We start from the raw sequence: 56,830 nt of genomic DNA, 5'->3' as shown, positions 1-56,830 counted from the left end.
AGCGCTGCCGCGCGGTCCCCCGCATCCTCGGCGATCACCATGCGGCCCTCCACCGCGATCTCCTGATCACCGATCGAATTGGTCCACGTCAACTCGACGGTGCCCGCCTCCACGAGTGCGGCCTTGACCTCCTGGACGAAGTTCTCCTGGGTCAACTCGAGGTCGCCGCGCGCATCCACATCAGCACTCGATTCCTGCCTGCCCTGCTGAACAGGATCCTCGGTACAGGCCGACACGACCCCGAGGGCCACCGCCACCACCGGGGCCAGCAGGATTCGTCGCATAAACGGAACCTTAGCTCAATTTCGCGCGCTCGAGCACTGAGCGATCGTCCACAGGAAGGCCGCCCGTCAAGGCCATCCACAACCCCGGGTCACCCGCTGGCTCACCGGTCGATCCCTTGGCAGGCTCGGCACCAGTAATCCACACTGGAGAGGTGATCACGTTGAACGAGGCGCAGGTTTGGGCCATGATCGTCGGCACGATCGCAGTGTTCTTCACGCTCGCCGGACTGATCACCAGCTGGTTCACGCGACTCCTCAAAGCCGAGATGGCCAGCCTTCACGCCCGGTTCGAAGGCATCGACCATCGCTTCGAGGGCATCGACCAGCAGTTCGAGTCCTTCCGCGCGGAAGTCAGCGCGAAGCTCGAGACCACGAACACGAAGCTCACCCATCTGGACCGCGATGTCCAAGCACTCACCAAGCGGGTCTTCCACCGGCCCGAATGAGGCAGTCTGGACCGACGCCACCGGACCCGGTCGCGATGGTCACCCCCGGGAGAGTATGCTCTCCACGCGACCAAGCAGGCTTGGGCGGGCACCGTGAGGTGCCCGCCCAAGTTGTTTTCGCTTCCGCCTCCAGTCGGCTATCCACAGATTCTCGAACAAGTCCAGCCATCCACAGATCACGTGAGGCCCTGGAGACCGGCTACCGTCCGGCGCTTGACTCGTGGTCATGGACGAGGAGGAGACCTACGATGGTGACCATGACCACGCCGGCCGCCCAGCCCCTGGGACTTCCGCGAGGACGGGCCCTCACGCGCGACGACCTCCAGTCGATGCCCGATGACGGCCACCGCTACGAGCTCATCGACGGCGTGCTCATCGTGAGCCCCGCGCCGCGGACCGCCCATCAGCGGGCGAGTGGAAATCTCTACCTAGCGCTGCGTGCATCCTGCCCTCCCGAGCTCGAGGTGCTTTACGCACCGGTCGACGTCATCCTCGCCGATGACACCGTCATCCAGCCCGATCTCGTGGTCGCGCTCCGCACCGACGTCACCGAACATGATCTGCCCACCGCGCCGCTCCTAGCGGTCGAGATCCTCTCGCCGTCCACCCGCTCGATCGACCTATTGCTCAAACGCGACCGCCTCGCCCGAGCCCAATGCCCTCACTACTGGATCGTCGACCCCGACGAGCCCTCCATCAGCGCCCTCACCCTCGACGACGGCGACTACCACGCGACGGCGCGGGCGGTCGGCGACGAAGCCTTCGAGACCCTCGAACCGCTCCCCGTACGGCTGACCCCAACCGAACTCCTCAGCTGACGCCTGCCCAGGCGAAGAACTCCTCCGCCGACAACACCGGTTTGCCGAACTGCTTCGCCTTGCGCGCCTTGCCCGACTGCGTCCCCAGCTCGGCCACCACCAGCACATCGCACCTCGTCTTGGTGACATTGCCCACCGGCGCGAGACCCTGACGCTCGGCGATCGCTGTCATCTCCTCACGCGACAGCACCCGCCCACCCGGAGTCATCGCCGTCCCGGTGAAGCACACCCGTGCTCCAGGCACCAACAGGTCCGCCACCCCCGGAGCCTGCGCCTGCTCGGACAGCAGGTCGTCGACGAAGCTCACCCGCAGGTACCGCTCCACCGTCCGCAACCGCTCGACCAACGCTGACGACACGCCGGGCGCGGACGACACCACGCTCGCGAGCCGCGCCGCCACCGCCTCAGGCACCACCGGTGCATGCAACTCATCGAGCGCCCCATCCGCCTGAACACCGTCGAGCAGCAGCTCACCGAGCGCCGTGCTGACCTGCACGATCGCCGAGATCGTCGGCAACCGCTCCGGACCCGGCGGCCGCACCAACCGCACCCGCGGCAGGAGATAACTCGGCTCGAGCGATGACTCGGCGAACACGAAGGCCGAGGAGGCGACCTCGGCCGGCTCACGCCGCACATGCGCCGCCAAGACCGCCTCGGCCCGCTCCACCGCATCCGCCGACCGCAACCGCAGGACCTCTTCCCTCGACAACGGCACGTCCACACCCAGCGGCATCGGCACCACCACACCGCCCCGCTTCAACTCGAAGTCCAGCTTGCCGAGCACCTCGTCGATCCCAGGCCCCACTGGCGTGAACCCCTCCAGCAGGGGCGCCAGCACCGCCCATGCCTCGGCCAGCCGTGGGGCCAGCAGGACATCATCGGCGGTGATCGCGAACTGCGAGCGGGCTCCGGCGAGATCACGCTCGGGATTGATCAGGGTGCTCACCGCCGTTCCATCGTCGAAGGCCACCGCGATCTCCACCGGACGAGGCCGCGACATCCGCCCCTCGTCACCCACGAACGCCACCTCGAAGGCGCAGAACCTCCGCTCACCCCCCGCTGCCGGCTCGTGGAGGAACCGCATCACCCGGCGGTCGATCTTCAGATCCCGAGGGAACACCGGCCGCTTCAACACCAGCCCCTCGGTCGACGTGGCCCGGCTCAACGCCACGTACACCTGGCCCACATCGAAGGTCCCCCCGGACAGATCGACCACCAGCCGATCGAGGGTCTGCCCCTGGCTCTTGTGAATCGTGATCGCCCAGGCCAGCTTGAACGGCAACTGCCGGTACGTCCCCACCACCTCATGACGCAGCGATCCGCCGTCGACGACCGGCCGCGTCACCTCCCACACATGCGGCTCCACGTCCACATACGCGCCGTCGGCGAGCTCGACCGTCACCTCCCCATCCGACCCAGCCTCGACGATGCGGCCGAGCGTGCCGTTGACCCACCGCCCCGCCTGGTCGTTGTTGAGCATCATCACCTGGGCGCCCACCTTGTAACGGATCACCCGATCAGTCGGCGGATCGAAGGTCCCGAGATCGCCGGACTCCTGCGCGAGCTGCTCGAACTCCTCCCCCGGCAGCAAGGCCAACCGCTCCCGATTGCGTGCCGTGACGATCCGGTTGGTGGTCGCCAGGGTCAGCCAGAACTCATCGGCCGGCGGCACGAAGTCCGGATCGACCCGCGCGTTCAGGTCCTCGCGAGCCTGATCGACCAGCACCCCCTCGCGGATCGCATTGAGGATCGAGGTCAGCTGCTCATCACCCTGCTGACGGAAGACGTGCGTCAGCGACACCGTCGGGAACCTCGCCCGGTCGAAGGAATCCGCCGAGAAGAAATACGGCGTGGCATACCGGGACGAGAAATGCGGCGCCTCCGCCTCCTGCACCACCGGCGGCAGCTGGAACAGATCGCCCACCAGCACCAGCTGCACCCCTCCGAAGGGCTCCCCCGGACGGGGACCGAAGCGCTCCAGGGCGGCCGCCACCATGTCGAAGGCATCCGCCCGCACCATCGACGCCTCGTCCACGATCAGCGTGTCCAGTGCCTTCAACGCCTTCGTGAACCGCCCAGGCGAGTACCGCCCACCCCGCACCTCCTCCACTCCTGTCGTCGTAGTGAAGCCGAACAGGCGGTGCAGCGTATAGCCGCCCACATTCAGGGCCGCGATCCCGGTCGGTGCCGCCACCACGACATTGCGCTCAGTGCCCGCGAGGAAATGCCGGATGAGCGTGGACTTGCCCGTGCCGGCCTTGCCCGTCACGAACACATTGCCGCCCGCTTCGAGCACCGACAAAGCCGAGGAGAACTCCTCGGTCATCTGCAACCGCTCAGCCACCATCCCATCCCTTCACCATGTCCACGATATGGCCATCCGTGGCCCGTCTGCGGTCGGGTGAGCGGGCCACAACCGGTCACATCCTGACCCTCGTCGCGGCCCTCGCTGAGGCCTTGGGATAGAGCAGGTGACCACAACCGCCAACACCCCTAGGATGAGGCACATCATCGTCCGCTTTCGTGATGGTGCAGACTCATATACAGATGGCCTCCATCAGTTGGGCCTACCGATCCGCAAAGAGAGAATCCGATGGCAGAGCGCATCATCGACTGGAACGACCACACCGACACCACCTCCGCGGTGCTACGGGCGGCACGGGAGCAACGTGGCGAAGCGGCCGAGAGCATCGCCCAGAAGGCCGGTCTGTCCTCGGTGCACTACGCCAAGCTCGAACAGGGCACGCCCCTCGAGCTCGCACCGCGGGTCGAGGCGATCGAGCGTCTCTGTGCGGTGCTCGAGATCCAGCCGGGTGACCTGCTTCCGCTCCCCTGGGCGACCGAGGACATCTCCGAGCTGCCGGACTCAGGCGAGTCCGCATGACCACCGGGATATCCCATTGGTATTCTGCAAGTGACAATTCTGAAACGGCCACCTTGAGAGGGCAGCATGAGCAGCAGCAACTACACCTGGGATGAGTTCGCGGTCGACATCGGCGCGCGCATCAAGGCCGCGCGGCTCGCCAAGGGCATGAGCCAGGAGAAGGTCGCGCGGGCCGCCAATATCGCCACCTTCACGTATCAGAAGCTCGAGAAGGGCGTCGCACGTCCCGGCGCCGCGCTGAACCCGCGACTCACCACACTGGTCTCGCTCTGCCGCGCCCTCGACGTCACGATCGACGACCTCATCCCCACCACGTGGCCCGCCGAGATCCCGAGCGTCGAACGCGGAGCCCGCTGACGGCTCCCACCACGTCATCCCGTGGGTGGACACCGGCGATCCGTGTCCGCCCGCGGACCACGTCAGCTTCCGCCTCTCGACCGACGCCTGGAACCACGGGATTTTCCTAATGTCGAGGTATGACACAGACCGCGACATCCTCCGTCCTGTCCGGCACCGCAGCACGGGCCCGTGACCTCACCAAGACCTACGGGCGCGGTAGCACCGAGGTCCACGCCCTGCGCGGTGTCGACCTCGACCTCCCCGCCGGACGATTCACGGCCATCATGGGCCCCTCGGGGTCCGGCAAGTCGACGCTGATGCACTGCCTGGCCGGACTCGACACCCCCACCGGCGGTGACATCACCGTCGGCGGCCAGCACCTCCAGACGCTGAACGACACCGCCCTCACCCGCTTCCGGCGCGACCACATCGGCTTCGTCTTCCAGGCCTTCAACCTGTTGCCGATGCTGACCGCACGCCAGAACATCTGGCTCCCCCTCGACCTCGCCGGGCGCCGCGCCGACGACGCCACCCGAGACCGCTTCGACCATGTCGTCGACGTCCTCGGCATCCGGGACCGCCTCGACCACCGCCCCAGCGAACTCTCCGGCGGCCAGCAGCAGCGCGTCGCCATCGCCCGCGCCCTCGTCACCACCCCCGATATCGTGTTCGCCGACGAGCCGACCGGCAACCTCGACAGCGAGTCCTCCCGCGAGGTACTGGACTTCCTGCGACGCTCCTGCCGCGAGTTCGGCCAGACCGTCGTCATGGTCACCCACGAGATCGACGCCGCCAGCTACGCCGACGACGTCCTGGTACTCGCCGACGGCCGCATCCGCGCCCGGCTCGAACGCCCGACCCCCGAGGCCCTCGTCGACGCGCTGCGCGGGGGACGCGCCTGATGCGTACCGTCACGCTCGCCTCCCTGCGCCTCTACAAGCGGCGTTACGTGGCCGCCTTCCTCGCCGTCGCGATCGGCGTTGCCTTCATCGTGGCCATCGGCGCCCTCAACACCTCCGCCAAGGACGGACTCACCGCCGGCGTCGGCACTCCATACCGTGGCGCCGACCTCGTCGCCGCGGACGTCTACGAACCCGACCACGCCGCTGCCATCGTCGACGCGGTCGACGCCGACGGGGGCATCGCCTCACCCATCGGCTACGCCTCCGAAGACGCGGGAACAGTCGGTGTCGCAGCCGATGACGACACCCTGCGCTGGCAGACCCTCACCGATGGCACCTGGCCTCGAGCCCCCGGTGAGATCGTCGTCGACCGGCAGGCCGCGAAGAGCAACGGTGCCGCCATCGGCGACAGCGTCGAGATCTCCGGCACGACCTTCCAGGTCGTCGGCATCGTCGATTCCGGTGAAGCCCTCATGCGAGCCGACTACTACGCCCCCTGGGACGACGTGAGTCGACTCGGCTCCTTCTGGACCGACTCAGTGCTCGTCAAGGGCTCCGCGGAAGGCACCGTCCTCGATGCCGCGCCCGATGCACGCGTCGTGACCGCCGATGACTACATCGCCGAACGCCAGCAGGAGATGCTCCAGGGCACCGATGTCCTGACCTACATGCTGCTGATCTTCGTCACCATCGCCCTGACCGTGGCGGCCATCGTCATCGCCAACACCTTCTCGATCCTGTTCGCGCAGCGCACCTCCGATATCGCGATGCTCCGCTGTGTCGGCGCCACCCACGCGCAGGTACGACGATCCGTACGCGTCGAATCGCTCGCCATCGGCATCGTCTCCGCGATGGCCGGCATCGTCGGCGGCCTGGCACTCTCCTTCGGCGCGATCAGCGCCGTCCGCGCCGCCTTCGACAGCGTTCCCCTGGGCAATCCCGGTATCCCGCTACCCTGGCTGCTCGCGGGCTTCGCCGTCGGCGTCCTGGTGACGGTCATCGCGGCCTGGTTCCCGACCCGGGCCACCACCCGGGTCAGCCCCCTCGCGGCCCTTCGCCCCGCGGAAGGCACCGGATCCGGCGGTGCCGCCGGACCCGCGCGCATCGCAGGCGGGATCGGGTTGCTGCTGGCCGGTGCGGCGCTGCTGATCCTCGCCGTGGTGAGCCAGAGCCTCGTCGCCATGCTCGGCGGCGGTGTCCTGTCCTTCGTCAGCATCCTCGTCCTCGGACCTGCCATCGTCCCGCCGATGATCCGCGCCGCCGGAGCACTGGCACGCCCCTTCGCCGGTGCCACCGCCCGCATCGCGACCGACAACGCCATCCGCAATCCGAAGCGCACCGCCACCACCACCTCGGCACTGCTCGTCGGCGTGACCCTGACGAGCGCGGTCGTCGTCGGCATGGCGAGCACCTCCAGCGCGATCGCCGAGGAGAACCGCGTCAGCTATCCGGTCGATGCCGCGGTGTCCGCCGAGACCGAGCTGCCCGCCGACACGGTCGACCGGCTGCTGACCGTTCCCGATGTCGAGGAGGTCACCACCCTCGCCGGGACGATGGGAAGCATCGACGGCATCACCACCCCGGTAGCCTCCACACCTCGGGACACGTCGATCCTGCACGACACCGAACGGCTCCCGGCAGATGGCGAGATCCTGCTGGGTGACGACATCGCCGAGCAGCTCGAGTTCCCCACCACGGTGACCCTCGATGCCGGCAACCGGCAGCTGACCCTCGATGCTCGCATCGGCGACTACGGACAGACGCCGCTCGTCTCCACCGACACGATGCGCTCGATCACCGGCACACCCGTGCCGGTCGCGGCATGGATCCGCACGAGCGCCGGGGCGGACCCCAGCGAGGTCGTCGGCGATCTCAAGGCCGTCGCCACGGGGCTCGATCTCCAGCTCAGCCAGTCGATCGAGCAGCGGGGATTCATCGAGCAGCAGATGACGATCATGACCGCCGTCGTCGTGGGACTCCTCGGCATCGCGGTGCTCATCGCGTTGGTCGGGATCGGCAGCACCCTCGGTCTCTCGGTGCTCGAACGCCGGCGGGAGAACGCACTCCTGCGCGCTCTCGGCGTGACCCGGCGACAGCTGCGCGCGACCCTCACGATCGAGGCGATCCTGCTGGCCGTGGCGGCGGCAGTGCTCGGTGTGGCGATCGGGACCCTGTTCGGCTGGATCGGCGTCGAGGTGCTGATCGGGCAGCTGACCGATGCCGCGGGCCTGAACGTGCCGGTCGGTCAACTGCTGGCGATCGTCGGCCTCGCGGGTGTCGCGGGCGTGCTGGCCTCGGTGCTGCCCTCCCGCCGCGCGGCCAAGACGGCACCGGCAGCCGGTCTCACCGTCGAGTGACCCGCAGCGGTGAGTTACGCACCCTCGACGCCGGGAGCGGTGAGATAGGCACCTCTCACCCGCGCGCGAGACGTGCGTAGGTCACCGCTCAGCCGAGGGAGAGGTGCGCAGGTCACCGCTCACGCGAGTCCCCGCCCGCGCGCGATCGATGGCGGTACGTGGTCAACGTTATCCGGGCTCTATGAGGTTGATGGGCTACCGCCGCCCACGGTAGCCCTCGAACGCCCGACCCCCGAGGCACCGACGGAGGATGTGACTCGAGGGTTGCCATAACGGCCCTCGAGTCACATCCTCGACCAGGCGAGAAACGCACGATGTGACTCCGGGGCGCTCATGGCAACCGTGGAGTCACATCCTCCGTCGCCGCAGCGGGGAGAAACGTCAGTTGGCAAGGGCGGCGATGCCGACGAGGAGGAAGGCGATGAACGAGATCGGCACCACCCACGCGGCCGCGATCGCCATCGTCACCGTGGTGCCGATCCGCGGGGGGAAGAAGTAGCGTGCCCGCGGCAGGTCGCCGACGCTGTCGATCCACTTGCCGCTCAGACCGGCCGTGTTCCAGACGCCCCGCAACCTCGAGAACACCCGAGTACCGCCGTCTCCTCCGGTGATCTGCAGCAACGCGCCCCGGGCATCCTCGACCTTGCCGCTCATGCTCACCGCGATGCCCAGCTCGGTGGCCAGCCGGTCCGGCTCGGTGACCGCCTGCAGGATCCGCCAGCGACGGAAGCCGAACATGAAGACCACGAGCCCCAGCACGAGGGCAACAGCCAGCGCCACCCACCGCACGCCGCTGCCTTCGACGATCGCGATCATCAACAGCCCGGCGATGAACGGCAGCGGCAGCACGATCAAGGCGAGCGTCGGCCACCGCAGCAGCCTGACCGCCAGCGTGATGACCTGAGCAGCCCGCACCGACGCATCGGCCGTCTGCCCGTCGACCCGGGAAGCCATGTCGTCGACGGCACGATTCGCCCGCGAGCCCATCCCGTCCTTGCCGTTCCTGCGCATATCCCCAGCCTAGTGATCCCCCGGCAATCCGCGCCGTCCCGCACACTCGCGGGCGGTGACCTACGCACCTCTCAGCGGCGTCGAGAGGTGTCTCACCCACCGCCCGCGCTGGCGAGAGGTGCGTAGGTCACCGCTCACGCTCGCAACGAGCGTGACGGGCGCCCGGGCCGCCACCGACCGGCAAGGGAACGACTAGTGTGCGGAGGTGGCCATCGCCCTGTCGCTCCTCTCCGCACTCGCCTACGGCGTCTCGGACTTCGTCGGCGGGATGACCTCGAAGCGAGCATCGCCCTGGCAGGTCGCCATCCTCGCCCAGTGCGTCTCGCTCCTGCTCATGCTCAGCATCGCGCTCGGCATCGGAGGCCGGCTGACCGGACACGACATCGCGACGGCCGTCGTGGCGGGAGCGGGCAACGGCTTCGGGACCGTGTTCCTCTACCGGGGTCTCTCCGGCGGACGTATGAGCGTCGTCGCACCCATCTCGGCCGTGGGCACCGCCCTCATCCCCGTCGCCGCGGGTCTCGGCCTCGGTGAGCGCCCCACCCTCCTGGCCGGCGCCGGGATCCTCTGCGCATTCCCCGCGATCGCGCTCATCTCGCGTCCGGTCGACGAGGACACGTCCCGTCGCAGCGGAATCCTCGATGCCGTGCTCGCAGGGCTGGGCTTCGGCACACTGTTCACGGCGCTCGCCCACGTAGGCGACGGCACGGGGATGTGGCACTTCCCCGTCATCTACGTGACCTCGCTGATCCTCCTCGTGACGACCGCCATCGCCTTCCGGCAACCGTGGAGACCCGACCGGGCATCGCGACCCGCGCTGGTCATGGGCGTGCTCAGCGTGATCGCTGGAGTCACCTTCTTCCTCAGCACCCGGCACGGACTGCTCTCCGTGGTGGCGGTGGTGTCCTCGCTCTACCCCGCCGCGACCGTGTTGCTCGCGGCATCGCTGCTGCGCGAGCGGATCGCCGCCTGGCAAGGCATGGGCTTGATCCTCGCGACCCTCGCGGTCTCGCTCGTGGCCCTCGACTGACCTACTTCAGGAACTTGCTGGTGCTGCGATCCTTGAGCGGCTTCCCACCGGTCTGACAGGTGGGGCAATACTGCAATGACGAGTCGGCGAAGACGACCTCGGCGATCGTGTCACCGCAGACATCACAGGTCTCCCCGGTGCGGCCATGCACCCGCATCCGGGCGCGCTTGGAGTCCTTGAGCTCCGATGCCGGCTTGCCCGCCGCGGCGGCCATCGCCTCGGTGAGGACATCGTGCACCGCCGACTCGAGGCGGGCGACCTCGTCGTCGCCGAGCTGCTCAGCGATCGCGAAAGGAGAGAGCCGCGCGGCGTGCAGGATCTCGTCGCTGTACGCATTGCCGATGCCCGCGATGATCTTCTGATCCCGCAACAACCGCTTGACCTGCATCTTGCGGGCCAGCAGCGGACCCAGCTCGAAGCCCTCAGCCAGCGGGTCCGGCCCGAGGGCCGCGATGCCGGGCACCTCCCGCGGATCGCGCACCGTGTAGACCGCGAGACCCTTGCGCGTGCCGGCCTCGGTGAGATCGAAGCCGAGGCGCGGGCCGTCGCCGGCATCGAGACGCAGCCGCATCGCGATGGGACCGTTGCCCATCTTGAGGCGCTTGTCGACGAGCTGATCGGACCAGCGGATCCATCCGGCCTTGGCCAAGTGGATCACCAGATGGAGTCCGTCGACATCGATGTCGATGAACTTGCCGTGCCGGACGACATCGGTGACGGCGAGTCCCGTGAACGCCGAAAGCGGCGGATCGAAGGTCTTGAGCACGGCGAAGGAGGCGAGCTCGATGTCGGCCACCACCGCCCCGACACACCGCTCGCGCAGGAAGCCGACCAATGCGTCGACCTCGGGCATCTCGGGCATGAGGTCAGCTTAGAGCGCGCCGCCGACGAGCGTCAGTCAGCGCGGATCTGGGCGTTGACCGCCGCGGCGGCACCGGACGCATCGTCGATCACGATGGAGAGAGGCCGCGCATCGCGACGGTGGATCACCACGGCCTCGCCTCGCTGGTACGCCAGACTCGTGCCGCGCGGAGTCATCCGCAGGCCCCAGCCGCCGACATCGCCGGGGCCGATGGTCGTCAGCTCGGCTCCCGTGATCCGGTCCGCGGTGACCCGCCACACGGGCCAGGGGAGGAAAGTGCGCAGCCGCACCCCATGCTGGTCGATGCTCACGCGCCACCAGGCCGTAGCCAGCAGCGGCAGGCCGGTGAGTACCAAGATGACGCCGATCATGAACCCGAGCGAGGGCAAGAACAGCAACGCAACACCCGCCAGGGAGATCACGCCCGAGATGCCCAGGAACACCTGGCTGCGCACGACACCGGACCAGTTCGCACTCGACGCGGCAGGGACAGGATCGTCGGGACGACTGCCCTCATAGCGATCGCGGGGTGTGAGGAGAACACCGGCGACGCATCCGATGACGGACGCGCCGATCGCGACGAGGAACCACCAGGTCGAGAGCTCGACATCGCTCGCGTCCTCGAGACCCCGCTGAGCGCCCGTCGTCGCCAGGTCGAGTCCGATGACGAAGGAGGTCAGCCCCACCGTGATCGCGGCGGTCACGCGACTGGGCACCTTCAGGGCCCAGATCACGGCTCCCGCCAGGAGCGCGAGGCCGGGACCGACTGCCAGCGTGGTGGCGATGGATGCGGTCAGCGAGCTGAACCCGTCGGCGGCTCCCGATCCACCCCAGTGCCGGGCGATCTGGTCCGGCAGATCACCTGACCAGCTCCAGACGAGGCCGGCTCCGGCGAGCCCGATGATGACGGGAAGACCGAACACGATCCAGGCGGCACGAGGATGTCGGGTCATGTCCCCACGCTATCGAGGGCTCCCGTCGGTCCGCGGGCACCCGCCGAGCGGTGCAATTCTGCCCGCGAGTGGTGGAAATTCGCCCCGGATTCATCGAGTCCGGGGCGAATTTGCACCACTCGGCGAGCTGCCCACCTCGCAACGTCGGTTTCCTTGCGAGCGCGACGGAAGATCGGCGCGCTCGCCGGGTGGGTCAGACCTGGGCCGGGCGGCGCTCACCGCTGCGGCGCCGGTTGCGATTACGGTTCCGGTTGCGATTGCGGTTGTTGCCGTTCGCTCCCGGACCCTGGGCACTGGGCCCGCCCCGGCGCGCCGGGGTGTCCTCCACTGGGGCCGGCCGACCCGCGCCCGAGAGCGCATCGACCGTCATCGGCGACGGAGCGGTGGCGGCATCGTGATGACGCGCCTCCACCCCGGCCTTGCGCTGCAGGACGATGACGTCCTTGAGGTTCTCGGGAGTGGCGACCGTGACCACGGTGCCCTTCTCCCCCGCGCGCGCCGTGCGGCCCGAGCGGTGCAGGTACGCCTTGTGCTCGGCCGGCGGATCGTAGTGGACCACCAGGCCGATGCCGTCGATATGGATGCCGCGTGCGGCCACATCGGTGGCGACGATCGCGGTCGCATCACCGCGCGTGAACTTGGCGAGATTGCGCTCGCGGCGACGCTGGTCGAGGTCGCCGTGCAGGTCCACGGACTCGACTCCCCGTTGCGTCAGCTGACGCGCCAGCCGCGCCGCGCCACGCTTGGTGCGCGTGAACACGATCGTGCGGGGATTGGCCTCGAGCAGCGAGGTCAGGGTCGTCGACCGCTGGTCACCGGGGACCAGCAGCACATGGTGCTCCATCGTGACGGGCTGTCCCGCCAGCTCGTCGAGCTCGTGCAGACGATGCTGCGGCAGGTGCTTCTGCACGAGCCGGTTGACATCGCCGTCGAGGGTCGCCGAGAGGAGCAGTCGCTGACTGTCCTTGGGCGTCTTGGACAGCAGCGCGTCGACGGGCTTGTAGAAGCCGAGGTCGCACAGATGGTCGGCCTCGTCGAGCACGGTCATCTCGACATCGTCGAGGCTCACCTGGCCGCGATCGATCAGGTCGCCGAGGCGACCGGGAGTGGCGACGAGGATGTCGACCGGACGGGACAGGTCGCGGATCTGACGGTTGATCGGCACACCGCCGTAGACCGTCAGCACACGCAGCCCCAGCGGGATCGCGAGCGGCTTGATGACCTCCTGGACCTGCGTGGCGAGCTCACGCGTCGGCAGGACGATGAGCGCCCGCGGACGCTGCCGGCGGCTCGATCCATCGGCCAGGCGGGCCAGGACGGGAAGGCTGAAGGCCAGCGTCTTGCCCGAGCCGGTGCGTGCACGCCCGAGGACGTGGCGGCCCTCCAGCGCGTCGGGGATGACGGCGGCCTGGACCGGAGTGGGGCTGGTGATCTGCTGACGCATCAGCGCCGTCACGAGCGGCTTGGGAAGATCGAAGGAGGAAGAAAAGGTGGGCAGCACGGGGCTGCCGGAAGGGTGATTCACAGAACTCTCAGACGTTGCGGATGCCCGCTACCAAGTCACGCAGTATTGCGCAGTTTCGTCGGGCCGAGCGTCAGCCAGCGTGGTCGCGGCGCGCTCGTTCCGCATCAGTCTACCGCCTCGCCCAACCTCCGTCGAGGCCGGGCGAGGCGGAGCCGCTCACCACGAGGACTTGGTGATGCCCGGAAGCTCCCCGGCATGGGCCGACGAACGGAACCGGATCCGGGAGAGTCCGGCCTTGCCGATGTGCCCGCGCGGGCGACCGTCGACCTGGTCCCGGCGGCGGAAGCGCACCGCCGCGGAGTCCCTTGGCAGCTTGGCGAGAGCCCGTGACGCGGCCATCCGCTCGGCCATCGGCCGGGACGTGTCCTTACTGGCGCGCCGGAGCTCGGCCCGGCGTTCGGCATGTCGCTCCACCAGCTCACGACGCCGCTCGTTCTTGACGATCTTGCTGCGCTTCGCCATCAGCGCTCCTCCCGAAAGTCGACATGTCGCCTTATCACCGGATCGAATTTGCGCAGCACGAGACGATCGGGGTCGTTGCGGCGGTTCTTGCGCGTGACATAGGTGTAGCCCGTCCCGGCGGTCGACCGGAGCTTCACGACCGGACGGACATCGGAACCCTTGGAGCTCATAGGCGCTCCCCTCGGGCCCGGATCTCCGCGACGACGGCGTCGATACCGCGGCGATCGATGGCCTTGATACCGCGCGCGCTCACCGTCAGCGTCACTCGACGGCTCAGGCTCGGCACCCAGTAGGTCTTGCGCTGGATGTTGACGTCGAAGCGCCGCTTGGTGCGGCGATGCGAGTGCGAGACCGCATGGCCGAAGCCCGGACCCGCTCCCGTCACCTGACAGATACGTGACATATGATCTCCTTATTGAGAATGACTCCCATGACGATATCATCGTCAACGATCCTCCAGAAAGGTCCTCCATGAAGCGCGACATCCACCCCGCCTATCGGCCCGTGGTGTTCCGCGACCGCGCCGGCGGCCTCACGCTGCTGACCCGATCGACGGCCACCAGCGACGACACCATCGAACTCGACGGACGGACCTATCCCGTCATCGATGTCGACATCTCCGCGGCCAGCCACCCCTTCTGGACCGGCCGCGGACGCGTCATGGACACCGAGGGCCGCGTCGAGCGTTTCAACCGACGCTACGGAGCGGATCGGTGACCACCCCCGTCGCGATCGTCACAGGCACCCGCGCCGAGGCGGTCGAACGCACCGTGCTGACCCTCGCGTGGGACACCCCCGGCGCCGTCGCGGTCCACCACACGATCGATGTCGCCCACCAGACCCTCACCCGCGTGGTCGCCGACCGCACCGGCATCGTCGAACGCGAGGAGATCGACCTCGACCACGCCTGCGCCAGCTGCGCGCTGCGCGAGGACATCCTGCCGACACTGGCGCGACTCGCCCGCACCGAACGGTGGACGTCGATCGTCGCCCACCTGCCGATCAGTGCCGACGCGACCGGCATCTGCCGCGTCATCGACTACGACCCGGCGTACCGCGATCTGCTGCGGATCAGCGAGGTCATCGCCGTGGTCGACGGGCCCGAATGGGAGAACGACCTGCTCGGCGACGACCTGCTGATCGAACGCGAGATCCATACCTCGGCCGAGGACGGGCGCAGCGTCGCGGAGACCCTCAGTTCGCTGATCGAATACGCGGACACCGTGCTGGCCGTCGGCGAGCTCCCCGAGGAAGGCGTCGACCTGATCTCGGTGCTGGCCCGCCCAGGAGCTCGGCTCGTCCCCGACCACCTCACCTACGCTCTCGACCCGGGCCGGACACGCCACCACGACGCCGCCGAGGACTGGGTCGATCCGATGGGCACCCGGCCGATCGGACTGATCGAGCATGGCACGGCCTGGACCGTGGAGCTGCGGTCCGAGCGGCCCTTCCACCCTGCGCGGCTCCGCGAGCACATCGCCGAGCTGGGCGGCGGCCCGCGCCGGTCCCGCGGCTGCTTCTGGCTGGCATCACGCCCCGGGCAGACCTGCGAATGGTCGGGGGCGGGCGGGCAGCTGAGCGTCGGCACCGCGCTGGCGCAACCCGACGGACCACCGCACACCCGGCTGCTGGTCACCGGCCTCGACGATGAGATCGACGAACTCGTCACCCTGTTCCACCGCTGCCTCGTCACCGACGAGGAGATCGCCCGGCGCGGCCTGGCCTGGAGCATGGCCGATGACGGATTCGACCCCTGGCTCGGCCCGATCCAGCGCGCCGCCTGACACCCACGGAGGAGACCCATGGCCGTACCGAAGCGCAAGACCTCACGCAGCAACACGCGGCATCGCCGCAGCCAGTGGAAGGCCAAGCCCGTCGACCTGGTCCCCGTGACCGTCGACGGTGAGACCGTCCGCATCCCGCGCCGCCTCGTGGCGGCGGTCCACGCGGGACTCGTCAACCCGAAGGAGCACCGATGAAGGTCCGCAACTCGATCCGCTCGCTGAAGAACCAGCCCGGATCCCAGGTCGTCCGCCGCCGCGGCCGCACCTATGTCATCAACAAGCAGAACCCCCGGCTCAAAGCCCGCCAGGGGTGACGGGGGCTAAGAGATCGCGCCGATGGGCCCGGCTACTGCGCGCCACCCCGTGGGCGCTCTATCGGCGCGAACTCTAAGCAAGCGCTTAGAGTGGGCTGCGTGACCACAACCACGCAGCAGATCACCCTCGCCCAGCGACCGACCGGCCTCCCCGATGCCTCGACCTGGTCGCTCGACACCGCCCGCCTGCCCGACCCCGAGGACGGCCAGTTCCTGGTCCGCATCGACCACATCTCCCTCGACCCGGCCATGCGCGGCTGGCTCAACGATGTACGTTCCTATGTGCCGCCGGTCCAGATCGGTGCGGTCATGCGGGCCGGCGCCACCGGACGCGTGGTCGCATCGCGGCATCCGGACTTCGCCGAGGGCGATGCGGTCACCGGCACCTTCGGCGTCACCGAATACGCCCTCAGCGACGGCAATGGCGTCAGCCGCATCGACCTCGGGGTCGCCGACGCCCCCACCTGGCTCGGTGCGCTGGGCATGCCGGGCATCACCGCCTACTTCGGTCTCACCGATGTCGGCGATCTGCGCGAGGGCGACACCGTCGTCATCTCGGCGGCCGCCGGTGCCGTGGGCAGCGTCGCGGGTCAGATCGCCAAGGCGCGCGGCTGCCGGGTCATCGGCATCGCCGGAGGCCCGGAGAAGACCGCATGGCTGCGTGAGATCGGCTTCGACGAGGCGATCGACTACAAGAACGAGAACGTCCTCAAGCGTCTCCGCGCCGTCGCTCCCGATGGTATCGACATCTACTTCGACAATGTCGGCGGCGACATCCTCGACGCGGCGCTAGCCAATCTGCGGCGCGGTGCCCGTGTCGTCATCTGCGGCGCGATCAGCCAGTACAACGCCGAGTCGCTGCCTCCCGGACCGAGCCGCTACATGTCATTGCTGGTCTTCCGCGCCCGGATGGAGGGCTTCGTCGTCTTCGACTACGAGGATCGCTACCCCGAGGCGATCGAGGCCATCAGCACGATGATCACCGAGGGCTCGCTCCAGGCCCGCGAGACCGTGGTCGACGGGGGCGTCGCGGCCTTCGGCGACACCCTCCTCGGACTCTTCCGCGGCGACAACACCGGCAAACTGGTGCTGCGCGTGGCCTGAGCTGCGGGCCGCGTCGATCGGTGGTTGCCTGGGTACTGGACCAAGCAGCCAGCCGATCGACGCGAAAGGTTGAACGATGCCTGCACCCGACACCACAGAACCCGCACTCTCGCAGGGATTTCCCCGCCAGCAGCAGGAGCCGCCCGGCTCAACCCATGAGATGACGCCCCGCCCCGATCACGGCGAGGACACCTATGAGGGTCACGACCGGCTCCCCGGCAAACGCGCCCTCGTGACGGGAGGCGACTCGGGCATCGGACGCGCCGTCGCGATCGCCTTCGCCCGCGAGGGGGCCGATGTCGCCTTCACCTACCAGCCCGAGGAGAACGACGACGCACGCGAAACCGCGCGCTGGATCGAGGATGCGGGGCGCACCGCACTGCCGATCGAGGCGGACCTGCGCGATCCCGCGACCTGCGAGCGGGTCGTGCACGAGACGGTCTCGCAGCTCGGCGGGCTCGATGTACTCGTGAACAACGCGGGCTTCCAGTACGCGCGCGGCGACAGCATCACCGACATGAGCGACGAGCAGATCGACCGCGTGCTCGACACGAATCTCAAGGCGATGTTCGTGCTCACGCGCGAGGCCTTGGAGCATCTGCGCGCCACACGGGGCAATGTCATCAATGTGTCGTCGATCCAGGCCTATGAGCCGTCGACGTCGCTGCTGGACTACGCCTCGACCAAGGCGGCGATCAACAACTTCACCGTCAACTTCGCCCAGGAGGCGGGGCCGCACGGTGTCCGCGTCAATGCCGTCGCGCCGGGACCGATCTGGACACCGCTGCAGCCGGCGACGCAGCCACCGGAGAAGCTCGAGCAGTTCGGCCAGGACACGCCGCTCGGTCGCGCCGGTCAGCCCGCCGAGTGCGCTCCGGCCTTCGTGTTCCTGGCGAGCGACCAGACCGCGAGCTATGTGTCGGGCACGGTGCTCGGCGTGACCGGCGGAAAGGGGGTGTTCTGATGGCCAGGAAGGACAATGAGGAGAACCCGAGCCTGAAGAACCCGGACATGTACGAGGAGCTCCGCGACGACGGAGCCTCCAAGGAGAAGGCGGCGCGCATCTCCAATGCGGCCGCCAATGAGGGCAAGAAGAAGGTCGGCGAGCGCGGCGGCAAGGCCGGTTCCTATGAGGACTGGACCGTCGAGGAGCTCAAGGAGCGTGCCAAAGAGCTCGGCATCGAGGGCTACTCGGATCTGAAGAAGGACCAGCTCATCGACAAGCTCCGCAACCACTGAGCCCGCCTACGCGTTGAGTGTGACGTTTGGACGGCTGAATCGGGGGAATCGGCGTCCAAACGTCACACTCAGCGGGTGGGTCAGGCGTTGCGCTGACGCGGGAGCGACTGGTTGGCGACGCGGTTCTCGGCGTCGATCATCCAGGCGAGCTGCTCGATGCGCTCCAGGATGTTGTGGATGATGTCGGCCGTGGTCGGGTCCTCGGCGTCGACATCGTCGTGGATGCGACGCGCGGTCGCCGCGACGGCGTAGAGAGCACCGGTGATGAGGTCTACGGTCTCCGTGGTGTCGACCTCGTCAGCCGGGAACTCCGGCAGACTGGACTGCGCCGCCACGGTCTTGATGCGGCCGTCCGGTGTGATGTAGATGGCCCGCATGCGCTCGGCGACGGTGTCGGAGAACTCCCGCGCCGCGTCGACGACCTCGTCGAGCTGCAGGTGCAGGTCGCGGAAGTTCTTGCCCACGACATTCCAGTGCGCCTGCTTGCCCACGATGTGCAGATCGATCAGGTCGACGTGCAACTGCTGCAGCTGCTCGGCCATCTTCGCCGAAGCGGTGAAGGGCGGGTGCGCGGTGTGGGTGGCGGTGGTGTCAACAGCGCTCATGATCATTCCTCTCACGATTTCTTTGAATGACTCAATCAAAGCACGGTAAACACTGCAATTCCAGCAAGGGAAACCTCATCAAAGTGAGGTTTGGCTAGCTTGGCGAGACGACAGGGGCGGGGGGCCCGAGCGTCAGACGAGGCGCTTCACCAGGCCGAGGGGCGCGTGCTTCATGACGGGAGCGAGGGGGGCCCAGGGCAGCGTGGGCACGCAGGCCTCGGCGACCTCGGACTCGATCTTGGCCACGAGCGCCCGGCTGCCCGTCTCGGTATCGACCATCAGCTTCGCCTCCTGCTCTACACCCGCGTTCATCTCCGAGGCGATATAACCGGGATAGAGGGTCGTGACCTTGATGTCCAGGCCCTTGCGACCGATGAGATCCATCCGGATGCCCTCGGCCAGGTGCGCGACGGCTGCCTTGGTGGCCGCATAGGTGGTCATCGAGGACGGCATGCCGCGCATCGCCGACATCGACGAGATCAGCACCAGGTGACCGCTCTTGCGGTCATAGAAATGCTCCATCGCGGCCTCGCACTGCGCGAGGGCTCCGAGCACATTCGTCTGAGCCGTCTCCAGGTTGGCCGCGAACCTCCCGGTGCCGATCCGGCCACCCTTGCCGAGTCCGGCATTGACGATGACGCGATCCAGCCCACCGTGCTCGGCAGCCGCCTCGCCCACGATCTGGAAGACCCGCTCGTGGTCGTTGACATCGAGGGCGTGCACGCTCACCTCGATACCGGGGTGCGCCGCGAGCAGCTCGGCCTGGAGCGCCTCGAGCCTTTCCGTGCGCCGCGCGGCCAGCGCGAGATGACCACCCTTCTCCGCCAGCACGCGCGCCATTCCCTCGCCGATTCCGGAGGAGGCTCCCGAGATGAACGTGGTACGACGCATGCGGACTCCTCGAGGTGTGGCGGCTGTTCCTTGGAGTATGGCAGCGGCACCCAGGGTCGCGGGCGCGAACATGTCAGGACAGCGATCGTGGACCGCAGCGGGCGAGGTGCTAGCGGTAGGTGACCAGATCGCGGGCGAGGTGGGTGTGCTCGTTGAAGCTCAGCAATCGAGGACCGGTCGATCCGGCGATGACGGTGGTGACGCTCGCATTGATGATGACATCGTTGAGGCGCTGGAACAGCGAGTCGTCACCGGTCAGCAGGTGCGACACGACCATCGCGATCGGTCCACCGGAGGTGAACACCGCCACGCTGCGGCCCGGGCCCGCCAGCTCGACCGCGGCTTCGAAGGACCCCATGACACGACCGACGAAGGCGTCATACGGCTCGTCGTACTCACCCACGCCGGAACGCCAGTCCGCGATTGCCTGATTGAGCAGCCGCTGGAAGGCCTTGCTGTCCAGACCGAGCGCCCCGGCATCGTGCGAGGTGGCGATGCCGACATGGTCGTACTCGTTCCAGCCGGCATCGATGTCATAGCCGTCCGGCCCACCGCACGCATCGATCGCCGCGATCGCGGTCTGCGCGTGCCGCCTCATCGAACCGGCCACCGCGTGAGTGGGGACGAATCCCCCAGCCTCCCACCCCTGACCCAGAGCACTGGACTGCGTCTCGCCGAGCGACGACAACACGTCATAGTTGTCGCTGCCGAACGAGGCCTGACCATGACGAATGAGATGCATGACGCCCACGGCGCGACACTACCGGCAGGTAGCAGCACGGCGACGGGCGGCGTGCTCCTCACCCGGTTCGCCACGCGTCCGTAACCACACGGAGAATGTGTCTCTGTGGTCGTAGCGACCACCCCCACGGCGCATCCTCCGTGGGCGGCCGACGAAGGATGTGCCTCTGCGGTTGCCCCGACAGCCACGAAAGCACATCCTTCGTCAGCGGCGCGCCGCCTCCGTTCGCGCCGATGCGGAACCCGAGGCTAGTCTCACGTTCATGAGTACGTCGGGAGTGAGATTTCCAGGCGACAGCACCTCGGCCACCGCGCGGGAGGTCGTGGCCGAGGCGTTGCGCGATGTCGACGCGGTCGGCGCGCGAGCTGTCGAGAACGAGACCAACTGGCGTCGGGGTTATCTGGCGCACTTCACCCGTCTCGTGGAGGCGGGCATCGGATCGCCGGAGGCCGCGGTCGCCATCGCCGAGGCCGGACTCCAGGCCGCCACCGAGCGCTTCCGCTTCGATGACGTGCCGCTCAGCAAAGCCACCGACAGCGCCCGGGTCACGCAGGCCTTCCACACCCGCACCATCGAGGGTGGCGCCGAACCGGAGACCGAACTGACCATCCCGTACCGCGGCGAGCGGCTCCGCGGGCGCCGGCTGACCGACCAGCTCGACGCGTGGGTCGCGAACGGTGTCATCACCGCCTCCTGCGCACAAGCCGTGACCCGGGTCCAGCAGAACCCCGAGTGGCTGCGCCTTGAGGGCGATACCGTCGCGGTGCTCGGCGCGGGCGCCGAGATGGGTCCCTACCGCGCATTGTTGCGCTGGGGCGCGGAAGTCGTCGCCCTCGATCTGCCGCGCCACGACATCCAGGAGCGCATCCGCGAGCACGCCGAGTCCGGCGCAGGTCGCGTGCACCTGCCCGCCCGCATCGTCATCGACGACGCGAGCGAGGCCGGGGCGGACATCGTCCACGAGCTCCCGGCCATCGCCCAGTGGCTCGAGGGAATCGACGGACGACTCGTGCTCGGCAACTACTGCTACGCCGACGGCGGCACACACGTCCTCGTGTCGATGGCGGCCGATGCGCTCGGCACCCACGTGCGTCAGCGACGCCCCGACACCGCGCTGGCCTTCCTCGCCACTCCCACCGACGTGTTCGCGGTCCACGGCGCGGAGGTCGTGACGGCCAATGACCGGTACAGCCACGGCTCGCGCTTCCTGCGGACCCCGTTGCGGGTCGTGAGCGGCGGACGGCTCCTGCAACGCAACTACCCGCCGCGGGCCGACATGGGCATCTGCGACGCCCTCGTCCCCCAGCAGGGCCCGAACTACGCCTTCGCGAAGCGGCTCCAGCGATGGCGTGCGACCTCGGCGCGACACGACGGAGCACTCGTATCGCTCAACGTCGCTCCCGCGACCCGCACACGATCGGTCATCAAGAACAAGGCCCTCGCGGCCGCCTACGCCGGTGCGCACCGCTTCGGGGTCGAGGTCTTCGACCCCGCCACGAGCAATGTGCTGATGGCCGCGCTCCTGGTGCACGATCTGCGTGCCGGGGAGACGCCGCAGGCCGAGCCGTGGATGGATGAGGCGCAGAACGCCGCCCACGGCGGACTCTGGACCGCCGCGTACCACCCGCGCAGCGCCCTGGGCCTCGCCGCCGTCCTCGGTGTCGGCGCCCTCCGCGGCTGAACCTCGCACCGCCGGTCCGAGTGCCGGGCGGCCCGGTCGAGGCGATCCATCACCCTCGTCAACGGAGCCCTCGTGCCTACCTTCGGGGACTGCGGCGAGAACGGCCTGCGGTCAGTGGCCGGTGAAGCTAGCGGCGCGTTTCTCGACGAAGGCGGCCTTGCCCTCGGCGTGGTCGGCAGTAGCGGCGAGCTCGGTCTGACCCGCCGCCTCGCGATCGAGGCTCGCACCCAGTGTCGGCAGGCTGGCGGCGTTGACCGCCTCCTTCGTCTTCGCATAGGCGCGGGTCGGCCCGGCCGCGAAGCCCGCCACGGTCTGCTCGACCGCGGCATCGAAGTCGTCATCGGGCACCACCTGGGTCAGCAGCCCCCATTCGAAGGCCTGCTCAGCCGCCAGCTTCTCGCCGCTGAGCATCAGCCGCATCGCACGGGTACGGCCGATCGACGCCGCCAGCAGCTCGGTGGCCGCGCCGTCGGGCATCAGACCGATGTTGACGAAGGCCTGCAGCACATAGCCCGAGGTCTTCGCGACGGAGACATCGCAGGCCACCACGATGGAGCAGCCCACACCGGCCGCGATGCCGTTGACGGCCGCGACCACCGGGAACGGAGCCTCGGTGATGGTGTGGATGAGGCGGTCGATCGCCTCGAGGATGCCGGGATTGACCGTGTCCTTGGCCATCGCCGCACCCGACGAGAAGGCCCGCCCCTCACCGGTGATCACCGCGACCCGCACGCCCTCGGCATCCGCGAGAGCATCGCTGATCGCCTCGACCATCGCGGTGTCCAGGGCGTTGAGCCGGTCGGGACGGTTGATCGTGATGCGCAGGACGCCACCGCGGCGATCCACCAGTACATCGGTCATCGTGCCTTCTTTCATCGCGTGGGTCTCCATTGTCCGAGCAAGGTCTGCAGTGCCGCGATCAGCGCGACGGGCTGGTCCAGCATGATGTGATGGCCCGCATCGGGGATGACGGTCACCGGCACGGTCCCGCCGAGTCGCTCGCGCACCGTCTCCGTGATGTCGATCGTCGCCATTCCCCGCTCGCCGCGCAGCAGCGCGACATCGCAGGCGGCCCCGCGCAGGTCCTCAGGCTCCATCATCGAGTTGACGAAGACCCGTGGGTCGAACTTCCAGCGCCACCCCTCGGAGTCCTCGATCACCGATCCCTCCGCGACATGCCGCACGACATAGTGCAACTGGACGTCGTCCTCGGGAAGCGTCCGGAAGCGGCCGAGGATCGTCTCACGATCCGGGTAATGCCGCGGCTTCTCATCGACCCTCCGATCGCTGCGCGCACTCGACTCCGGAGAGATCTTGTGCACCGGCGAGTCGATCGCCACGGCCCCGCGGAGCCTCTCGCCGTGGTCACGAGCCGCAGTCAGGGCAACGAACCCACCCATCGAGTGCCCGTAGACCACAGGTGGCTCATCGGACTCGGCGTCCGCCACCGCCACCACCTCGCGTGCCCACGTCTCCAGGTCGTAGCTCTTGCGGCGCCCGCTGTCGCCGTGACCGGAGAGGTCGATGGCCAGGACTCGGTGCTCGGCGGCCAGATGCGGTCCGATGTGATCCCACCAGCCGCCGTGCGCCGCGCCGCCGTGGACCAGGACGACGACGGGCGCACCCTTCGGCCCCCAGGCCCGGTAGCGGATCGAGGTGCCCTCGACCTCGAGCGACACCACCTCGGGATGCTGCGCGAGGGCCGCGGAATACCAGTGGGGAATGTCGCTCACCCGCTCACCGTAATGGGTCAGGTGCTCACCCATGGAAGCGGACCGCCTCGGCGACGGGCACGCGATGGCTGCGGAAGGAGTTGGCCGGATGCCCGCGATCGGGCCGGCCGAAGGAGATGGCGCAGACCAGACTTCGGTCCTCGTCCCAATCGAACCATTCGCGCAGGAAATCGGCCTTCTGAGCGAGCGCCGCCTGCGCGATCGCGCCGAGACCGTGGGACTCGACCGCCAGCAGGAAGGTCTGGACATAGGCTCCCGCATCGGCCAGTGCGTAGACGCCCAGCGCCGTCGGCACCGTGATGAAGGCGGCATGCGGTGCGCCGAAGAACTCGAAGTTCAGCATCGTCTGCGCTCCGGAGGCCGCCCGGTCGCCGCGTTCGACGCCCACAGCGTCGTACAGCTGCCACGCCACCTCGCGACGCCGGTCACGATAGACGCCCTCATAACGCTCGGGAAAAGCGAAGTCGCTCCCCCAACGCCCATCCTCGGCGAGGGCCTTGCGCAACCGGTCGAGCTCTGCACCGCTGACGATCTCGGTGTGCCACGGCTGGGTGTTGCACCAGGAGGGAGCCCGCTGCGCCGTGGTCGCGATCGCCTCGAGGATCTCCTGGGGGACCGGCTCCGGCTCGTAGCCGCGGCAGCTCCACCGCGCGGCGGCGAGCTCGTCGAAACTCCGCAAAGAGGTGACCATGCGCCGACCTTAGGCCATGCTGGTAGGACATCCGACACGACGGAGGTTCTCGATGTCCCTGGCAGGTACGACGATGATCATGTCCGGCGGCAGCCGCGGCATCGGCGAGGCGATCGCGGTCCGCGCGGCACGCGACGGCGCGAATGTGGCCCTCCTGGCCAAGTCCGCCGAGCCGCATCCCAAGCTCCCCGGCACGATCTACACCGCCGCGCAGGCGATCGAGGAGGCCGGCGGCCAAGCGCTTCCCCTCGTCGGCGATATCCGCGACGACGCCTTCGTCGCCGATGCCGTCGCCCAGACCGCCGAACGATTCGGCGGCATCGACCTCGTCGTCAACAATGCGAGCGCGATCGATCTCTCGCGCACCGAGGACCTGTCGATGAAGAAGTACGACCTGATGACGCAGATCAACAGCCGCGGCGCCTTCCTGTTGTCGAAGCTCTGCATCGAGCACCTGCGCGCCTCGGCCAATCCACACATCCTGACGCTCTCGCCGCCGCTGCTGACCGATCCGAAGTGGTTCGGGCAGTACACCGGCTACGCGATCGCGAAATACGGCATGAGCCTGGTGACGCTCGGGCTTTCCGAGGAGCTGCGCGCCGACGGTATCGCGGCCAACTCGCTGTGGCCGCGCACCGCGATCGACACCGCCGCCGTGCGCAATGTGGTGGGTCCGGGACTGGAGACCTCGTCGCGGACACCGCAGATCATGGCCGACGCCGCATACGCGATCCTCACCAAACCGTCACGCGAGGTGACCGGCAATTTCTTCATCGACGACGATGTCCTCGAGGCCGAGGGAGTCACCGACTTCTCCGTCTACCTCAACGGAGGCCGCGACGAGGACCTCGCCTTGGACTTCTGGGTCGAGGCCAAGGGTGCCGTCGGCGCCGACCCGACGAGGAGGCTCTGATGCCGCTCGACCCCCAGCTGACGGGTCTGCTCGATCTCGTCAACGCCGGTCCCGGGATGCCCGAGCTCGGCGTCGACGGCGCGCGGGCGGCGATGAGGGCGTTAACCGTCGATGCCCGCACCCCCGATCAGGTCATTCCCGTCGGCTCCGTCGAGGAGACCGTCATCGTCGAACGCCCGGCTCGGGTCTACCGTCCGGAGACGTCCGGCCCCGCGCCCACAGTGCTGTTCCTGCACGGAGGAGGCTGGGTGGTCGGCGATCTCGACACCCACGACAATGCCGCACGAGCCATCTGCCGCGGTGCCGAGGCGGTCGTCGTGTCGCTCGACTACCGACTCGCACCGGAGCATCCCTTCCCGGCTGCCGCCGATGACGCCGTGACAGCGGCCGAGTACCTCGCGACGCGCCTCGACGAGTACGGCGGAGACGATCGCTTCGGGGTGGCCGGGGACAGCGCCGGCGGCAACCTCGCCGCTATCGCGGCGCAGCGCGTGCCGACGGTCACCGCCCAGTTCCTCATCTACCCGGCGGTCGACCCTGATCCGGCGGCCGACTACCCCTCCCGCGCCGAGAACGCCCACGGCTACTTCCTCGATGCCCCGACGATGGCCTGGTTCATGGAGCAGTACGCGCCGGGCACGCCGCCGGTCGAGGATCCGCGTTACGCGCCCCTGCGGGCTGAGAGCCTCGAGGGACTCGCACCCGCTGTCGTGCTGACGGCGGAGTTCGATCCCCTCCGCGACGAGGGCGAGGCCTATGCCGCCGCCCTGGAGAAGGCCGGGGTACCGGTGATCCTGCGCCGCTATGACGGGCTCATCCACGGATTCCTCGACATGGGCATGGTGTCCCGGGCCGCGCAGGAGGCGGTGGACGAGTCGATCGTGCTCTTCGCGGACGTGCTCAGGAGCTGAGCCCGGTGGTCACCGGCGTGCCGAGTTCGACCGTGCGCGAGACGGTGCAGAGCCTGTCGTGCGAGCGCTCGACCGCGGTGGGCAGGCGCTCGGTCATCTGCCGGCCCGCGTCGTCATCGGGGAAGGTGACGTCGAAGCCGATGACGATGTCCTCGAGGCGATTGCCGTCGGCGTCGGCGACCTTGATCCCCGAGGCCGAGACATCGAAGCGCGAGGGCTCGCTCTTCTTGGTGGTCAGGAAGTCGACATCGATCGCGGTGCACCCGGCGATCGCCGCGAGCAGCAGCTCGACGGGCGTGAAGTCGGCATCCTCGCCGTGCCCGATCTCGAGCACGCCCCCGCGGGGATTCTCGATGCGGTACCGGCCCTGGGCTGTCCGCGAGAGGTGGATGCTGCGCAGATTCGACTCGTCGCTCATGACGGCACTGTCCCACACGACAGACGTCCGCGCGGGGTGGGCGGGGCGGTGGTTCACCACGCACCGCTATCGCGATCTGCTCGCCGGCCACCAAGGGCGGTGAGACAGCGTCCTTCCCGGCGAACGGACGGACGCCTACTCACCGCCCCATCGCGTGAATGGACGCCTACTCACCGCCCAGGGTGGGTGAGCGCTTCACCCGGCAGCGGGTGCGAATCGTGACACGATGGACGGGTGCCCGCTGGGAGCCTGCTGACCGTCGTCATCGCGTTCACCGCCAACCTCGTGGTCGCGAGCGCGAAGTCGATCGCCGCCGCCATCACCGGCTCGGCCTCGATGGTCGCCGAGTCCGCGCACTCGTGGGCCGACACCGGCAATGAGATCTTCCTCCTCGTCGCCGAGAAGCGCGGCTCGCGCCGTCGCGATCGCCAGCACCCCTACGGCTACGGCCGCGAAACCTATATCTGGTCGATGTTCGCGGCCTTCGGGCTGTTCACCATCGGATCGGTCGTGTCGATCATGCACGGCGTCCAACAGCTGACCGCCCCGGAGACCGAGGCCGACTACACCATCGCCTACATCGTCCTGGCGATCGCCTTCGCCCTGGAGGGCACCTCCTTCGTCCAGGCGCTACGACAGGCGAGCCGGGGCGGGGAGCGGATGAAGATGCGCACCCTCTCCTACGTCAGCCGGACCTCCAACCCGACCTTGCGGGCGGTCTTCGCCGAGGACGCCGCAGCCCTCCTGGGCCTCCTGTTCGCCGCCGGCGGCCTCGCGCTGCACCAGATCACCGGCGACGCGATCTGGGACGCAGCGGGATCCATCCTCATCGGCGTGTTGCTGGGCTTTGTCGCGGTCTTCCTCATCACCCGCAACAGCGAGTTCCTGCGCGGCCAGCGAGTCGCGACCACGACCCGCGTGCAGGTACTGCGCCAGCTGCTGGACCATCCATCCGTCGATCGCGTCACCTATCTGCACATCGAGTACGTGGGACCCGCGCAGCTGTTCATCGTCGCCGCCGTCGACATCGCCGGCGATCGTCCCGAACACCAGGTCGCCGAGCGCCTCCGCTCCTTGGAAGCAGAGCTGGAAAAGCACGAGAACGTGACCGAGGTCGTGCTCACCCTCTCCACGCGCGACGAGCGGAGTCTCGTTCCCTGACCCAGACTGGCTAGATGACACGCAGTCTGGTGACCGGAGCCACAGGATATATCGGCGGGCGACTGGTGCCGCAGCTCCTCGATGCGGGCCATGATGTGCGCGTCCTCGTCCGCGACGAGGCCAAGGCCCAGGCACGCGAGTGGTCCGGACGGGTCGAGATCGCCCAGGGCGACGCGACCGCGGCCGATGACGTCCGCCGGGCCCTCCAAGGTGTCGACGTCGCCTACTATCTCCTGCACTCCATCGGCACCGGTGGCGGCTTCGCCGAACAGGAACAACAGATCGCCCAGACCTTCGCCGATGCCGCACAGGACGCCGGCGTACGCCGCATCGTCTACCTGAGCGGCATGGTGCCGAAGGATGAGGAACTGTCCGAGCACCTACGCTCACGGACGCAAGTGGCGCAGACGCTGCTCGACTCGGGAGTCCCGACCGCGGTGCTCCAGGCGGGCGTGGTCATCGGCTCGGGCTCGGCCTCCTTCGAGATGCTGCGCTACCTCACTGAACGGCTGCCGGTCATGGTCACGCCGCGGTGGGTGCACACACGGATCCAACCGATCGCGGTCCGCGACGTGCTCCGCTATCTGACCGAGAGCGCGGACCTCCCCGATGACATCAACCGGCGCTTCGACATCGGCGGCCCCGATGTCCTCACCTATCTGGAGATGATGCAGCGGTACGCCCACGTGGCCGAGCTGCCGCGACGACGAGTTCTGCCCGTCCCCGTGTTGTCTCCCTGGTGGTCGAGTCACTGGGTCGGCCTGGTGACCCCTGTGCCCGCCGCTCTCGCCCGGCCCCTCGTCGAGAGCCTGCGCAATACCGTCGTCGCGAGCGAGCACGATATCGCCGAGTACATCCCCGATCCTCCCGAGGGCCTCGTCGGCTTCGACCGGTCGGTCGAGCTGGCCCTCACCCGCATCCGGGACCTCGACGTCCCCACTCGCTGGTCCTCGGCGGCCACCGCGGGCGCCCCGAGCGAGCCGCTGCCCTCGGACCCGGACTGGTCGGGCGGGACCCTCTACACCGATGAACGCACCCGTGAGGTGTACGCCTCACCCGAGCACCTCTGGCAGGTGATCGACGGGATCGGCGGTGACAACGGCTGGTACTCCTGGCCGCTGGCCTGGGAGATACGCGGCCTCGTGGACCGCTTCATCGGGGGTCCCGGGCTGCGCCGTGGACGCCGCGACAGCGCCCGGATGCGCGTCGGCGACGCGGTGGACTTCTGGCGGGTCGAGGAGACGGATGGTTATGCCTTCGTGCGGCTGCGTGCGGAGATGAAGCTGCCGGGTCTGGCGTGGCTGGAGATGAGGGTCGGGCAGGCCGATGGGGGCACCACGACCTTCCACCATCGGGCGATCTTCCATCCCAAGGGCCTCCTCGGCCACCTTTACTGGTGGTCGATCTATCCCTTCCACGGGATCGTCTTCGGCGGCATGCAACGCAATATCGCCCAGGCCGCCGAGACCCTCGAGAGAACCCGTTGAGTGTGACGTTTGGACGCCGAAAACCCCGATTTCACCGTCCAAACGTCACACTCAACGGGGTCGGGTCCGGGGCCGGGGACGGGGCGGCGCGCTAGCGTGAAGGCATGGAGTTTCGATACCTCGGCAACAGCGGTCTGAAGATCAGCGAGATCATCTACGGCAATTGGCTCACCCACGGGTCGCAGGTGGAGAACGATGTCGCCACCGACTGCGTCCGTGCCGCGCTCGACGCAGGCATCACCAGCTTCGACACTGCCGATGTCTACGCGGCCGGTGCCGCCGAGACGGTCCTCGGCAAAGCCCTGAAGGGTGAGCGCCGCTCGTCCCTGGAGATCTTCACCAAGGTGTACTGGCCGGCCGGGCAGAGCGGCCCCAACGACATGGGCCTCTCGCGCAAGCACATCATGGAGGCCATCGACGCCTCCTTGTCGCGACTGCAGACCGACTACGTCGACCTCTACCAGGCGCACCGCTACGACTATGAGACGCCGCTGGAGGAGACCATGCAGGCCTTCGCCGATGTCGTGCGCGCCGGCAAGGCCCTCTACATCGGTGTCAGTGAGTGGACCGCCGATCAGATCCGCGCGGCGCATCATCTGGCCAAGGACCTCGGCATCTCGCTGATCTCCAACCAGCCGCAGTACTCGATGCTCTGGCGCGTCATCGACGAGCGCGTCGTGCCGACCTCGCGCGAGCTGGGGGTGTCCCAGATCGTCTGGTCGCCGCTGGCTCAGGGCGTGCTCACCGGCAAGTACACGCCCGGCGGCGAGCTGCCCGCCGGCTCACGCGCCACCGATGAGAAGGGCGGCGCCGACATGATCAAGCGCTACATGAACGACGAGACCCTCGAGGCGGTGCAACGGCTGAAGCCGATCGCCGACGGCCAGGGGCTCACCCTCGCTCAGCTGGCCCTGGCCTGGGTGCTCAGCAATGACAACATCGCCGGCGCGATCATCGGCGCCTCCCGCCCCGAGCAGGTCGCCGACAATGTCGAGGCCGCCGGACGGACCCTCGATGCCGACACCCTTGCCGCGATCGACGACGTCCTCGGCGATCTGCCCGAGACCGATCCGGACAAGACCCGCTCCCCCGCCACGCGCAGCCAGTAGGGCTTACCTCCAACGAAGTTCAGACTATGTCAAACTTTGAACTTCAACTCTGGTGAGATGCCGATGGCCCCGGACTCCTGTGAGTCCGGGGCCATCGTCGTCAGCGAAACGTCAGGCGAAGTTCTCGCCCGCGGCCGCCTTGTCGAGCAGGAGCTTCGGCGGAGCGAAACGATCACCGTACTGCTCAGCCAGCTGCTGCGCGCGCTCGGTGAACGCCTGGATGCCGATGCGTCCGTCCGCCGCCTCGTAGCCATTGGCGTACTGCAACGCACCGCCGTGCAGGGGCGGGAATCCGATGCCGAAGATCGAACCGATATTGGCATCGGCGACCGTGCGCAGCACGCCCTCCTCCAGGCACCGGATGGTCTCCAAGCTCATGATGAACAGCAACCGCTCCTGGATGTCCTCGACCGGGATGTCGACATCATCCTTGACGAACAGGTCCCAGAGGCCCGGCCACAGGTACTTCTTGGCGTCCTCGGGGTACTCGTAGAAGCCCGCGCCCGCGGCCTTGCCCTTGCGGTCGAGATCGACGAGCTTGTTGACGACGTCCATCGCGGGGCTGTCGGGGAAGGCCTTACCTTCGTCCTCGGCGGCCTTCTTGGCCTCGGCGTTGATCTTCTGCGGCAGGGTCAGCGAGACCTCGTCGATCATCGCGAGCGGTTGACCGGGGAAGCCGGCGAGCGAGGCGGCGCGCTCGATGCGGACCGGGTTGACACCCTCGCCAAGCAACTGAGCGCCCTCCATCACCAGCGTGCCGAACACCCGTGAGGTGAAGAAGCCGCGGCTGTCGTTGACGACGATCGGCGTCTTCTTGATCTGCTTGGTGTAGTCGATCGCGCGGGCGATGGCCTCATCGGACGTCTTCTCGCCGACGATGATCTCCACGAGCGGCATCTTGTCCACGGGGCTGAAGAAGTGGATGCCGATGAAGTCCTCGGGCCGCTTGACGCCCTGCGCGAGCAGAGTGATCGGCAACGTCGAGGTATTGGAGCCCAGCAGGGCATCGGGCTTGACGACCGGCTCGAGGTCGCCGAAGACCGAGTGCTTGAGCTCGACGGACTCGAAGACCGCCTCGACCACGAAGTCACAGCCCTCGAGGTCGGCGTAGTCGGCGGTCGGGGTGATGCGGGCGAGCACCTCGTCGGCGGCCTCCTGTGTCATCCGGCCGCGTGAGACTGCCTTGTCGAGGAGGTTCTTGCTGTAGGCCTTGCCCTTCTCTGCCGCCTCCAGGGAGACATCCTTGAGCACGACCTCGATACCGACCTTGGCCGACACATAGGCGATGCCCGCGCCCATCATGCCGGCGCCGAGGATGGCGAGCTTCGTGGCCTTGGTCGGCTCGATGCCGTCCGGACGCGACTTGCCGGCGTTGATGGCGCCGAGATCGAAGAAGAAGGCCTGCGTCATGTTCTTGAACTGCTGGCCGACGAGCAGCTCCACCAGGTAGCGCGACTCGATCCGGCTGGCGGTGTCGAAGTCGACCTGCGCTCCCTCGACCGCGGCCGACATGATCGCCTTCGGCGCCTTGTAGTCGGCGCCCTTGACCTGCTTGCGCAAGTTCGCGGGGAAGCTCGGCAGGAAGGCGGCCAGCTTGGGATTGGAAGGCGTGCCGCCGGGGATCTTGTAGCCCCGTTCGTCCCACGGCTGCACTGCGGCCTCCGCGTTGCCGGCGTTCTCGTTCACCCAGGCGGCGGCCCGGTCGAGCAGCTCATCCGCGGGCACGATCTCGTCGATGAGGCCGATGCTGAGCGCCTTCTCGGGCTTGTTGCGCTGGCCCTGGACGAGCACCTTCATGAGGGCGTCCTGGATGCCGAACATGCGAACGGTGCGGGTCACGCCGCCGCCACCGGGCAGCAGGCCGAGCGTTGCCTCGGGCAGGCCGATCTCATAGCGGCCCTCCGCGGCGATGCGGTGATGGCAGGCGAGGGCGATCTCCAGGCCGCCGCCGAGCGCGGCGCCGTTGATGGCCGCGACGACCGGCTTGCCGAGGGTCTCCAGCTTGCGGAGTGTCGCCTTGATCGACTCGACATTGGTGAAGAGCGCCTCGGCGTCCGAGGGCTTGGCCTGCGTCATCAGCTTGAGGTCGCCGCCTGCGAAGAAGGTCTTCTTGGCGCTGGTAACGATGACGCCCTTGATCGCATCGCCGCCCGAGGCGATCTCGGAGGCGAGGCGGTCGACCGCGGCCTCCATCGAGGCGCGGTAGGTCTCGTTCATCGTGTTGGCGTTCTGGTTCGGGTCGTCGATCGTGAGGGTGACGATCCCATCGGCCACGTCGTAGCGGACCGCATCAGTACTGGTCATGCCCATATCTCCTGTAAAGCCTGTGGAATTCGGTCCGGCGCTCAGATGCGCTCGACGATGGTGGCGATGCCCATGCCGCCGCCGATGCACAGCGTGGCCATGCCGTAGCGCTTCTGACGGCGCTCCAGCTCGTCGACCAAGGTGCCGAGGATCATCGCGCCTGTCGCGCCGAGCGGGTGGCCCATCGCGATGGCGCCGCCGTTGACATTGGTCTGCTCGTGCGGGTAGTCGCCGAGATCGCGCATGAGCTTCATCGCCACGGCGGCGAAGGCCTCGTTGATCTCGATGAGGTCGATGTCCTCGATGGACAGGCCGGCCTTGTCGAGGGCCTTGCGGCAGGCGGGGCCGGGGCCCGTCAGCATGATCGTGGGCTCCGAGCCGATCACGGCGGTGGAGACGATGCGGGCGCGTGGGGTGAGTCCGTGCTTCTGGCCGGCGGCCTCGTTGCCGAGCATGACGAGCGCGGCGCCGTCGACGATGCCGGAGCTGTTGCCCGCGTGGTGCACGTGATCGATGCGCTCGACGTCGACGTACTTCTGCAGCGCGACGGCGTCGAAGCCGCCGAGATCGCCGATGTCGACGAAGGAGGGTTTGAGGCCCGCGAGCGATTCGAGCGTGGTGCCCTCGCGGACGAACTCGTCGTGGTCGAGCACGGTCAGGCCGTTGCGGTCCTTGACCGGGATGACCGAGTTCTTGAAGTAACCGTTGGCGATGGCCTTGGCGGCACGCGCCTGGGACTCGACGGCGAAGGTGTCGACATCCTCGCGGCTGTACCCCTCGATGGTGGCGATGAGGTCGGCGCCGATGCCCTGGGGCACGAAGTCGGTCTGGAAGGAGGTGCGCGGGTCCATCGCCCAGGCGCCGCCGTCGGAGGCCATCGGCACGCGGCTCATCGACTCGACGCCGCCGGCGATGATGAGGTCCTCCCAACCGGACTTGACGCGAGCGGCGGCCTGGTTGACCGCCTCAAGGCCGGAGGCGCAGAAGCGGTTGAGCTGCACGCCCGCGGTCTCCTGCGCGAACCCGGAGGCCAGCACGGCGGTGCGCGCGATGTCGGCACCCTGGTCGCCGACCGGGGAGACGACGCCCAGGATGACATCGTCGACCTGGTGCGGGTCGAGGGAGGAGTTGCGCGTCTGGACCTCGTCCAGCAGACCCGTCACGAGATCGATGGGCTTGATCTCGTGGAGCGAGCCGTTCTTCTTGCCCTTGCCACGCGGTGTGCGGATGGCGTCGTAGACGAAAGCTTCGGTCATGACCGTCCTCGATTGCGGATAGAGACACTGGCGCCACCTGCCTGGTGTGCGCCGCTGTTCTCGATTGTGACACCATTACTGTCAGAGTGGTAGCGCCGGGGGTGAGCGAAGTGGAGACAGTCTGATGGCCGATGGTGATCCGAGCGAGAATCTGAGCGTCGAGCAACTGGCGTCCCGGGTGGGCATGACGGTGCGCACGGTGCGTTTCTACGCCGGGCGCGGGCTCATTCCCTCGCCGCGCCGCGAGGGACGGCACGTCTTCTACGGCCCGGACCATCTGGCGCGGTTGGAGCTGGTGCGCGAACTCCAGGCCCACGGCTTCACCCTCGCGGCGATCGAGGGCTATCTGGAAAAGATCCCCGCGGATGCGTCCCCCGCACAGGTGGCCCTGCACCGGACCCTGCTCGCCCCGTGGAATCCCGAGCTGCCCGAGACGCTCACTCGCGAACAGCTGGTCAAGCGCGCCGGCCATGAGCTCTCCGATGACGACCTGGAGCTCTTCGCCGCCCTCGGAGTCATCGAACCGACCCCGGTCGAGGATGTCTTCAGCGTGGCCACGGCGCACCTGGGGGTCGGCGTCGGGCTGTTGGAGATCGGCATGCCTCTGGAGGCCGCCCACGAGGCGCGGCGGATCTTCGCCGATCACGGCACCCAGGTCGCCGAGGAGCTGACCGGGCTGTTCAAGCGGGCGGTCTGGCCGCATATCAAGCAGTCGGGGCAGACCGCCGAGGCCACCGCGGTCATCGAGCGGTTCAAGCCGCTCACGATCGCCGCGCTGGTGACCGCCTACGAACAGGCCGTCGACGAGATGAAGCGCGAGGCAGTCCGCCGCCGCTGAGCGGTAACGGGCAAAGGGTCGCTGGCTTCGAAACAAAGACCAGTGCGCTCTCCCCGAAATCGGCGCGGGCCGTTGGGGGCTGGCGCGTGACATAGGTCATGAATCATCCCCGTTCGGGGTTCAGCGATATCATCGGCACCCCGATCGGTCGAGGTGATGCCAGCCTATGAGGAAAAGGCGCGGCCCTTATTGATTTCCGAGTCATCATGATCCTTAACTCACCCTCTTCGACCCTTGCGGCGACGGCTCCGGGGCCTTGACCGTCGTCATCGTCGTCGGCTCGAGTTCACCCCGGCAAATAGCGCGGATATTGCATCCTTTTATCTTCCGCCGTACAGTGACGGCGTGGCCAAGAAGACAATTGAGAAGTTCTTTTCAGATATCAGCGGTGAAGAGATCGACAGCAGCACGCCGACGTTGTCCTTCGGTTTCGACGGAACGTCCTATGAGATCGACGTCACCGAAGCGGAGAAGGCTGAGATCGAAAAGGCTCTCGCTCCGTATATCCGGGCGGGACGAAAGGCGACCGGTGCCAATGCCCGGCGTCGCGGCCGCCGCTCCGGCGGATCATCCTCGGAGTCACCGGCCAAGCAGGTGCGGGAGTGGGCCAAGGGGCAGGGCATCGACGTCCCGGCCCGCGGACGGATCCCCTCCGACGTGCTCGACAAGTACAACGCCGCACACTGAACCTTCCCCTGCGATGCCCCGGCCCGATGGGCCGGGGCATCGTCATGTCAGGGCGCGTCCACCTCGGGGATCAAGATGGTCGCGAGGCTGAGGCGACGGCGGTCGTCGTCGGGATCGGGCAGGTACGGCGCGAGCAACTCAGCGAGTCCGGCCTGGAGGGTCGCAAGATCCTCGGTGGCGACGTAGAGCGGGCCGCGGCTGAAGCCGAGGAAGCGGTCGAAGTCACCGGCGAGATCGCCGCGGAAGGCCAGGAATGCCGAAGTCCTCGCCGCCATGCAGGCCGAGGACTTCTCGGATCGTCGCAGCAGACCTGAGCATCATCGGCATCCACTACGCTGTCCGGGTGGTGAACTCCCGGCCGTCGCTGACCGTGGGCCTCGGTGTCACGATCCTCGCTCTAGGGGTGGGCGTCCTGGTCCTGCTCGCGCTGCGGCCGGCACCGGCCCCTGAGAACGCAGGGTCCAGCGTGGGACCGCACACCGCACAGTCCCCTTCCCCGTCGCCGCAGGGATCGCCGACGAGAGGGGCGGGACAGGTGATCGCCTTCATCGGCGACGACCACCTGGAGGACTGGGCTGACGAGGCGGCAGCGGAACTCGACGCGCAAGCGCGCGTCGAGAGCGGCGTGACGCTCTTCGAGGACATCACGGTGGCCGCCGCGCTGGAGGATCCCGCCCCCGATCTCGTCGTCCTCAGCATCGGCACCGCCGATGTCGTGTGGGCCGATGACTTCGCCTTCGGCGTGTCCCTCGCCCTCGATGAGATCGAGACCACCTGGCCCGAGACCACGATCGTGCTCATGCGTCCGGCGTGGGACGAGCCGGATGATCTCCAGGCCGAGAAGATCGACAGCGTCCAACAGGCCGCCGAGGCCCGGGATCTGATCTACCTGGACGCTCCGGCCGATGCTGCCGGCTTCGTCGACGCCTGGACCGCGGCCGGCTTGTAGCTGCTAGCCCGGCTCGCCGGCGGCCGCCTCGCGGCGGGCCCTCTTGTCGCGCTTGCGCTCCGCGCGCGAACCCGGCTGGGCGTCCGGGCCGTACCCGTATCCATAGCCGTAGCCATATCCGTAGCCGTAGCCATATCCGCCGGCGCGGCGCTTGGGCTGCGGCGACATCGTCACAATCGCTCCGCACAGGCGGGCATCGACGGCGGCGAGCCGGTCCAGTGAGCTGGCGTACTGTTCCGTGGTGGTCGAACCGTGCCGGATGATGACCAGTGCCCCGTCGGTGACGGAGGCGAGCAGAGCCGCGTCCGTCACCGGCAACAACGGGGGCGCGTCGATGAGCACGATGTCGTACTCGGCCCGCGCCTGGGCGAGCAGCTTTCGCATCTCAGCGGACTGCAACAGCTCCGCGGGATTGGGCGGCACGCGACCCGAGGCGAGGAAGTCGAAGTTCGCCGAGATCGGCTGGATCGCATCGTCCAGGTCGATGCGCCCGAGCAGGATCGTGGTGACTCCGACCCCCGATTCGACGTTGAGGTACTGCGCCGCGCGGGGTCGGCGCAGGTCCGCCTCGATCAGCAGGACCCGCTGGCCGCCGTCGGCGAGCATCTGGGCGAGATTGGTGGTGGTGCTGGACTTGCCCTCGCCGGGCAGCGCGGAGCTGACGACATAGGCCTTGTGCTCGGCGCCCGGGTCGACGAAGGACAGATTGGTGCGCAGCACCCGGAATGCCTCCATCCGCGGATGGTGGCTGGACAGGCCGCGCAGCAGCGGCTGACGGACGGCGTCCTTGTCGTAGAAGATATTGCCGAGCAGGGGGATGTCCTGTCCGGAGACACTGGTGATGTCGTCGAGCGAGCGGATGCGGTTGTCGAGCACCTCGCGCAGCACGGCCAGGCCGGCACCGAGAAGCAGTCCGAGCACGAGTCCGAGACCGAGATTGCGGACCGGCTGGGGCGAGATCGGTGTCGAGGCGACGGTGGCGCGGTCGACGATCGAGGCCTTCACCGGAGCATCGACCTGACCCTCGGGGGTCTCCAGCTCGCGCACGTAGTCGGTGAACACCTGGGCGACGGTCTGGGTGAGCTCCTGGGCGCGCTCGGCGGAGGGGTCCTGCACCGACACCGAGAGCACGACCGTGTCGAGCTCGACGCTCGTGCTGATCTTGCCCATCAGCGTGCTCGGGTCCTCGTCGAGGTTCAGTCGGTCGACGACCCGGCGGGCCACCTCCTCACCCTTGATGAGGGTCGCGTAGGACTTGACCCGCTGCTGGGAGAACTGGCCGCCGGACTGCAGCTGCCCGTCCGTGGCCGTCGATGGTGTGGAGACGAACAGCCGGGCCGTCGACTGGTACTGCGGTGTCGCGGTGATCGTCACCAGCGCGGCGACGGCGACCGTGAGCAGCGTCGTGACGGTGATGAGGACCCAGCGCTGGCGCAGGACGCGCAGGTAGTCCTTCAAATCCATGCGGTGGTGCCTCCCGAGAGATGGTCGATGCTGACCAACCCTATCCTTTCGCTACGCTCTCGCCATGACCTTCCGGGTGTTGACCGTGTGCACGGCGAATGTGTGCCGCTCCCCGCTGGCCGAGGCGTTGCTGCGCGATCGCCTCGATCCGGGTCGTTTCGTGGTCGAGAGTGCCGGGGTCCGGGCACTCGACGGAGGTCGTACCGATGCGAACGTGGTGCAACGGCTGACACGGCGCGGAATCGCCACGACTGATCTCGTCCCACGGCAGCTGACGCAGTCCATCGCCCGGCAGGCTGACCTGATCCTTACGGCGACACGGGACCATCGCGGTCAGGTGCTCGAGGTGTTTCCCGCCGCATTGCGTCGCACCTTCACGGTGCTGGAGTTCGCGGCCCTCGCCCCCCGGGCCGAGGGCGCCGATCCGACGGCTCTGGTCCGATCGGCGGCGATGCAGCGCAGCGAAGGTCCCACGGAGGCGGACATCGACGATCCCATCGGACAGTCCGATGGGTTCCACGATGCCGTCGCGACGCAGCTCGAGGACGCGGTGACCGTGATCGCGGAGCGTCTCAACGGATAGACGATCTCCTCGTTCCCCGTCGACGCACGCGCTATCTGCCCTACTCTATGGCTGGGAAATCGAGCGCTGCGGCGCTAGGCGAAGGGACCTCCGCGATGTCGCGTCTGCGACGGTTGGTGCGCCGGTGGCGCTGTCGAATCCGTTATGGGCACCGCTGCCCGCACCGGGAGGTGCACACGCGCTAGCGTCAGGCAGAAGCGCCAGCCCCATGGTCTCCCCGTCTCCCGGACGGTTGATGGCGACGTGAGGCCGAAGTCTGCTCCCATCACACGCCTCGCTCCGATTGTGCCCGAGTCTGCGACGCGTTACTCCTCAGCAGCCGTCCGCACAGCACGTCTTACCCCTCCACGCCTCGAGGCCCTCCCTCGCCGCGACACCGGCGATGACCAAGGCCGCGAGCGGGTCGGCCCACGACCACCCCAGTGCCGAGTTGAGCAGCAGGCCGATCAGCAGCACGCCGGACAGATAGGTGCACAGCAGAGTCTGCTTGGAGTCGGCGACCGCCGAGACCGACCCCAGTTCACGACCGGTACGGCGCTCGAACCAGGAGAGGAAGGGCATGATCGCCAAGCTGAGCGACGCGAGGACGATGCCCACGGTCGTGTGCTCGGCTTCCGCCGCTCCGAACAGGACACGCAGACTGTCGACGGCGACGAACAGTGCCAGTCCGAGGAAAGACAGAGCGATCAATCGTAGTGCGCGACGCTCACGTGCCGCCGGGTCCGCACCGGCGAACTGCCAGGCGACGGCGGCGGCCGAGAGCACCTCGACGAGCGAGTCCAGTCCGAAACCGACGAGCGCCGATGAGGAGGCGACCCGTCCAGCCGTGATCGCGACGACTGCTTCTATCAGGTTGTAGGTGATGGTGGCGGCGACGATCCATCGCACACGGCGTTGCAAGATGGAGCGACGCGCCGCGCTGAGCGGTTCCGGGCCCTGGGTGCCCGGGACCGTCACGCGTTGCACGAGCAGCCCCCTGGCGCGCAGCACCCGGGCTCGACCTCGAGGACCAGCTCGAGCATGGAACCGAGGACATCGCCGAGTTTCGGGTCGGCGAGCCGATACCAGCTGCGGCGGCCGGCGGGGACCTTCTCGACCAGACCGCAGCCGCGGAGACAGGCAAGCTGATTGGACATCACCTGTCGACTCACGCCGAGCGCCTCGGCCAGGTCGGAGGGACACGCCGGTGCATCACGCAGAGACATCAGAATGCGTGTCCTGGTGCTGTCCGCGAGCGCGTTACCGAGGCGGGTCAGGGCATCCATATGACTTAGCGTGGCGGTGGACATGACAGAATAGTACACGATTTCCTGTACTATCGGCGAGACGCACGCAACTACCCGCGGAATCCGCGCGAACCCCTAGGATCGTCGGGTGACCAACCCTCTGCTTCCCACCGCTGCACGTTCGGCCGGTCGCGTGTTCCTCTGGGTCCTGGCCGCGGCCGCGATCATCGGGGTGCTGTGTGCGGTGTGGCTCGGGGTCCGCGGTTACCTCGCTTATGGGCACCTGCGCGATGCGGAGCGGACGGCCCAGCAGATGCGGGAGCAGATCACCGATACCGAGGCGACCGCATCCCACGCGGCCAGCCTTGCCGAGGACACCTCGTCGGCTCGCTCCCTGACCTCCGATCCGGTGTGGCGTGCCGCCGAGCTGCTGCCGTGGGTCGGGGATCAGATGAACGCGGTGGCCGAGGCCACGGCCGCCGTCGACGATGTCGCGTCCTCGGCCCTGGAACCCCTGGTCGAGGTGGCACAGGACTTCTCGATGGACGATCTGCGGCCGACTGACGGCCGGGTCGATGTCAGCGGGCTGGCTGGCCTGCACGAGGTAGCGACGCTCAGCGCCGAGCGAGTGGGAGCCGCGACGGTGCGCGTCGACGCGATCGACCGTCGGACGCTGCTCGACCCGGTGGCCGAGCGCATCGACGGCCTGGGCGATCAGCTGCGTGCGGCCGGGGCCGGGGCCGATGCGGTGAGCCGCGCCTCGGTGCTCGCGCCCGCGATGCTCGGACAGGACGGGCCGCGTGAGTACCTGCTGGTCTTCCAGAACAATGCCGAGTGGCGATCCCTGGGCGGCATCGTCGGCGCGACGGCCCTGCTGCGCACCGACGGCGGTGCGCTGTCATTGGAGGATCAGGCGTCGTCGAGCGACTTCTCGCGCCATGACGAGGCGGTCCTGCCACTCGATGAGGAGCTGCGGCAGATCTACGAGGACCAGCCGGCGCTATGGATCCAGAACGTCACGCAGGTTCCGTCCTTCCCCACGGCCGCGCGTCTGGCGCAGGCTATGTGGGAGCGTGAGCGCGGTGCCCGCGTCGACGGAGTCATCGCGATCGATCCGGTCGTTCTCTCCTATCTCCTGGAGGCCACCGGCCCGATCACGCTGCCGACGGGCGATGAGATCACTGCCGACAACGCCGTCTCCCTCCTGCTCAACGAGGTGTACCTGCGGTACGGGGACCCGGCACAGCAGGACGAGTTCTTCCAGGCGACCGCCGCCGCCGTCTTCGATGCGGTGACGAGCGGCGGCGCCGATCCACGCAGGTTCCTCGACGCGCTGACGCGCGCCACCGATGAGCATCGGGTGCTGATCTGGAACGAGAATGAGAACGACCAGGCTGCCCTCGACGGCACCGGACTCCAGGGCCTGCTGCCGGTTACCGACGGCCAGCGCACATCCTTCGGGGTATACCTGAACGACGGAACCGCCTCGAAGATGAATTACTACTCGCGACTGGAGTCGGGGGCCAGCTGGTGCACCAACGACACCGGAGGCACGGATGCGCTGCTCCGGGTGACGCTGCGCAACGACGCGCCCGCCGATGCGGCGTCGCTCCCGCGATACATCACGGGCGGAGGCGTGGTCGTGCCCCCGGGCGTGACCCGCACGGTCGCCTATCTCTATCTGCCCGAGGGCTCCGAGATCGTGTCGGCGACGGATTCGAGCGGTGCGGGGGTCGGACGCGGTACCGACAGTGGACGACAGGTCCTGACCTGGGAGTCCAGCCTCGCTCCAGGTGAGCACGCCTCGGCCACCGTTCGCGTCAGCACCCCCTACACCAATCGACTCGACGTAGTGACCACACCGACGGTGCCCGGTGCCTCGACGTCGGCGGCTCCCGCCTGCGGCACCACCGAGGCCGGCTGAGTCGGTCGGACACGACGAAGCCCCCAGATCATCGAGATCTGGGGGCTTCGCTCAGTCGAACCGAGGGCGGCTCAGCTGTGCAGACGCTGGCGACGAACCGCCACGCCGGCGACGCCGAGACCGGCGACGAGGAGCGCCGCGCCCGCGACGAGCGCGATGGTGGAGCTGTCGGTCGAACCGGTGTCGGGCAGGCCGCCATCGCGGTCACGGTCTCCACCGCCACCGCCGGAGCTGCCGACCTCGATGAGCGCCTCGGCGCTGGCACCGGACTCCGAACCGACAGCGGTCAGCGTGTACGTCCCCGTCGCGTTCTCCGGGAGCGTGACCGTGACGCTGGCGGCACCGTTGGCGTCGGCGGCCTTGGTGGTGGATGTGCTGTTCACCACCGTGGCGAGCGACGCGAGCGTGGCGCCCGCGGCATTCTCGCCGGTGAGCGTGAAGGTCACGTTCTCGTTCGGCTCGAAGCCGGTGAACGGGATCGTGGCGCTGCCACCCGGGGCGATGATCACGGCACCGCCGGCGGGTCCGCCGGGGGTGTACTCTGCATTGGCCGCGGCGGGCACAAGGACGAGGGCTAGTGCCGCGGCGAAGGCCGCGACTATCTTCATACGGAACTTGGTCATGGTCGTTCTCCAACCGGTACTGATGGTCTGGTGGAACCCGAGTTTGTTGCTTTTCCCCAGGCGTTCGTTCGGTCAAAGGACGAGTTCGAGGGAGTCTCGCACCTTCTGAGAGAAACCTTAATGACCTTCTGTCGCATATCGCAAGCTGAACCGTGAAACCCCCAACCTCAATGTGATACATGTCATAACAATGTGAAGGTGGCCATTCAGGTAAGGCCCGCGCCTCCGCCGTCCCCCGTCACCATGAGGGCGATGAGCCCGAGGCTCACATAGGAGGCGTTGAATGCCACATGCATGATGAGGGCGCTCCAGATCCGGCCCGTGAGCAACACGAGGAGCGCGCCGACGAGAGCGACGAGGGCGATCGAGGCTGGTCCGCTCCAGTGGTCGTCGAGCGCATCTGTGAGCAGGTGGGCGAGCACGAACAGAGCTGTGGTGATGAGCGCGGTCACTGTGCCGGCTGCGAGCCGTGACCGACTCGCACGACGGAAGACGGTGTAGAGCGCGACGAGCAGGAGGGCGTGGAAGAAGAGCTCCTCGACGATGGGGCCGACGAGGGCGGGGGCGAGGGCGTCGCTCCACCAGGAGTCCATGGTGGGCCAGGTCGCGAGAGGTGCCATCCACCCTGCGATGACACGGAGAGCCAGGCCGGACATGATCCCGAGGAGGAGGTCGTGGGCGCGGAAGCGCAGGAGTCCTCGGGGGATGGAACGGCGGAAGGCGATGACCACGGGGACGAGCATGGCGATCCAGATGAGACCGGGCGCGTCGGGCAGGAGGATGGCGGCGGCGATACCGGCGCCGAGTGCGGCGATAGCCCAGGCGACGAGGTCCCAGTCCCAGGTTTGGGTGGACGTGCCGCCTTGCAACCAGACGCGCCGGGGACGATCGGATCGCGGGGAGCGGCTGCGCATCGGCTCGCCGGTCGCCACTCCGTAGGGATCATTCACAGCCCAGACTCTAGGTGACTCGGGTCTAGGCGACGAGTGGTCGGTAGCGGGTGTTGCGGATGGGCATGGTGGATCCGGGTGGGTGGAAGTCGGGGAGCCGGTCGCGTGGGTTGATGACGACGCGCCATCGGGTGTGGTGGATCTTGTGGTGATGATGCGCGCAGAGCAGGACCCCATCGTCGACACTGGTCGGTCCGCCCTCGGACCACGGCCTCACATGGTGGGCTTCGCACCATGACGATGGTCTGTCACAGCCTGGGAACGCGCAGCCGCCGTCTCGCAGCGCTAAAGCGCGTCGTTGTTTCTCGGTGTGGAGCCGCCCGCTGCGGCCGAGGTCGAGGGGTACCGAGTCACCGCCCATGATCACGGGGAGGATGCCTGCTTCGCAGGCGATCATCCGTAGCTGCCCGGCGGAGATGTGGGTGCCGTGGTCGGTGACGCCGGCCTGATCGGTGCGACCGCGTAGGGCATCTTCGGTGACGGTGACCATCAGGGTGGCGGCGACGCCGCCGTGGTTGCCGTAGCCGTCCTTAGGCAGGTGCCGCAGCACGTCGCAGAACGCCCGGCCAAGCTTCTCCGGGTACGACGGTTGGTCGACGACCTCGTCAACCAGGGCTGTCTCGGGGCCTTGGCTGTCAGGGGCGCCGCGGTAGCGCGGTGAGGTCTTGGATTCCAGGACGGAACGGAGGATGTCGCTGGTGAACGCGTCGATCTCGAATCCACCTTTGACCATGCCGTCGTCATCGGGACGGGTCATCCAGAAGCTGGCCTTGCGCCGTGCCGTCTGTTCCTGGCGGGTGAGGGTGCGGTCTTCGATCGCGTCGGCGCGGGGCTTGTCGACGATCTCGACCGCGCGGCGGGCTTTGCGCCGTAGTTGTTCGAGGCTCATGCCGGGTGCCGCCTCAGCGAGATCGCGTTCGACCAGACCACGGTCGACCGTGGACAGGTCGCGAGGAAGATCGTCCATCGCGCGAGCGACCACGTGCGCCTTATCGGTGGACATGCCGGGCTTGGTCAACTGTTCGGCCAGCACCGGCGCAGTCTCGAGACGTTCGGCGAGCTGGCGCTGACGGACAGCGTCGCGCCGCGTGATGCCCGAAGTCTCGGCGATCAGAGCATCCATGGACGGCGCGGAGGTCTGCTCGTGGGCTTTCTGGCGCGAGCCCTCGGCCGTGACCGCGAGCAGGAACGCCTGCACCTCACGCAGAATCGACTGCCCCACCCGATGCGCCTCCACGAGCTCGACCGCATCCAACTCGACCAGCTGCGCCCGTGCAGCAGCGATCGCGGCCGGACCACCGGCCAAACGATCCACCACCACGCTCATCGGAACCCCCACATGTTTCGAACTGATGTTCCCATCATCACAGATCCCACCGACACGTCCAGCGACTTTCCACAGCAGGGGTTTTACGCGGTCATTTCAGTCGTAGATCGCCGGCGCGTCGATGACATCGAAGAGCTCTCGGGCGACCCAGTAGAGACGACCGCCCCGTCCCGAGGCTCCGATCTTCTCTACCCACCCCCGCCGGGCGGCATCGTTGATGAGATTGCGGGAACCGTGGTTGGTGAGGCCGAGCGTCTTCTCGACTCGAGCAACCGTGAGGAAGGGGTTGACGAAAACCAGTGCCACCAGAGCGGAGAGGTTCGAACGAGTCGTGGCCGCCCGTGAGAGGTATCGCTCCCGCAAGTCGACCAGCTTCTCGGAGCGCACGACCGCGTCCTCCGCCGAACGCCGGACCGCGGTGAGGAAGAACTGGAGCCACTGTTGCACCTCGCCCTTCTCGCGAACCCGCTGAAGTCGCTCGTAGTACTCCATACGATGCTTCTCCAGGTAGCCGGACGTATAGAGCAACGGGGTCGTGAGTCGGCCTTCCTCCGTCAGCATCAAGTTGATGAGGAGTCTGCCGATGCGGCCGTTTCCGTCCAGGAACGGGTGGATCGTCTCGAACTGATAGTGCATGAGGGCACACCGGATTAGCACAGGCGATTGATCAGGTTCGTTGACGCACTTCTCCCAGTCCGTGATCGCGGCCGGCAGGTCGTCCGGGAGTGGTGGCACATAGAGTGCGGTCGTGGGATTGTCGGTCGGTGACCCCACCCAGACCGGGGAGCGACGGAACTCCCCTGGTGACTTCTCTTGGCCTCGCACTCCGGACAAAAGGGTGGCGTGGAGCTCGAGGATCAGCCGCTGGGTGATGGGCAACTCTCTGATGAGTTCGTAGCCTTGCATGGTTGCGGCAAGGTACCGCTCGACTTCCGCAACGTCCTCCGAAGACGTCGGGGTCCCACCGGCCTCGGCCTGAAGCACTTCCGAGATGGATGTCTGGGTTCCCTCGATGCGGGAGCTGGCGACTGCCTCCTGTGTCAGATATGGACCGATCAGGAGTTCTGGATCCCTCACGAGAGCCCCCAGCCCTTGAAGACGCCCCAGCGCAGCGTCCGCCTCGGAGAGAGCGCTGACAGTGGCCGAGTGGAGGGGAAGGTCGCGCGGGATCGGCGCGGGCCTGAAGTACCAGAAGGCTGACTTCTTGCCCGGCTCGCGGATCGCCTCGCCGAAAAGTGGTGCAGTGAAGCGGTCGGGATCCACCAGAATACCAACCGAATCGGCCTTTTAGTTGGATGTTCCCCCTCAGGGACCCACTCCAGTTGGAACGTGGGGCTTAAGATCCAACGTAAACCCCTTTACACTTGGATCTTTGAAGCCTCTGCCCAACCGCCGTTGGAACGTCACAGCGAGCTTCCAACGCAGAGTCCCGTTCACTGTGATCCTCTGCATCCGAGTGCAGCGGTCTCGCCGCCGAGATCGTGGAGCCAGCCGAGGACGTCTCCGCCCGAAGGCCAGGGTTGATGCCTTCGTCCCAGCGCTGGCAGGCATGAGCGACCGCGTTACCAGCGGCTCTCAGTAGGCGCCTTGTTTGGCGACCACCGCGCGGATGGTGCGCCAGATGATCTGCAAGTCGCGCATCATGGACCAGTTCTCGACATAGTCAAGGTCGAGGCGCACGGTCTCCTCCCAGTCGAGATCGGAGCGTCCGCTGACCTGCCAGAGCCCGGTGATGCCTTGCTTGACCAGGAGGCGTTTGGCGGCGAAGTCGTCGTAGGCGTCGACCTCGGTGCGCAGCGGCGGTCGCGGACCGACGACGCTCATGTCGCCGCGGAGGACGTTGATGAACTGCGGCAGCTCGTCGAGGCTGTACCGGCGCAAGAACCTGCCGACACGCGTGACACGCGGGTCGTCGGCCATCTTGAAGAGCACGTTCTTGACATCGTGGGCGTCACGCAGCGCTTGCACTTCCAGATCAGCGTCCTGGCGCATGCTGCGGAACTTGAGCATGGAGAATGCTTCACCGTCCTTACCGATGCGCTCGGACTTGTAGAGGACGGGACCTTTGGAGTCGAGTTTCACAGCGATGGCGATGGCCAGCAGCATCGGGGAAATGGCGACAAGCGCCGAGAAAGCAAAGATCCGGTCGAAGACCTTCTTGGTGATGGTCGCGGCGGCCTTGAACTGGGGCTCTTCGAGGTGCACCAGCGGCATATTGGCGACGGCGCGCACGTGGACGCGTGGTCCCGCGACGTCCATGATGTTGGGCGACACCATGAGGTCGATGTCGAGGTCGTGCAGATCCCAGGACAGTTGCCGCAGTCCGCGATGGCCGAGATGTTCGGTGTCGCTGACGATGACGGTGTCGGCCTCGGTGAGGTAGAGGGCGTCGTCGAGATCATGGTTGGAGCCGAAGACGGGGATGAACTGGTCGGGCACGTCGAGCCATTGCCGCGGACCGGTCTCGGAGTCGGGCACCCATACGCCGCTGACCCGATAGCCGGCGGTGGCGTGACGACGGAGCCAGCCGGCGATCTCGCGCGCGGTGTCGACGCCGCCGATGATCATGACGTTGTGCGAGGCCTTGCCCTTAGCCCGTTGCTTCTGCAGACGCTTGCGCCAGAACTTGCGGTTGAGGAGCAGCGCGAGAAGTCCGATGGGTAGCGCGATGCCTAGGTAGCCGCGGGACGTCTGAAACTGGAATAGATAAGAGACGATGGCTACGAGGCCGAAGAGGAACAGGCTGACGTTGAAGACCTTGGTGTACTCCTCCGGCCCATCGCCGAGCAACCGCTCGTCATAGGTGCCCGCGAGATGCAGTGCGAGCACCCATGCGATGGTGAGAAGCACGGTGATAGCCACGTAGGTCGTGGCGGCGTCACCGAAGCCTTCCGTGACGACGCTGAACCTGATCATCAGGGCGATGACAGCCGCCGCGTACACGACGAAGCCGTCACCGATCATCACGCATCGCGCATAGGCGTTCGCCCACTGCGGCGGCCTACGAGTCGACGGAACTTCTGTCTCCAAAGCGTCACTCGGACGCTTGGACTGCTGCGGTACCCGGGTCACCCCACCCTCCACCTCTCCTCGCCCACACATTAGTGTGCCGCAATACAGCGCTCACCACCGCCAGCGTCTCAACCCCTGGCCGGGATTACCCCTCGTTTTCCCTGCCGTTCACGCAACGAAACCAGTCGTTGACATCGCGCTGGTGTCGCACCTAGAGGGATGAACATTCCCCGCTCAAGGCGCCGCTGTACGATCAGACATAGATCTCCACTCAATCCTCGGAGGAACCGTGCAGAGATTGGTCCAGGATCTACGTTTGGATTTCTCCGTCAATCATCGTCTGCTCGATCGCATTACCGTTACTGCTTTCCGATTCAACCAGTGGGCCTACCGAGGGCGCCTTCGTCCAGTGAAGCGCTTGGTGGCGAAAGCCATAGATGCTCTCTGGATGCAGGGCGTAGTCGGGGCCGACATGCCCGGAAGAGTCGCCTGCGGTGCTCCGTTGCGGTTACCGCACGGAGGACGCAACGTCGTTCTGCACCCGAACGTGACGATAGGAGCCAGCGTGACGATCTACCACGGCGTTACTCTCGGGGTCTACGGCCCGGACCCGTCTCACGTGCCCACGGTTGACGATGGCGCGTACCTCGGCACAGGCGCCGCGGTCATCGGGCGAGTGCATGTGGGTAAGGGCGCGAAGGTGGGTGCCAATGCGACCGTGACCAAGGATCTTCCCGCAGGACACACCGCAGTGAGCGCACCGATCCAGCTGCGCGTACCAAAAGGGACAGCTACCGCTAGTTGACGAGCACCCGCCGCTCTGCCGCGGACGCCGCACCGAGGCGAATCGCCCTGAACCGAGAGCGCGAACGTCCGAAGCACAGGGCGCGGGACGTGCAGATGCATGGGAGACGCCGGCCCATCATCACCATTTCTCGCCGAGAGCCACGCGTCCCACCGGTAGAAGGCGCATGACCATCACCACTCCGATCGAACCTATGATTCCGACGGTCGAGCAGAGGCCGAACTGCAGCCATGGGTCATCGGCACCCACCTGAATCAGCAGTATGCGCGTGGGCGCCACGACGAATGGATGAATGAGGAAGATCCCCGAAGAGTAACCGCCGATCCACGCAAGCCAACGCACCCTGATCGACAGCGACAGCCAGGCGACGGGAAAAGCAACACCCAGGAGAACCCCGATGATGTCACGACGCGAGTCCACATCGGGAACGACACCGAAGATGCCTAGTTGTGTGTAGGCGAAGAGCAGCACGAAACACACAACGAGCATCACACGTAACCGTCTCGGCACGCCCAGGGTCCAACCGAACCGACTGACCGCAACCCCTGACAAGAAGAATCCGTAGAGGGTGAAGGCCGTGCCTAGTTGCAGAAACTCGCCGCTGTATGCGGGAAGTAGCTGATTGAGCAGAACGATCGAGGTGATGACTCCGACGAGAACTCGTGGATCACGAAACAAGCCGAGACCATCCACGAGCGCGGTGACCGCGAACATCCAGAATGTCGCGAGCAGGAACCAATAGGGCGATATCGAGTACACGAGCCAGGACAACGGATTGATCTCGACGCTCGTGTTCGCTCCCGGAGTGACTGCCAACGTCAAGCCGATCGCCGGGACGAAGATGAGATAGGGGATGAGCAGCCGCCGTGCCTTCTTCCCCATGAATCCGCTGTAAGAGCTCAGGTCGGTCAGCGGTCGCCAGGCGTATACGAAACCCGAGAGGAAGACGAACAGCGGCATGCGCAGGTATCGGAATGAGTCGCCGAACCACCGCAGAGGGTGGTCATCCGGCACCCCGATGCCACTCCCCTCGTTGAATCCGGCAACATGCACGGTGACGAGGAGAATACAGGCGATTCCACGCAGGGTATCGACGGACAGATGACGAGCCAACCCGCTTTCCCCGGCTCCGATGGGGGTGCGATAAGTCATCGGCGCACCGTTCGCAGGGGACCGAGGGGTTCCTTGGGCATGAGTCCTCCCATCACGACGAACGAAACCAGCATCACCACCCAGTAGTGGGACTGCGTGTAGAGGGAGGACGTGAGGCCGAATACGAGCATGGAGACCAATATCGCCGCAGGGGCGAGAACACCGGTCCTGCGGATGTACCGGGCGGACGCCATCACGAACATTGCACTGATAGTCGTGAGAGCGATGAATAGCAACAGACCTCCCTGGAACCATCCGCGCAGTAGATAGTTGTGCACCACGAGGCCAGATTGGGTCGTTGACTGATTCATCGTGTCCATGCCCACGCCCATGATCGGATCGCCGGCGATCGAATCTATCGCGTACTGATAGGCACCGAATCGGATGAGCAATGAGGCCCGGTCTCCGCTCGGATCCGTCACCTCGGAGACGCGAGCCTCGAGCGATTCTGGAAGCAACGAGATCAGATTGCCGTTTGCCGTGACAAGCACCCCGACGACAGCCACGATCGCCAGAGTGCCCAGGAGGTACCGGATGGCCCCACGAGCAGCAAAGACATAGAACATGAGTCCCACCGCGAGCATGAGCATCGAGCTGAGGCTGGCCGAGCCGAGAATAGTCACTGCGTGGACCAGCAATAGCGCCACGCCAAGCACACGATTGATGACTCCACGACGCATGAGATCGAACAGGATCAGGATCGCGATCACCGACATGATCCCCAGGATGTTCGGGTGCCCGGCGAGACCCCGGGCTCGGCCGGCGACCGCGACGACACCCAGAACGGATCCGCCCGCCATCTGCACGATGGCCGCCAACGCAGAAAGGGTCTGGACCCCGAGGAAGGCAACGACCACGTTCCTCAGAAAATTCGGGTAACGATTCAACTGAAAGGCGACCGCCGGAGGGAGAAGCGCGACGAGCAGACCGAGGGTGACCGCCACTTCACCGCTGGCCCGCAGGTTGCTGTTCATTCCCGATATCAAGCCGGCGATCACGATCAAAGCGGCAACGACTACCAATACCCGCTGTCCATGCACCTTCACCACCCGAACGGTCATAAGGCTGAGGAGAGCGGCAGCCAGCGGGATCGCTCGAACTTGAGGAGAGACCATCGAGTACAGGAGCTGCTGCAATGGTGAGGTCGCGATGACCACAACCCACACCCAGCCATCGATTCCCATCCGGACAGGGCGATCCGACATCGCTTCATGCCGCACCTTCCACTGGCGAGGCGACCTCGTGACCATCATGGACGCTGTTCCTTCCGGGCGAGTGTTCGGATGGTGCGGCGTACGCTGGTTGAACGCCACGCCACCACCGCATACCAGCAAATGGTGGCGGCGACTCCAGACCCGACAGCCAGCCAGTCGTGCTGAAGGAATGAGCACAGGTAACTGAGAAGACCGACGGGAAGAACAAGGGTCGCGAACCCCACGCCGACCTCCCGCAGCTGGGGCCCGAGCTCTGTGCCGCAAACCTGTGCGCACCGCACCACGGCGAGTAGCCAGTACAAGGCATACCCGATGGAGTGCCCGACGGCGACACCGAACGCCCCCCATGGCAAACCGAAGGCCATGCACACGACGATAAGAGGCTGAGCCCACAGCGCGAACCGGAACTGAGCACCAGTGTGGTCTGTTGCCAGAAAAGCCCAGAAATTCGCCTGATTGAGTGCCTTGAAGATGCCACCGATACAAAGCGCCTGGAAGATGGGGACCATAGCTCCCCACTGATCCCCGAAGACGATCATCACCAGCTGGGGAGCCAAGGCGAAGGCGAAGGCGAAGCCCCCGCCGAGCACGAGGATGTTCATGCGGATAATCGACCGAAGGAAACCGTTGAGAGCCCCCACATCGTCGGAGACCCGCGAGAGCACAGGGACTGCGACTCGAGTCAGGGGCGCCATCAGCTGGTTGATCGGCAGCATGAGCAGTTGGAATGCGCGGCTGTAGATTCCTAGCGGACCCGCGCCCCACACAGCGCCCAACATGAGGTTGTCTCCGTTGCGCGCCGCGTAGGCGACGAGTTGCGTCCCGAACAGCCCACCGCCGTACCTTGCGAACGAACGCACCTCTCCTCGCCGACTGGGAAGCCCTGGATACCAGCCCGCAAGTGTCACGGCCGCGATGAATCCGAGCAGATGCGTCGAAAGCTGTTGCGCTACCAACGCCATCTCAGTGGGACTTGCCATGGCCCAGGCCACCGCGACGCCGAACCCGAGGATCGGCGGTCCGGACTCCACGATCGCGAGCCGCCCGAACTGCAACTTGCGGTTGATCTCAGCCCTGAATTGAGCCGATGCACCGTTGAGTAGGAACATCGGAGAGGTCCAGATGATCATGGCCTGAAGGGACGGTTCGCCGAACAACGATGCGAACGGACCGGACAGCACGATCGCCAGCGCCATGAAGACCGCACCGAGGCATGTGTTGACCCAGAAGAGGTTAGTCTTCTGGGCTTGCGTGATCGTCGTGGACCGAGCGGCGGCAGTAGTGAGCCCGAAGTCCCGCAGCAGTTCGCCGAGGGCAGCGACGGACAGCACGAGCGCCATCAACCCGAAGTCGTCAGGAGCAAGCAACCGTGAGAGTACGGCGGTGCCCGCGAGGTTGACGAGGACGCGAGCGAGTTGACCCGCCGTGACCAGCTTCGCCCCCCGACGCCCGTGCCCACCGAGCTCTTCGCGTGTCTGCAACGGCGCGTTCACTTCTCTGTGCGGGGTGTGACGACCTCATCCGCGATCACTTGTGCATCTCGGATCCGCGAGCGCGCACCGTCGACACGCCTCGGCAGAGAAGCGCTCCAACGAACGAGGTCCCCATCGGTGATATCGGGCAACTGGGCCGCCGATTTTCCCTCGAAGCGCCCCACCTCCGGCATATCGACAACATCGAAGTGTCGAGCGATTTTGCCTCCGCTCGATTCGACCCATCCCAACGGAATGGCGCCTTCCGTCGCTGCGACGATGAGGCCGTGTAACCGATCTCCCACCGCGATGACTGACTCGCGGTACACCTCCCGCACACGCACCTCGTGATCGGCATGCGTTGCCGTCTCCGCGAAGAGCACGGATTCCCCACCGGTCCGGATCGCAAGACGTTCCGCGAGGTCATTGTCGCGACGAACTTGGGCAACGAAGGTCGGAGTCAGACGGTGCGCCTCAGCCAGATGCGAAGCCCACTCGAGCCACTCCTCGGATGGCTCCCGACGGTCACCGCGAAGGATGAACGCGGCACGGCTTCGGAGCGCAGCACCTGACCATTCACTCGTCGGGCTACCGAGCGCAAACGCCCAGTCGGGAGCGGTTCGTCCCGCGCCCAACAGCATGACAGAGTCAGCGTCCCGGAATGTCGCGAATCGGGCGCCTCTCGCAAGAAGCCTGTAGGGCACCGACCAGACCGTCCGATCTCCTGGGACACCTGCACCCATCCACAGAACTCGCACATGCGGCAGGAGCGACACTGCCCACAGCGAGGCAAGGCGTGCTGCACCACGCCGCGAGACCTTGACTTCACCGGCGTTCGGGATCAGGAGAGTCGGTTGACGTACCCCGCGCCTCGCAGCAGCGGCCAACCAGGGACGAAAGGCCCGATAGGAGACATCGCCCGGCGCGAGCCCGAGCCCTGTGTCGAATGTCCGTGTCGACTCTCCATGGAAAACATGAAGACGGGTGCCACGCGCACGCGCATCGGCGAGACTCGGGCGGCGGAGAAGCGAATCCCCGATATTGTCATCCTGGCCCGCTGCCCACTCGAAGACCTCGACGGAGGCTTGCCCAGCGCCCCCTGTAGTTCGCGGCTTCTCGATGAACGAGAGCCCGCCCTCCGCATAGGCGAGCGCCAGGCGCGCGCCAGCGCGCAAGCGGTGTCCGGCCTGTCGATTGGCCCGGGCGATCCGCTTGTTCGCTGCCGCGCGCCGCCGCCACGTGGACATGAGCTGGATTTCTATCCCCCAGGCAGAGGCGTAGTGCTCCCGAATCTGTTCCTTACACTTCAACGCGCTCTGAGCAGAGCGCACGGACTTGCCACCCGACATCTCATAGCGCATGGCAACCACGTCATGCCGAAGAATGCTTCCGGACCGGGCGAGACGGACGAGCATCTCGTAGTCCTCGGCGAAACGGGGCCTGAGGGCCGCTGGCTCGAGGGTTTCGGCTGCGCGCAGCTTCGCGACCCTTATCACCGCAGCTGCGGGCGGCCAGGCGCTGTATCCCTTGGTCAAGAGCGTCTCCACGGTGACCTGGGGAAAGGTCACCGGCAGTAGGGTGCCCTCTCGTTGACCCGGGGCGAAACCCACCACCCTTCCCCCCGCTGCGGCCGCATCCGGCACCTCGGTGAGCATCTCGATCGAGCGGGCGACACCCGGAGCCACCAACAAATCGTCTGCGTCGAGGAACACCACGAACTCGCTGTCAACGCTTGCTCCACCACGCGCCCGCGCAATCGCCGCCCCTGTGTTCTCCTGGCGTAATACATCGGCACCCGCCTTCTGAGCCCGGTCGGCGGTTTCGTCGGTCGATCCATCGTCAACGACAACCACTCGTGCCGCACCGGCGTCGAGAGCCGACGCGACTGCATCGGCGATCGTTCGCTGCGCGTTATAAGCGGCAATGACAACAGTCAGACGTTCGGAGTCACCCGAGTCCCTCATGCGCTCCCCCTCATCGTCCGCACTCGATCGACGATCGCCGCGCGAGCAGCCTCGATCCTCACGGATGCCGACTCGATGCGCGCATCGTACTCCGCACGAATGTCCGCATCCGTGAGCAAGACGTTCACCTGCTCAGAGACCCTCACTGGATCGAAACGGTTGACGTTATGCACCCAAGGATCGAGGTCGAGATCACCGAAAGCTCCGAAGCCTTTCCGCTCGTAGGCCAAGTGGACCACATAATGACCTGCGGCGAGCGCCATCAGAGCAGCATGCAATCGCACGGCCACGACGACCCGCGGCGCGCCTGTGGAGCCCATCAGCTCGGTGCGGGGCACGGTGCGTAGTGGCGAAAGCGTCGATGCAGCCGGACGATCATCGTTCCCCCCCGTTGTGCTCTGGATATAACCGTCGTACTCGCCCAGCCGCTCTGCGAGACGGTAGATGTCCGGGTTGACTCGACCATGCACGGCCCGAATCGACAGCACGGGCACTGGGGCCACCTCACTGCCCGGCCTGCGTCCACGAACGACGGCAGCCGTCGCCAGGTCGGGCATCCGCATCACCGTGGGACCCGAGAACTCGTCGACGCTACGATCATCGCGCAGCATCACACAGTCGATCTTCGAGAGTCGCCGACGCAACAGCGAACGCATGCCGGGACGTACCGGCCCCACGCTCTGCGGCAGATAGAGCGTAGGGACGCTCGCTCGTGACGCCGCGAGGAGTTGGGGGCCGTGAACCAGAGCAGCCTTCAAAGTTTCGACGAGCGTTCCCGCACGCAGATAACCGCCGCCTACGGCGATCACCGCGTCGAAGCCGTTGATCCCCTTCAGCACCGAGCGAGTACGTGGATCCCAGCCTCGCTTGGTCGGGACAGCCGGTAGTGTCACAACATCAAGATCTAAGAAGGTCTCGGGCCGAGCAGCGACGAGAGTGATGGGAATGTGGCCGAAGGCCTCGCGCACCAAACTGATGGTCTCGCGGACGAGCAGACCATCGCCCGCGTTCTCCGCCGAGTAGCCGTGGAGAATCAGGACCCCCCGTCCGGTGGCTTCTTCCTCGTTCTGCGGTGTCGACGCCTCCGTGAGCCCGGTCACGATCCTGCTGGGAGCCTCGGGATCTGCCAGCGGTCCAGCAACGACCTGAAGGTCGTGGAACCACTTGCCGCGAGTGTCCTCATCCACAGCGAGCCGATGCACGGCTTGAGCGATCGAGCCGTTCTCCGCAGACAGAATCACTCCGCCGTCTTTCGCGAGGTCTCGGAACGCCGGGATGGGGCTCGTCAGAGCCCCCCTCCCACGCTGCCGGCCCTCCCAGAGGAACATGGGGTTGAGCTCCGCGCGACTCGGCATGAAAAGCGCATCACACCAATCAATCTGCGCCCGCACATCCTCGAGCTCTCCGAGGAAGGTCACGGTATGCCGCTGAGGGAGACCGACCACTGCCTCACGGATTCTTTTCTCCTCCGGCCCCGCCCCAGCAATACGCAACTCCACGGGCCGGTCGACCTCCGCCAGTAGCGCGGCGATGCGATCGAGACCCTTTTGCTCAGTGAGGCGCCCGGCAAAGAAGAGCCGGACTGAGGCGAGTTCGCCCACCCGAGGAGCAACAGGAGGCTCGGAGACAGGAGCGAGCGCGTTCGGCTCATAGACAATGCGCTGTGGCTCGTTGAAGCCCGCCGCGCAAAGTTCCTCAACCGCCCGAGGCAACGGCGCAGTGACAAGCGTTGCCCGTCTGACCGCCCTACGGACGAGCACGTCCTCCGCCCACCCGCGGAGCCCCGCGGAATCCGCGCTGGGCAACTGATGAAATGTGGCGACGAAAGGCCGGCCGGAAGGAAGGAGAGTCTTCGCCCTCAACCCGAGAACTAGATGACTACCGCGCATTAAGGAGTACACAGCATCCACCTCGGAGAGGTGCGGCTCCACGGTTCGCGCTGCCGCCAGGACACCGGCTGGTGACTTCGAACAGTTCAGCTCGACGACACGTGCAAAATGGGGGCGCATCACATCGACACCCGTGCTGCCCGCGAAGAGGACGATCAACGTCGTCTCCGCGCCCGCGGCATGAAGTTTTTGCGCTATGCCGAGTAAGGCCGCCTGCGCGCCGCCACCGAAGAACCACGGTGCGACCACCGCTACACGGCGGGGGTACGCCACCGACGCGCTTCCAGGATCACTCTTTCGGATGGGGACCCCTCAGGTAGTCGAGTAGAGATCAACGAGAGCGCGCCGTTGAGCCTCAGGACTCATCTTGTCATTGAGGGTGCGTGCAGCGGTAGTAGCCGCCGCACGCATCTCCGGGTCGGTGAGGAGCCGGCACACGAGGTGGGCGGCGTCCAGCGGGGTGGTGGCAGACGGTATACCGAGCCCCTCGAAAGCGGGAATCCGGCGGCTAGCTGTAGTTCCCCGGGACGTTGTG

Annotated in this window: 57 protein-coding genes (1 of these 57 cut by a window edge); 25 read left to right on the top strand and 32 right to left on the bottom strand. The window is 67.0% G+C overall.

The genetic code is table 11. From position 1 onward, the window contains the following. A protein-coding gene (locus BHE97_RS07210; RefSeq protein ID WP_087623360.1) for a hypothetical protein crosses the window boundary here: on the bottom strand, positions 1–284 show its 5' portion. 496 nt of this gene lie to the left of the window's left edge; the window shows 284 of its 780 coding nt (coding positions 1–284); the start codon lies at positions 282–284; the stop codon falls past the left edge of the window. A gap of 152 nt (positions 285–436) precedes the next feature. Between BHE97_RS07210 and BHE97_RS07205 the strand changes: the two genes are divergently transcribed. Both BHE97_RS07205 and BHE97_RS07200 read left to right on the top strand, forming a co-directional pair. Continuing rightward, a complete protein-coding gene (locus BHE97_RS07205) occupies positions 437–730 on the top strand; it encodes a hypothetical protein (protein ID WP_140400020.1) in 294 nt (97 codons plus the stop codon). Positions 731–987: 257 nt separating this feature from the next. Then, positions 988–1,548 carry a Uma2 family endonuclease gene (locus BHE97_RS07200; protein ID WP_087623390.1) on the top strand — a complete coding sequence of 187 codons (561 nt, stop codon included), beginning with the start codon at positions 988–990 and terminating at the stop codon, positions 1,546–1,548. On the opposite strand, the gene BHE97_RS20965 is transcribed toward BHE97_RS07200, so the two are convergent. Further along, positions 1,541–3,892: an AAA family ATPase gene (locus BHE97_RS20965; RefSeq protein WP_087623389.1), complete on the bottom strand. Its 2,352-nt coding sequence runs from the start codon at positions 3,890–3,892 to the stop codon at positions 1,541–1,543. The two genes, BHE97_RS07200 and BHE97_RS20965, sit on opposite strands and share 8 nt — an antisense overlap. A 249-nt stretch (positions 3,893–4,141) precedes the next feature. On the opposite strand from BHE97_RS20965, the gene BHE97_RS07190 reads away from it, so the two are divergent. The 4 genes from BHE97_RS07190 to BHE97_RS07175 all read left to right on the top strand — a co-directional run bounded on the left by BHE97_RS07190 (position 4,142) and on the right by BHE97_RS07175 (position 8,030). Then, positions 4,142–4,432, top strand: coding sequence for a helix-turn-helix transcriptional regulator (locus BHE97_RS07190; protein ID WP_087623358.1), 291 nt, complete (start codon positions 4,142–4,144; stop codon positions 4,430–4,432). Between the two features lie 66 nt (positions 4,433–4,498). Continuing rightward, a complete protein-coding gene (locus BHE97_RS07185; protein ID WP_087623357.1) occupies positions 4,499–4,789 on the top strand; it encodes a helix-turn-helix transcriptional regulator in 291 nt (96 codons plus the stop codon). 119 nt (positions 4,790–4,908) lie between these two features. Then, a complete protein-coding gene (locus BHE97_RS07180) occupies positions 4,909–5,673 on the top strand; it encodes an ABC transporter ATP-binding protein (protein ID WP_087623356.1) in 765 nt (254 codons plus the stop codon). Beyond that, entirely contained in the window at positions 5,673–8,030 is a 2,358-nt protein-coding gene (locus BHE97_RS07175) for an FtsX-like permease family protein (protein ID WP_087623355.1), read from the top strand. The genes BHE97_RS07180 and BHE97_RS07175 overlap by 1 nt, the downstream gene beginning before the upstream one ends. Positions 8,031–8,411: 381 nt before the next feature. On the opposite strand, the gene BHE97_RS07170 is transcribed toward BHE97_RS07175, so the two are convergent. Next, on the bottom strand, positions 8,412–9,041 hold the full coding sequence (locus BHE97_RS07170; RefSeq protein WP_140400017.1) for a hypothetical protein: 630 nt from the start codon (positions 9,039–9,041) through the stop codon (positions 8,412–8,414). Positions 9,042–9,246: 205 nt separating this feature from the next. Here BHE97_RS07170 and BHE97_RS07165 point away from each other — a divergent pair, with 205 nt between their 5' ends. Continuing rightward, on the top strand, positions 9,247–10,071 hold the full coding sequence (locus tag BHE97_RS07165; protein WP_087623353.1) for a DMT family transporter: 825 nt from the start codon (positions 9,247–9,249) through the stop codon (positions 10,069–10,071). A gap of 1 nt (position 10,072) precedes the next feature. Here BHE97_RS07165 and BHE97_RS07160 read toward each other — a convergent pair whose 3' ends face one another. The 6 genes from BHE97_RS07160 to rpmB all read right to left on the bottom strand — a co-directional run bounded on the left by BHE97_RS07160 (position 10,073) and on the right by rpmB (position 14,276). Beyond that, entirely contained in the window at positions 10,073–10,933 is an 861-nt protein-coding gene (locus tag BHE97_RS07160; protein WP_087623352.1) for a DNA-formamidopyrimidine glycosylase family protein, read from the bottom strand. A gap of 32 nt (positions 10,934–10,965) precedes the next feature. After that, positions 10,966–11,886, bottom strand: coding sequence for a DUF1648 domain-containing protein (locus BHE97_RS07155; RefSeq protein ID WP_087623351.1), 921 nt, complete (start codon positions 11,884–11,886; stop codon positions 10,966–10,968). A 193-nt stretch (positions 11,887–12,079) separates the two neighbouring features. Then, entirely contained in the window at positions 12,080–13,411 is a 1,332-nt protein-coding gene (locus BHE97_RS07150) for a DEAD/DEAH box helicase (protein ID WP_140400016.1), read from the bottom strand. A 156-nt stretch (positions 13,412–13,567) separates the two neighbouring features. After that, entirely contained in the window at positions 13,568–13,873 is a 306-nt protein-coding gene (rpsN, locus tag BHE97_RS07145; protein WP_087623349.1) for a 30S ribosomal protein S14, read from the bottom strand. Continuing rightward, positions 13,873–14,043: a 50S ribosomal protein L33 gene (rpmG, locus tag BHE97_RS07140; protein ID WP_087623348.1), complete on the bottom strand. Its 171-nt coding sequence runs from the start codon at positions 14,041–14,043 to the stop codon at positions 13,873–13,875. Before rpmG ends, rpsN begins: the two co-directional genes overlap by 1 nt. Beyond that, positions 14,040–14,276, bottom strand: a complete 237-nt coding sequence (rpmB, locus tag BHE97_RS07135; protein WP_087623347.1) for a 50S ribosomal protein L28 — start codon at positions 14,274–14,276, stop codon at positions 14,040–14,042. Before rpmB ends, rpmG begins: the two co-directional genes overlap by 4 nt. A 68-nt stretch (positions 14,277–14,344) precedes the next feature. Between rpmB and BHE97_RS07130 the strand changes: the two genes are divergently transcribed. The 7 genes from BHE97_RS07130 (at position 14,345) to BHE97_RS07100 (ending at position 18,314) form a co-directional block, all read left to right on the top strand. Next, positions 14,345–14,590: a type B 50S ribosomal protein L31 gene (locus BHE97_RS07130; RefSeq protein ID WP_087623346.1), complete on the top strand. Its 246-nt coding sequence runs from the start codon at positions 14,345–14,347 to the stop codon at positions 14,588–14,590. Further along, on the top strand, positions 14,587–15,657 hold the full coding sequence (locus tag BHE97_RS07125; RefSeq protein ID WP_236757570.1) for a GTP-binding protein: 1,071 nt from the start codon (positions 14,587–14,589) through the stop codon (positions 15,655–15,657). Before BHE97_RS07130 ends, BHE97_RS07125 begins: the two co-directional genes overlap by 4 nt. Positions 15,658–15,675: 18 nt before the next feature. Further along, positions 15,676–15,852, top strand: coding sequence for a 50S ribosomal protein L32 (gene rpmF / locus BHE97_RS07120; protein ID WP_087623344.1), 177 nt, complete (start codon positions 15,676–15,678; stop codon positions 15,850–15,852). Continuing rightward, positions 15,849–15,971, top strand: a complete 123-nt coding sequence (gene ykgO / locus BHE97_RS07115) for a type B 50S ribosomal protein L36 (protein WP_087623343.1) — start codon at positions 15,849–15,851, stop codon at positions 15,969–15,971. The genes rpmF and ykgO overlap by 4 nt, the downstream gene beginning before the upstream one ends. Before the next feature lie 99 nt (positions 15,972–16,070). Beyond that, positions 16,071–17,075: an NADP-dependent oxidoreductase gene (locus BHE97_RS07110; RefSeq protein WP_170931315.1), complete on the top strand. Its 1,005-nt coding sequence runs from the start codon at positions 16,071–16,073 to the stop codon at positions 17,073–17,075. 76 nt (positions 17,076–17,151) lie between these two features. Then, positions 17,152–18,039, top strand: coding sequence for an SDR family oxidoreductase (locus BHE97_RS07105; RefSeq protein WP_087623341.1), 888 nt, complete (start codon positions 17,152–17,154; stop codon positions 18,037–18,039). Then, a complete protein-coding gene (locus tag BHE97_RS07100; protein ID WP_087623340.1) occupies positions 18,039–18,314 on the top strand; it encodes a Rho termination factor N-terminal domain-containing protein in 276 nt (91 codons plus the stop codon). The genes BHE97_RS07105 and BHE97_RS07100 overlap by 1 nt, the downstream gene beginning before the upstream one ends. Before the next feature lie 80 nt (positions 18,315–18,394). Here the strand turns inward: BHE97_RS07100 and BHE97_RS07095 are convergent, their stop codons facing one another. From BHE97_RS07095 to BHE97_RS07085, 3 genes are all read right to left on the bottom strand, one after another. Then, the gene (locus tag BHE97_RS07095; protein ID WP_236757569.1) at positions 18,395–18,919 is read right to left on the bottom strand and encodes a DNA starvation/stationary phase protection protein; all 525 of its coding nucleotides are present in this window, start codon (positions 18,917–18,919) and stop codon (positions 18,395–18,397) included. A 132-nt stretch (positions 18,920–19,051) separates the two neighbouring features. Further along, positions 19,052–19,810 (bottom strand): SDR family oxidoreductase, encoded by a 759-nt coding sequence (locus BHE97_RS07090; RefSeq protein WP_087623338.1) that lies wholly within the window; start codon positions 19,808–19,810, stop codon positions 19,052–19,054. A gap of 109 nt (positions 19,811–19,919) precedes the next feature. Then, complete coding sequence (locus BHE97_RS07085) at positions 19,920–20,552, bottom strand: histidine phosphatase family protein (RefSeq protein ID WP_236757574.1); 633 nt, start codon at positions 20,550–20,552, stop codon at positions 19,920–19,922. A 262-nt stretch (positions 20,553–20,814) separates the two neighbouring features. Between BHE97_RS07085 and BHE97_RS07080 the strand changes: the two genes are divergently transcribed. After that, positions 20,815–22,233: a hypothetical protein gene (locus BHE97_RS07080; RefSeq protein WP_087623336.1), complete on the top strand. Its 1,419-nt coding sequence runs from the start codon at positions 20,815–20,817 to the stop codon at positions 22,231–22,233. A 111-nt stretch (positions 22,234–22,344) separates the two neighbouring features. Here the strand turns inward: BHE97_RS07080 and BHE97_RS07075 are convergent, their stop codons facing one another. Genes BHE97_RS07075 through BHE97_RS07065 form a run of 3 tightly spaced genes read right to left on the bottom strand, consistent with a single transcriptional unit; the run spans position 22,345 to position 24,657 of the window. Continuing rightward, positions 22,345–23,094 carry an enoyl-CoA hydratase gene (locus BHE97_RS07075; protein WP_087623388.1) on the bottom strand — a complete coding sequence of 250 codons (750 nt, stop codon included), beginning with the start codon at positions 23,092–23,094 and terminating at the stop codon, positions 22,345–22,347. Between the two features lie 11 nt (positions 23,095–23,105). Further along, positions 23,106–23,966, bottom strand: coding sequence for an alpha/beta hydrolase (locus BHE97_RS07070; protein WP_201791344.1), 861 nt, complete (start codon positions 23,964–23,966; stop codon positions 23,106–23,108). Positions 23,967–23,991: 25 nt separating this feature from the next. After that, positions 23,992–24,657, bottom strand: a complete 666-nt coding sequence (locus tag BHE97_RS07065; protein ID WP_087623334.1) for a nitroreductase — start codon at positions 24,655–24,657, stop codon at positions 23,992–23,994. Positions 24,658–24,709: 52 nt separating this feature from the next. On the opposite strand from BHE97_RS07065, the gene BHE97_RS07060 reads away from it, so the two are divergent. Both BHE97_RS07060 and BHE97_RS07055 read left to right on the top strand, forming a co-directional pair. After that, positions 24,710–25,570: an NAD(P)-dependent oxidoreductase gene (locus tag BHE97_RS07060; RefSeq protein ID WP_087623333.1), complete on the top strand. Its 861-nt coding sequence runs from the start codon at positions 24,710–24,712 to the stop codon at positions 25,568–25,570. Continuing rightward, a complete protein-coding gene (locus BHE97_RS07055; protein ID WP_087623332.1) occupies positions 25,570–26,481 on the top strand; it encodes an alpha/beta hydrolase in 912 nt (303 codons plus the stop codon). The genes BHE97_RS07060 and BHE97_RS07055 overlap by 1 nt, the downstream gene beginning before the upstream one ends. Here the strand turns inward: BHE97_RS07055 and BHE97_RS07050 are convergent. After that, positions 26,471–26,899: an OsmC family protein gene (locus tag BHE97_RS07050; protein ID WP_087623387.1), complete on the bottom strand. Its 429-nt coding sequence runs from the start codon at positions 26,897–26,899 to the stop codon at positions 26,471–26,473. The genes BHE97_RS07055 and BHE97_RS07050 overlap by 11 nt on opposite strands. A gap of 234 nt (positions 26,900–27,133) precedes the next feature. Between BHE97_RS07050 and BHE97_RS07045 the strand changes: the two genes are divergently transcribed. The 3 genes from BHE97_RS07045 (at position 27,134) to BHE97_RS07035 (ending at position 30,656) form a co-directional block, all read left to right on the top strand. Further along, positions 27,134–28,060: a cation diffusion facilitator family transporter gene (locus tag BHE97_RS07045; protein WP_236757568.1), complete on the top strand. Its 927-nt coding sequence runs from the start codon at positions 27,134–27,136 to the stop codon at positions 28,058–28,060. Between the two features lie 14 nt (positions 28,061–28,074). Further along, positions 28,075–29,547 carry an SDR family oxidoreductase gene (locus BHE97_RS07040; RefSeq protein WP_087623331.1) on the top strand — a complete coding sequence of 491 codons (1,473 nt, stop codon included), beginning with the start codon at positions 28,075–28,077 and terminating at the stop codon, positions 29,545–29,547. A gap of 104 nt (positions 29,548–29,651) precedes the next feature. Further along, positions 29,652–30,656: an aldo/keto reductase family protein gene (locus tag BHE97_RS07035; RefSeq protein WP_087623330.1), complete on the top strand. Its 1,005-nt coding sequence runs from the start codon at positions 29,652–29,654 to the stop codon at positions 30,654–30,656. Between the two features lie 111 nt (positions 30,657–30,767). On the opposite strand, the gene BHE97_RS07030 is transcribed toward BHE97_RS07035, so the two are convergent. Continuing rightward, positions 30,768–32,960, bottom strand: coding sequence for a 3-hydroxyacyl-CoA dehydrogenase NAD-binding domain-containing protein (locus tag BHE97_RS07030; protein WP_087623385.1), 2,193 nt, complete (start codon positions 32,958–32,960; stop codon positions 30,768–30,770). Between the two features lie 41 nt (positions 32,961–33,001). Continuing rightward, a complete protein-coding gene (locus BHE97_RS07025) occupies positions 33,002–34,216 on the bottom strand; it encodes an acetyl-CoA C-acetyltransferase (protein WP_087623329.1) in 1,215 nt (404 codons plus the stop codon). 124 nt (positions 34,217–34,340) lie between these two features. On the opposite strand from BHE97_RS07025, the gene BHE97_RS07020 reads away from it, so the two are divergent. Both BHE97_RS07020 and BHE97_RS07015 read left to right on the top strand, forming a co-directional pair. After that, on the top strand, positions 34,341–35,054 hold the full coding sequence (locus tag BHE97_RS07020) for a MerR family transcriptional regulator (RefSeq protein ID WP_087623328.1): 714 nt from the start codon (positions 34,341–34,343) through the stop codon (positions 35,052–35,054). A 345-nt stretch (positions 35,055–35,399) separates the two neighbouring features. Continuing rightward, entirely contained in the window at positions 35,400–35,741 is a 342-nt protein-coding gene (locus tag BHE97_RS07015; protein ID WP_170931314.1) for an Lsr2 family protein, read from the top strand. 47 nt (positions 35,742–35,788) lie between these two features. On the opposite strand, the gene BHE97_RS07010 is transcribed toward BHE97_RS07015, so the two are convergent. Further along, entirely contained in the window at positions 35,789–36,016 is a 228-nt protein-coding gene (locus BHE97_RS07010; RefSeq protein WP_087623326.1) for a hypothetical protein, read from the bottom strand. Positions 36,017–36,084: 68 nt separating this feature from the next. On the opposite strand from BHE97_RS07010, the gene BHE97_RS07005 reads away from it, so the two are divergent. Then, a complete protein-coding gene (locus BHE97_RS07005; RefSeq protein WP_140400014.1) occupies positions 36,085–36,690 on the top strand; it encodes a hypothetical protein in 606 nt (201 codons plus the stop codon). 3 nt (positions 36,691–36,693) lie between these two features. On the opposite strand, the gene BHE97_RS07000 is transcribed toward BHE97_RS07005, so the two are convergent. Next, positions 36,694–38,154 carry a polysaccharide biosynthesis tyrosine autokinase gene (locus tag BHE97_RS07000; protein WP_087623324.1) on the bottom strand — a complete coding sequence of 487 codons (1,461 nt, stop codon included), beginning with the start codon at positions 38,152–38,154 and terminating at the stop codon, positions 36,694–36,696. Between the two features lie 64 nt (positions 38,155–38,218). On the opposite strand from BHE97_RS07000, the gene BHE97_RS06995 reads away from it, so the two are divergent. Beyond that, positions 38,219–38,737, top strand: a complete 519-nt coding sequence (locus BHE97_RS06995; RefSeq protein ID WP_087623323.1) for a hypothetical protein — start codon at positions 38,219–38,221, stop codon at positions 38,735–38,737. 312 nt (positions 38,738–39,049) lie between these two features. Here the strand turns inward: BHE97_RS06995 and BHE97_RS06990 are convergent, their stop codons facing one another. Next, on the bottom strand, positions 39,050–39,703 hold the full coding sequence (locus BHE97_RS06990) for a cation transporter (protein WP_343286115.1): 654 nt from the start codon (positions 39,701–39,703) through the stop codon (positions 39,050–39,052). Next, the gene (locus tag BHE97_RS06985; protein ID WP_087623322.1) at positions 39,691–40,026 is read right to left on the bottom strand and encodes a metalloregulator ArsR/SmtB family transcription factor; all 336 of its coding nucleotides are present in this window, start codon (positions 40,024–40,026) and stop codon (positions 39,691–39,693) included. Before BHE97_RS06985 ends, BHE97_RS06990 begins: the two co-directional genes overlap by 13 nt. Before the next feature lie 85 nt (positions 40,027–40,111). Between BHE97_RS06985 and BHE97_RS06980 the strand changes: the two genes are divergently transcribed. Beyond that, entirely contained in the window at positions 40,112–41,887 is a 1,776-nt protein-coding gene (locus BHE97_RS06980) for a DUF4012 domain-containing protein (protein WP_201791343.1), read from the top strand. 71 nt (positions 41,888–41,958) lie between these two features. Here the strand turns inward: BHE97_RS06980 and BHE97_RS06975 are convergent, their stop codons facing one another. The 10 genes from BHE97_RS06975 to BHE97_RS06925 all read right to left on the bottom strand — a co-directional run bounded on the left by BHE97_RS06975 (position 41,959) and on the right by BHE97_RS06925 (position 56,544). Next, on the bottom strand, positions 41,959–42,510 hold the full coding sequence (locus BHE97_RS06975; protein WP_087623321.1) for an LPXTG cell wall anchor domain-containing protein: 552 nt from the start codon (positions 42,508–42,510) through the stop codon (positions 41,959–41,961). A 206-nt stretch (positions 42,511–42,716) separates the two neighbouring features. After that, positions 42,717–43,460 (bottom strand): CPBP family intramembrane glutamic endopeptidase, encoded by a 744-nt coding sequence (locus BHE97_RS06970; RefSeq protein ID WP_170931313.1) that lies wholly within the window; start codon positions 43,458–43,460, stop codon positions 42,717–42,719. 25 nt (positions 43,461–43,485) lie between these two features. Continuing rightward, positions 43,486–44,787: an HNH endonuclease signature motif containing protein gene (locus BHE97_RS06965; RefSeq protein WP_087623319.1), complete on the bottom strand. Its 1,302-nt coding sequence runs from the start codon at positions 44,785–44,787 to the stop codon at positions 43,486–43,488. A gap of 96 nt (positions 44,788–44,883) precedes the next feature. After that, a complete protein-coding gene (locus tag BHE97_RS06960) occupies positions 44,884–46,050 on the bottom strand; it encodes a Fic family protein (RefSeq protein WP_087623318.1) in 1,167 nt (388 codons plus the stop codon). Between the two features lie 312 nt (positions 46,051–46,362). Continuing rightward, complete coding sequence (locus tag BHE97_RS06955) at positions 46,363–47,751, bottom strand: sugar transferase (RefSeq protein WP_236757572.1); 1,389 nt, start codon at positions 47,749–47,751, stop codon at positions 46,363–46,365. Positions 47,752–48,724: 973 nt separating this feature from the next. Next, positions 48,725–49,756 carry an acyltransferase gene (locus BHE97_RS06945; RefSeq protein ID WP_170931311.1) on the bottom strand — a complete coding sequence of 344 codons (1,032 nt, stop codon included), beginning with the start codon at positions 49,754–49,756 and terminating at the stop codon, positions 48,725–48,727. Continuing rightward, the gene (locus tag BHE97_RS06940) at positions 49,753–51,069 is read right to left on the bottom strand and encodes an O-antigen ligase family protein (RefSeq protein ID WP_170931310.1); all 1,317 of its coding nucleotides are present in this window, start codon (positions 51,067–51,069) and stop codon (positions 49,753–49,755) included. Before BHE97_RS06940 ends, BHE97_RS06945 begins: the two co-directional genes overlap by 4 nt. Beyond that, positions 51,006–52,463 (bottom strand): lipopolysaccharide biosynthesis protein, encoded by a 1,458-nt coding sequence (locus tag BHE97_RS06935; protein ID WP_087623313.1) that lies wholly within the window; start codon positions 52,461–52,463, stop codon positions 51,006–51,008. Before BHE97_RS06935 ends, BHE97_RS06940 begins: the two co-directional genes overlap by 64 nt. Continuing rightward, positions 52,460–54,406 carry a glycosyltransferase family A protein gene (locus BHE97_RS06930; protein WP_087623312.1) on the bottom strand — a complete coding sequence of 649 codons (1,947 nt, stop codon included), beginning with the start codon at positions 54,404–54,406 and terminating at the stop codon, positions 52,460–52,462. Before BHE97_RS06930 ends, BHE97_RS06935 begins: the two co-directional genes overlap by 4 nt. Then, positions 54,403–56,544, bottom strand: coding sequence for a polysaccharide pyruvyl transferase family protein (locus BHE97_RS06925; RefSeq protein WP_140400010.1), 2,142 nt, complete (start codon positions 56,542–56,544; stop codon positions 54,403–54,405). Before BHE97_RS06925 ends, BHE97_RS06930 begins: the two co-directional genes overlap by 4 nt. Positions 56,545–56,830: the final 286 nt, after the last annotated feature.

The organism is Aeromicrobium sp. PE09-221 (assembly GCF_002174305.1).
Classification (GTDB): domain Bacteria; phylum Actinomycetota; class Actinomycetes; order Propionibacteriales; family Nocardioidaceae; genus Aeromicrobium.
This window is presented reverse-complemented; position numbering and strand designations above follow the sequence as displayed.

Bases quoted from the DNA above. Each gene is read 5' to 3' on its own strand.
- BHE97_RS07035 (WP_087623330.1), top strand. From the start codon at position 29,652: ATGGAGTTTCGATACCTCGGCAACAGCGGTCTGAAGATCAGCGAGATC.
- BHE97_RS06945 (WP_170931311.1), bottom strand. From the start codon at position 49,756: ATGACTTATCGCACCCCCATCGGAGCCGGGGAAAGCGGGTTGGCTCGT.
- BHE97_RS07170 (WP_140400017.1), bottom strand. From the start codon at position 9,041: ATGCGCAGGAACGGCAAGGACGGGATGGGCTCGCGGGCGAATCGTGCC.
- BHE97_RS06930 (WP_087623312.1), bottom strand. From the start codon at position 54,406: ATGAGGGACTCGGGTGACTCCGAACGTCTGACTGTTGTCATTGCCGCT.
- BHE97_RS07180 (WP_087623356.1), top strand. From the start codon at position 4,909: ATGACACAGACCGCGACATCCTCCGTCCTGTCCGGCACCGCAGCACGG.
- BHE97_RS07025 (WP_087623329.1), bottom strand. From the start codon at position 34,216: ATGACCGAAGCTTTCGTCTACGACGCCATCCGCACACCGCGTGGCAAG.
- BHE97_RS06995 (WP_087623323.1), top strand. From the start codon at position 38,219: ATGACCTTCCGGGTGTTGACCGTGTGCACGGCGAATGTGTGCCGCTCC.
- BHE97_RS07030 (WP_087623385.1), bottom strand. From the start codon at position 32,960: ATGACCAGTACTGATGCGGTCCGCTACGACGTGGCCGATGGGATCGTC.
- BHE97_RS06985 (WP_087623322.1), bottom strand. From the start codon at position 40,026: ATGTCCACCGCCACGCTAAGTCATATGGATGCCCTGACCCGCCTCGGT.
- BHE97_RS07000 (WP_087623324.1), bottom strand. From the start codon at position 38,154: ATGGATTTGAAGGACTACCTGCGCGTCCTGCGCCAGCGCTGGGTCCTC.
- BHE97_RS07190 (WP_087623358.1), top strand. From the start codon at position 4,142: ATGGCAGAGCGCATCATCGACTGGAACGACCACACCGACACCACCTCC.
- rpmG (WP_087623348.1), bottom strand. From the start codon at position 14,043: ATGAGCTCCAAGGGTTCCGATGTCCGTCCGGTCGTGAAGCTCCGGTCG.
- BHE97_RS07200 (WP_087623390.1), top strand. From the start codon at position 988: ATGACCACGCCGGCCGCCCAGCCCCTGGGACTTCCGCGAGGACGGGCC.
- BHE97_RS06975 (WP_087623321.1), bottom strand. From the start codon at position 42,510: ATGACCAAGTTCCGTATGAAGATAGTCGCGGCCTTCGCCGCGGCACTA.
- BHE97_RS07055 (WP_087623332.1), top strand. From the start codon at position 25,570: ATGCCGCTCGACCCCCAGCTGACGGGTCTGCTCGATCTCGTCAACGCC.
- BHE97_RS06965 (WP_087623319.1), bottom strand. From the start codon at position 44,787: ATGAGCGTGGTGGTGGATCGTTTGGCCGGTGGTCCGGCCGCGATCGCT.
- BHE97_RS07010 (WP_087623326.1), bottom strand. From the start codon at position 36,016: ATGGCGGCGAGGACTTCGGCATTCCTGGCCTTCCGCGGCGATCTCGCC.
- BHE97_RS07185 (WP_087623357.1), top strand. From the start codon at position 4,499: ATGAGCAGCAGCAACTACACCTGGGATGAGTTCGCGGTCGACATCGGC.
- BHE97_RS07075 (WP_087623388.1), bottom strand. From the start codon at position 23,094: ATGACCGATGTACTGGTGGATCGCCGCGGTGGCGTCCTGCGCATCACG.
- BHE97_RS07155 (WP_087623351.1), bottom strand. From the start codon at position 11,886: ATGACCCGACATCCTCGTGCCGCCTGGATCGTGTTCGGTCTTCCCGTC.
- BHE97_RS07105 (WP_087623341.1), top strand. From the start codon at position 17,152: ATGCCTGCACCCGACACCACAGAACCCGCACTCTCGCAGGGATTTCCC.
- BHE97_RS07100 (WP_087623340.1), top strand. From the start codon at position 18,039: ATGGCCAGGAAGGACAATGAGGAGAACCCGAGCCTGAAGAACCCGGAC.
- BHE97_RS07020 (WP_087623328.1), top strand. From the start codon at position 34,341: ATGGCCGATGGTGATCCGAGCGAGAATCTGAGCGTCGAGCAACTGGCG.
- rpmF (WP_087623344.1), top strand. From the start codon at position 15,676: ATGGCCGTACCGAAGCGCAAGACCTCACGCAGCAACACGCGGCATCGC.
- BHE97_RS07085 (WP_236757574.1), bottom strand. From the start codon at position 20,552: ATGCATCTCATTCGTCATGGTCAGGCCTCGTTCGGCAGCGACAACTAT.
- BHE97_RS07160 (WP_087623352.1), bottom strand. From the start codon at position 10,933: ATGCCCGAGATGCCCGAGGTCGACGCATTGGTCGGCTTCCTGCGCGAG.
- BHE97_RS07060 (WP_087623333.1), top strand. From the start codon at position 24,710: ATGTCCCTGGCAGGTACGACGATGATCATGTCCGGCGGCAGCCGCGGC.
- rpmB (WP_087623347.1), bottom strand. From the start codon at position 14,276: ATGTCACGTATCTGTCAGGTGACGGGAGCGGGTCCGGGCTTCGGCCAT.
- BHE97_RS07130 (WP_087623346.1), top strand. From the start codon at position 14,345: ATGAAGCGCGACATCCACCCCGCCTATCGGCCCGTGGTGTTCCGCGAC.
- BHE97_RS07050 (WP_087623387.1), bottom strand. From the start codon at position 26,899: ATGAGCGACGAGTCGAATCTGCGCAGCATCCACCTCTCGCGGACAGCC.
- BHE97_RS06955 (WP_236757572.1), bottom strand. From the start codon at position 47,751: ATGATCGGTGACGGCTTCGTCGTGTACGCGGCGGCTGTCATCGCCCTG.
- BHE97_RS07175 (WP_087623355.1), top strand. From the start codon at position 5,673: ATGCGTACCGTCACGCTCGCCTCCCTGCGCCTCTACAAGCGGCGTTAC.
- BHE97_RS07090 (WP_087623338.1), bottom strand. From the start codon at position 19,810: ATGCGTCGTACCACGTTCATCTCGGGAGCCTCCTCCGGAATCGGCGAG.
- rpsN (WP_087623349.1), bottom strand. From the start codon at position 13,873: ATGGCGAAGCGCAGCAAGATCGTCAAGAACGAGCGGCGTCGTGAGCTG.
- BHE97_RS07080 (WP_087623336.1), top strand. From the start codon at position 20,815: ATGAGTACGTCGGGAGTGAGATTTCCAGGCGACAGCACCTCGGCCACC.
- BHE97_RS07065 (WP_087623334.1), bottom strand. From the start codon at position 24,657: ATGGTCACCTCTTTGCGGAGTTTCGACGAGCTCGCCGCCGCGCGGTGG.
- BHE97_RS07095 (WP_236757569.1), bottom strand. From the start codon at position 18,919: ATGAGCGCTGTTGACACCACCGCCACCCACACCGCGCACCCGCCCTTC.
- BHE97_RS07040 (WP_087623331.1), top strand. From the start codon at position 28,075: ATGACACGCAGTCTGGTGACCGGAGCCACAGGATATATCGGCGGGCGA.
- ykgO (WP_087623343.1), top strand. From the start codon at position 15,849: ATGAAGGTCCGCAACTCGATCCGCTCGCTGAAGAACCAGCCCGGATCC.